Annotated in this window: 45 protein-coding genes and 1 pseudogene (1 of these 46 running past the window's edge); 22 read left to right on the forward strand and 24 right to left on the reverse strand. The window is 65.6% G+C overall.

All coding sequences use genetic code 11. The annotated features are described in order from the left end of the window. The first annotated feature begins 636 nt into the window (after window positions 1-636). The 5 genes from AC5RUM_RS20620 (at window position 637) to AC5RUM_RS20640 (ending at window position 6,753) form a co-directional block, all read left to right on the forward strand. Window positions 637-1,791: an FAD-dependent oxidoreductase gene (locus AC5RUM_RS20620; RefSeq protein WP_494036691.1), complete on the forward strand. Its 1,155-nt coding sequence runs from the start codon at window positions 637-639 to the stop codon at window positions 1,789-1,791. A gap of 5 nt (window positions 1,792-1,796) precedes the next feature. Further along, window positions 1,797-2,753, forward strand: coding sequence for an amino acid ABC transporter permease (locus AC5RUM_RS20625; RefSeq protein WP_494036692.1), 957 nt, complete (start codon window positions 1,797-1,799; stop codon window positions 2,751-2,753). Further along, window positions 2,753-3,520, forward strand: coding sequence for an amino acid ABC transporter ATP-binding protein (locus AC5RUM_RS20630; RefSeq protein WP_494036693.1), 768 nt, complete (start codon window positions 2,753-2,755; stop codon window positions 3,518-3,520). The genes AC5RUM_RS20625 and AC5RUM_RS20630 overlap by 1 nt, the downstream gene beginning before the upstream one ends. 93 nt (window positions 3,521-3,613) lie before the next feature. Then, window positions 3,614-4,630: a transporter substrate-binding domain-containing protein gene (locus tag AC5RUM_RS20635; RefSeq protein ID WP_494036694.1), complete on the forward strand. Its 1,017-nt coding sequence runs from the start codon at window positions 3,614-3,616 to the stop codon at window positions 4,628-4,630. A 539-nt stretch (window positions 4,631-5,169) separates the two neighbouring features. After that, a complete protein-coding gene (locus AC5RUM_RS20640) occupies window positions 5,170-6,753 on the forward strand; it encodes an NAD-dependent succinate-semialdehyde dehydrogenase (RefSeq protein ID WP_494036695.1) in 1,584 nt (527 codons plus the stop codon). Window positions 6,754-7,908: 1,155 nt separating this feature from the next. Here AC5RUM_RS20640 and AC5RUM_RS20645 read toward each other — a convergent pair. From AC5RUM_RS20645 to AC5RUM_RS20670, 6 genes and pseudogenes are all read right to left on the reverse strand, one after another. Continuing rightward, a pseudogene (locus tag AC5RUM_RS20645) lies at window positions 7,909-8,150 on the reverse strand (ABC transporter ATP-binding protein); the annotation flags it as partial. 144 nt (window positions 8,151-8,294) lie between these two features. Then, the gene (locus AC5RUM_RS20650; RefSeq protein ID WP_494036696.1) at window positions 8,295-11,477 is read right to left on the reverse strand and encodes an Ig-like domain-containing protein; all 3,183 of its coding nucleotides are present in this window, start codon (window positions 11,475-11,477) and stop codon (window positions 8,295-8,297) included. A gap of 49 nt (window positions 11,478-11,526) precedes the next feature. Further along, window positions 11,527-13,566, reverse strand: a complete 2,040-nt coding sequence (locus AC5RUM_RS20655) for a beta-galactosidase (protein WP_494036697.1) — start codon at window positions 13,564-13,566, stop codon at window positions 11,527-11,529. A gap of 92 nt (window positions 13,567-13,658) precedes the next feature. Further along, window positions 13,659-15,005, reverse strand: a complete 1,347-nt coding sequence (locus AC5RUM_RS20660; protein WP_494036698.1) for an ABC transporter substrate-binding protein — start codon at window positions 15,003-15,005, stop codon at window positions 13,659-13,661. 42 nt (window positions 15,006-15,047) lie between these two features. Beyond that, entirely contained in the window at window positions 15,048-15,998 is a 951-nt protein-coding gene (locus AC5RUM_RS20665; protein WP_494036699.1) for a carbohydrate ABC transporter permease, read from the reverse strand. A 2-nt stretch (window positions 15,999-16,000) separates the two neighbouring features. Beyond that, window positions 16,001-16,933 (reverse strand): carbohydrate ABC transporter permease, encoded by a 933-nt coding sequence (locus tag AC5RUM_RS20670; protein ID WP_494036748.1) that lies wholly within the window; start codon window positions 16,931-16,933, stop codon window positions 16,001-16,003. 122 nt (window positions 16,934-17,055) lie between these two features. Between AC5RUM_RS20670 and AC5RUM_RS20675 the strand changes: the two genes are divergently transcribed. Beyond that, entirely contained in the window at window positions 17,056-18,135 is a 1,080-nt protein-coding gene (locus AC5RUM_RS20675) for a LacI family DNA-binding transcriptional regulator (protein WP_494036700.1), read from the forward strand. A gap of 25 nt (window positions 18,136-18,160) precedes the next feature. On the opposite strand, the gene AC5RUM_RS20680 is transcribed toward AC5RUM_RS20675, so the two are convergent. Both AC5RUM_RS20680 and AC5RUM_RS20685 read right to left on the reverse strand, forming a co-directional pair. Next, window positions 18,161-20,200, reverse strand: a complete 2,040-nt coding sequence (locus tag AC5RUM_RS20680; protein ID WP_494036701.1) for an ABC transporter ATP-binding protein — start codon at window positions 20,198-20,200, stop codon at window positions 18,161-18,163. Next, entirely contained in the window at window positions 20,197-21,936 is a 1,740-nt protein-coding gene (locus AC5RUM_RS20685; protein WP_494036702.1) for an ABC transporter ATP-binding protein, read from the reverse strand. Before AC5RUM_RS20685 ends, AC5RUM_RS20680 begins: the two co-directional genes overlap by 4 nt. Before the next feature lie 192 nt (window positions 21,937-22,128). On the opposite strand from AC5RUM_RS20685, the gene AC5RUM_RS20690 reads away from it, so the two are divergent. Beyond that, complete coding sequence (locus AC5RUM_RS20690) at window positions 22,129-23,133, forward strand: YbaK/EbsC family protein (protein WP_494036703.1); 1,005 nt, start codon at window positions 22,129-22,131, stop codon at window positions 23,131-23,133. A gap of 101 nt (window positions 23,134-23,234) precedes the next feature. Continuing rightward, complete coding sequence (locus AC5RUM_RS20695) at window positions 23,235-24,074, forward strand: PhzF family phenazine biosynthesis protein (protein WP_494036704.1); 840 nt, start codon at window positions 23,235-23,237, stop codon at window positions 24,072-24,074. Window positions 24,075-24,084: 10 nt separating this feature from the next. On the opposite strand, the gene AC5RUM_RS20700 is transcribed toward AC5RUM_RS20695, so the two are convergent. Then, the gene (locus AC5RUM_RS20700; protein WP_494036705.1) at window positions 24,085-25,005 is read right to left on the reverse strand and encodes a 2-hydroxyacid dehydrogenase; all 921 of its coding nucleotides are present in this window, start codon (window positions 25,003-25,005) and stop codon (window positions 24,085-24,087) included. 218 nt (window positions 25,006-25,223) lie between these two features. On the opposite strand from AC5RUM_RS20700, the gene AC5RUM_RS20705 reads away from it, so the two are divergent. Next, complete coding sequence (locus AC5RUM_RS20705) at window positions 25,224-25,664, forward strand: VOC family protein (protein WP_494036706.1); 441 nt, start codon at window positions 25,224-25,226, stop codon at window positions 25,662-25,664. A gap of 17 nt (window positions 25,665-25,681) precedes the next feature. Here the strand turns inward: AC5RUM_RS20705 and AC5RUM_RS20710 are convergent, their stop codons facing one another. Further along, window positions 25,682-27,133 carry a cation:dicarboxylate symporter family transporter gene (locus AC5RUM_RS20710; protein ID WP_494036707.1) on the reverse strand — a complete coding sequence of 484 codons (1,452 nt, stop codon included), beginning with the start codon at window positions 27,131-27,133 and terminating at the stop codon, window positions 25,682-25,684. Between the two features lie 427 nt (window positions 27,134-27,560). On the opposite strand from AC5RUM_RS20710, the gene AC5RUM_RS20715 reads away from it, so the two are divergent. The 4 genes from AC5RUM_RS20715 to AC5RUM_RS20730 all read left to right on the forward strand — a co-directional run bounded on the left by AC5RUM_RS20715 (window position 27,561) and on the right by AC5RUM_RS20730 (window position 31,271). Then, entirely contained in the window at window positions 27,561-27,815 is a 255-nt protein-coding gene (locus AC5RUM_RS20715) for a hypothetical protein (RefSeq protein WP_494036708.1), read from the forward strand. A 171-nt stretch (window positions 27,816-27,986) separates the two neighbouring features. Continuing rightward, complete coding sequence (locus tag AC5RUM_RS20720; RefSeq protein WP_494036709.1) at window positions 27,987-28,589, forward strand: AAA family ATPase; 603 nt, start codon at window positions 27,987-27,989, stop codon at window positions 28,587-28,589. A 301-nt stretch (window positions 28,590-28,890) separates the two neighbouring features. Further along, a complete protein-coding gene (locus AC5RUM_RS20725; protein WP_494036710.1) occupies window positions 28,891-29,856 on the forward strand; it encodes an SRPBCC family protein in 966 nt (321 codons plus the stop codon). A gap of 137 nt (window positions 29,857-29,993) precedes the next feature. After that, on the forward strand, window positions 29,994-31,271 hold the full coding sequence (locus AC5RUM_RS20730) for a phosphotransferase family protein (RefSeq protein ID WP_494036711.1): 1,278 nt from the start codon (window positions 29,994-29,996) through the stop codon (window positions 31,269-31,271). 73 nt (window positions 31,272-31,344) lie between these two features. Here AC5RUM_RS20730 and AC5RUM_RS20735 read toward each other — a convergent pair whose 3' ends face one another. Next, a complete protein-coding gene (locus tag AC5RUM_RS20735) occupies window positions 31,345-31,551 on the reverse strand; it encodes a hypothetical protein (RefSeq protein ID WP_494036712.1) in 207 nt (68 codons plus the stop codon). Between the two features lie 405 nt (window positions 31,552-31,956). Here AC5RUM_RS20735 and AC5RUM_RS20740 point away from each other — a divergent pair, with 405 nt between their 5' ends. The 7 genes from AC5RUM_RS20740 (at window position 31,957) to bcp (ending at window position 39,450) form a co-directional block, all read left to right on the forward strand. Further along, entirely contained in the window at window positions 31,957-32,757 is an 801-nt protein-coding gene (locus AC5RUM_RS20740) for a hydroxypyruvate isomerase family protein (protein ID WP_494036713.1), read from the forward strand. 53 nt (window positions 32,758-32,810) lie between these two features. Next, window positions 32,811-33,689: a 2-hydroxy-3-oxopropionate reductase gene (locus AC5RUM_RS20745; RefSeq protein WP_494036714.1), complete on the forward strand. Its 879-nt coding sequence runs from the start codon at window positions 32,811-32,813 to the stop codon at window positions 33,687-33,689. 109 nt (window positions 33,690-33,798) lie between these two features. After that, window positions 33,799-35,577 carry a glyoxylate carboligase gene (gene gcl, locus AC5RUM_RS20750; RefSeq protein ID WP_494036715.1) on the forward strand — a complete coding sequence of 593 codons (1,779 nt, stop codon included), beginning with the start codon at window positions 33,799-33,801 and terminating at the stop codon, window positions 35,575-35,577. Window positions 35,578-35,607: 30 nt separating this feature from the next. Further along, window positions 35,608-36,804 (forward strand): glycerate kinase, encoded by a 1,197-nt coding sequence (locus tag AC5RUM_RS20755; RefSeq protein WP_494036716.1) that lies wholly within the window; start codon window positions 35,608-35,610, stop codon window positions 36,802-36,804. Beyond that, complete coding sequence (gene allB / locus AC5RUM_RS20760; RefSeq protein WP_494036717.1) at window positions 36,797-38,140, forward strand: allantoinase AllB; 1,344 nt, start codon at window positions 36,797-36,799, stop codon at window positions 38,138-38,140. The genes AC5RUM_RS20755 and allB overlap by 8 nt, the downstream gene beginning before the upstream one ends. A gap of 11 nt (window positions 38,141-38,151) precedes the next feature. Then, a complete protein-coding gene (locus AC5RUM_RS20765) occupies window positions 38,152-38,838 on the forward strand; it encodes a winged helix-turn-helix domain-containing protein (RefSeq protein WP_494036718.1) in 687 nt (228 codons plus the stop codon). Window positions 38,839-38,970: 132 nt separating this feature from the next. Next, complete coding sequence (gene bcp / locus AC5RUM_RS20770) at window positions 38,971-39,450, forward strand: thioredoxin-dependent thiol peroxidase (RefSeq protein ID WP_494036719.1); 480 nt, start codon at window positions 38,971-38,973, stop codon at window positions 39,448-39,450. Between the two features lie 99 nt (window positions 39,451-39,549). On the opposite strand, the gene AC5RUM_RS20775 is transcribed toward bcp, so the two are convergent. Both AC5RUM_RS20775 and AC5RUM_RS20780 read right to left on the reverse strand, forming a co-directional pair. After that, window positions 39,550-40,509, reverse strand: coding sequence for a polysaccharide deacetylase family protein (locus tag AC5RUM_RS20775; RefSeq protein ID WP_494036720.1), 960 nt, complete (start codon window positions 40,507-40,509; stop codon window positions 39,550-39,552). A gap of 12 nt (window positions 40,510-40,521) precedes the next feature. After that, window positions 40,522-42,039 (reverse strand): purine-cytosine permease family protein, encoded by a 1,518-nt coding sequence (locus AC5RUM_RS20780; RefSeq protein ID WP_494036721.1) that lies wholly within the window; start codon window positions 42,037-42,039, stop codon window positions 40,522-40,524. Window positions 42,040-42,145: 106 nt separating this feature from the next. Here AC5RUM_RS20780 and AC5RUM_RS20785 point away from each other — a divergent pair, with 106 nt between their 5' ends. Next, complete coding sequence (locus AC5RUM_RS20785; RefSeq protein ID WP_494036722.1) at window positions 42,146-43,720, forward strand: PucR family transcriptional regulator; 1,575 nt, start codon at window positions 42,146-42,148, stop codon at window positions 43,718-43,720. Window positions 43,721-43,849: 129 nt separating this feature from the next. Here AC5RUM_RS20785 and purU read toward each other — a convergent pair whose 3' ends face one another. From purU to glyA, 7 genes are read right to left on the reverse strand one after another with little or no spacing between them, the layout of a single operon-like run. Further along, window positions 43,850-44,746: a formyltetrahydrofolate deformylase gene (gene purU, locus AC5RUM_RS20790; protein ID WP_494036723.1), complete on the reverse strand. Its 897-nt coding sequence runs from the start codon at window positions 44,744-44,746 to the stop codon at window positions 43,850-43,852. Between the two features lie 3 nt (window positions 44,747-44,749). Beyond that, entirely contained in the window at window positions 44,750-46,123 is a 1,374-nt protein-coding gene (locus AC5RUM_RS20795) for an L-serine ammonia-lyase (protein ID WP_494036724.1), read from the reverse strand. Next, complete coding sequence (locus AC5RUM_RS20800; protein WP_494036725.1) at window positions 46,123-46,758, reverse strand: sarcosine oxidase subunit gamma; 636 nt, start codon at window positions 46,756-46,758, stop codon at window positions 46,123-46,125. Before AC5RUM_RS20800 ends, AC5RUM_RS20795 begins: the two co-directional genes overlap by 1 nt. Beyond that, window positions 46,751-49,708, reverse strand: coding sequence for a sarcosine oxidase subunit alpha family protein (locus AC5RUM_RS20805; protein ID WP_494036726.1), 2,958 nt, complete (start codon window positions 49,706-49,708; stop codon window positions 46,751-46,753). The genes AC5RUM_RS20800 and AC5RUM_RS20805 overlap by 8 nt, the downstream gene beginning before the upstream one ends. Next, window positions 49,705-50,127: a sarcosine oxidase subunit delta gene (locus AC5RUM_RS20810; protein WP_400580493.1), complete on the reverse strand. Its 423-nt coding sequence runs from the start codon at window positions 50,125-50,127 to the stop codon at window positions 49,705-49,707. Before AC5RUM_RS20810 ends, AC5RUM_RS20805 begins: the two co-directional genes overlap by 4 nt. 27 nt (window positions 50,128-50,154) lie before the next feature. Next, complete coding sequence (locus AC5RUM_RS20815) at window positions 50,155-51,375, reverse strand: sarcosine oxidase subunit beta family protein (RefSeq protein WP_494036727.1); 1,221 nt, start codon at window positions 51,373-51,375, stop codon at window positions 50,155-50,157. Next, on the reverse strand, window positions 51,372-52,712 hold the full coding sequence (gene glyA / locus AC5RUM_RS20820; RefSeq protein WP_494036728.1) for a serine hydroxymethyltransferase: 1,341 nt from the start codon (window positions 52,710-52,712) through the stop codon (window positions 51,372-51,374). The genes AC5RUM_RS20815 and glyA overlap by 4 nt, the downstream gene beginning before the upstream one ends. A 141-nt stretch (window positions 52,713-52,853) precedes the next feature. Here glyA and AC5RUM_RS20825 point away from each other — a divergent pair, with 141 nt between their 5' ends. After that, the gene (locus AC5RUM_RS20825) at window positions 52,854-53,525 is read left to right on the forward strand and encodes a GntR family transcriptional regulator (protein ID WP_494036729.1); all 672 of its coding nucleotides are present in this window, start codon (window positions 52,854-52,856) and stop codon (window positions 53,523-53,525) included. 103 nt (window positions 53,526-53,628) lie between these two features. Here AC5RUM_RS20825 and AC5RUM_RS20830 read toward each other — a convergent pair whose 3' ends face one another. The 4 genes from AC5RUM_RS20830 to AC5RUM_RS20845 all read right to left on the reverse strand — a co-directional run. After that, window positions 53,629-54,177 carry a hypothetical protein gene (locus AC5RUM_RS20830; RefSeq protein WP_494036730.1) on the reverse strand — a complete coding sequence of 183 codons (549 nt, stop codon included), beginning with the start codon at window positions 54,175-54,177 and terminating at the stop codon, window positions 53,629-53,631. Between the two features lie 489 nt (window positions 54,178-54,666). Further along, entirely contained in the window at window positions 54,667-56,205 is a 1,539-nt protein-coding gene (gene arfA / locus AC5RUM_RS20835; RefSeq protein WP_494036731.1) for an arabinosylfuranosidase ArfA, read from the reverse strand. A 53-nt stretch (window positions 56,206-56,258) separates the two neighbouring features. Then, window positions 56,259-57,155 carry a carbohydrate ABC transporter permease gene (locus tag AC5RUM_RS20840; protein ID WP_494036732.1) on the reverse strand — a complete coding sequence of 299 codons (897 nt, stop codon included), beginning with the start codon at window positions 57,153-57,155 and terminating at the stop codon, window positions 56,259-56,261. A gap of 2 nt (window positions 57,156-57,157) precedes the next feature. Then, window positions 57,158-57,671, reverse strand: partial view of a carbohydrate ABC transporter permease gene (locus AC5RUM_RS20845; protein ID WP_494036733.1) — the 3' portion only. The gene runs 455 nt beyond the window's last position; only the last 514 of its 969 coding nucleotides appear in the window; the start codon falls outside the window, past its right edge; the stop codon is at window positions 57,158-57,160.

The following is a 57,671-nucleotide window of genomic DNA, read 5'->3' on the forward strand; positions in this document are numbered from 1 at the left end:
GGCCCTGCGGACGGAAGACGGCAGCGATGTCCAGCCCGTCAAGGTGTCCAACGACGTTGTCACGGTCGCCGCCGAGCTGGGACTGGAAGACAAGTAAACGCGGTTCCATCCCAACGACCACACCGACTGCGGAACCATCGCGACGGGATAGCAGCTGACCGTCCGGGTTCCGAAGCGGGTGCCAACCTTCCCCCGGCTGTGACAGCCTCTGCCTTCCCTGTCCCTGTATGACACCCTGACAGGCGAAACCCTTCGCTCCGGGAACTTGCAGGGTCTCCTTGCCCGGGCGGTGCCTGCCTACGCGAGTTTGTTGCGGAATCAAGAAGCCTCGCCGGAAACCGAATTGGGCGGGCGCAGGGCGTTCCGGGTAAGTGAAAACCGATCACGTGAAGTCGCTCAAAAAAGTATGTCCTACAATCTTGTCGAACCACATGGTCTGTGAGTAGCATTACTTAACGACGCTCCGCCGCCCTACAACCTCGGCGCTGAGCAGTGCAAGCGATCAAAGCAGGTGTGCGGAAAGCCCGGGTTTGCCTCTTCGATCGTTGATAGGCGCACCGATATGGACAGCGGCACCCTCGTCTGGCGCTGCGCCCCCTTTAGCCCTATGAGCTGGAACAGCAAGAAGGAAATGGTATGCAAACGGAATTCGACGTTGCCGTGATTGGCTTGGGGACCATGGGGAGCATGGCTCTCTGGCAACTCGCTGAAGACGGCTTGAATGTCGTCGGGTTTGAACAGTTCGGCGTAGGCCATGATCGTGGAGCCGTGGGGGGCGAGACGCGCTTGTTCCGGCGGATGCAGACCCAAGGGCCGGAATACACTCCCGTGATCGAAATGGCTCGCGTTCGATGGGAGAGCCTGCAGGAGTTCTCGGACATCCAGATCCTGACCGAAACCGGGGGCCTCATGATTGGTCGTCCTGATGATTCACGGATGGTTGCCGCCAGAGTAGCGGCGGAGACGGCCGGTCTGAAGGTGGAGTACCTGAGCCAGCTGGAGATGGAGGCACGCTTTCCGGAGCACCAGCTCGACCAGGGCGAGATCGGGATGTTTGACGGTACCCAGGGTTACATTCGTTGCGAACAGGCAGTGCTGACGGCGGTAACGCGGGCAAAGGTGCTGGGAGCCCAGGTCCGGGACTACACGAAGGTCAGGATTCAGCATGCCTCCGCCGACGGTGTGGTGCTCTCCGACGGTCAGAACGAGTGGACGGCCAGGAAGGTAATCGTGACCACCGGTTCGTGGTCCGGGGAGAATCTCACCCCTGAGCTTCGGGACAAGAGCCGTGCCGGCCGCATCAAACTGACCTGGTTCAGCCCGTTGCCCGGGCATGATTTCAGTGCGGAAACCTTTCCAGTCTTTCAGCGCTTGGTCCCTGATGGAACGCTCTATGGAGCGCCAAGCTTGGATGGCGGAGGATCCGTGAAGATCGCTCCCGGGGGCGCGCCCACTGAGATGGCGGGGCCTGATGACTACTTCCGAGGCCAGTCAGTGGAGGAGATCCGCTACATGGAAAGGCACGTCGCTCGATATTTTCCAGGACTCAATAAGAGCCCGATAAGAGCATGCGCCTGGACAGATTTCTATGTGAATGACCGGATTCCTTTCCTTGGCTTCCTGCCCCGCAGCGAAAACGTTCTTCTGGCCAATGGGTTCGCGGGTTTCGGGTTCAAAATGTCCCCGGGAATCGGACGCATCGCAGCTGACATGGTCCAAGGGAAAAATGACAGAAAATTTCAATTCATGGAGCCTACGCGCTCGATCGGCACCCACGCAGGTAAGGCATGATGACTATGCATAGTATTCAAAGCAAAGAAGACAATCGCGGCCAGGAATCGGCGCTGCGAACGGAGAGTCCTGAAGACTCCTTCCCCATTGTCCGCCAGCGCCACGTCGCGAAAAAAGTAGCCTCGGTCATTGTGGCAGGGCTGGCGGTCGCAATGCTTATTTCCGTCCTGTTGAATGAGAACCTTCGCTGGGAAGTTGTCGCTGAGTACTTCACCGCCAAGACCATCCTTGAGGGCATATTGCTCACTCTTTGGCTGACGGTGGTTTGCATGGCGCTGGGGACCGTGCTCGGTGGCGTAATCGGTGTAATGAGAATGTCAAAGAATAAGCTGCTAACGTCGATAGCTGGCTTTTACGTCTGGTTCTTCCGCGCTACTCCGGTTCTTGTTCAGCTTATTTTCTGGTTCAATTTGTCTGCACTCTATCCAACGCTGGGCCTTGAGCTCCCGTTCGGAGTGACTTTCCTGCAGGTGGACACAAATGTGGTCATGACGCCCATTGTCGCTGCCATCCTGTGCTTGACGCTCAACGAGGCTGCCTACATGGCTGAGATCACCAGGGGCGGCTTCCTGGGCGTGGACCCTGGCCAAACCGAGGCGGCGAAAGCACTCGGTATGGGCAGGTTCAATACGCTCAGAATTCTTATACCCCAGGCCATGAGAATGATCATTCCCCCCACCGGTAACCAGGTCATTTCGCTGCTGAAGGCGACCTCGCTCGTGAGTGTTGTTGGTATCGCTGACCTCTTACATAGTGCACAGCTGATTTATGCCTCTAACTACCTCACGATCCCCCTGTTGGCTGTCGCAGGCTTGTGGTACCTGATCATCACGTCGGTCCTGAGCTATTTCCAGAGCCGCATTGAACGACGACTCGCACGAGGATTCACGCCTCGAAACGCTGTGTTGAAACGGAAAACTGGCCAGCCGATAGTGGCCCTTCAAGAAAGCAACAACATCTGATGACTGACGATAAAGTCCTCGAAGTCAGGAACCTGCGCAAGCACTTTGGTGACAATACGGTTCTGTCGGGAATTGATTTTTCGATGAACCGTGGTGACGTTGTCTGCCTGTTGGGGCCCAGCGGTTCAGGTAAATCGACCATGCTGCGCTGTATGAACCTGTTGGAAAAGCCTGATGACGGAAGCATTTTCGTTAATGGTGAGCGTATGGGTTACGAGTTCAGGAATAATAAATATTATGAGTTGAATGAGAACGGTATCGCCAAGCAGCGTGCCCGCATTGGGATGGTATTTCAAAAGTTCAACCTCTTCCCGCACATGACTGCACTCGAAAATGTATGCGTCGCACCTAGCTGGGTGAAAAGCGAAAACAAAAGCGACATCGTGAAACGCGCCCACGCCCTGCTGAAGAGGGTAGGACTGGAAAACAAATCGGACCACTATCCGAGCCAGCTCTCCGGTGGGCAGCAGCAACGGGTCGCCATTGCCCGGGCCTTGGCCATGAACCCCGAAATGATGCTTTTCGACGAACCAACCTCCGCACTCGACCCCGAACTCGTCGGTGAAGTCCTGGAAGTCATGAAGGAACTCGCCACCGGAGGAACCAGCATGGTTGTCGTCACCCACGAAATCGGCTTCGCCCGGGAAGTGGGCGATGAAATCGTATTCCTCGATGGCGGAGTCATCGTGGAGAGAGGTAATCCGGCCGAGGTACTGCTGAATCCAAAAAACAGCCGTACCAAAGACTTCCTCAGCCAGGTGCTCTAAACCTGTCCCATTCGCCGGGAAGCCACCAAAGACCCTCCCGGCCGGCGCCCTGCCAGCATTTCGCATCCCCAACTAGTTAGGTGCTATTCCACTATGAAATTCAAAAATTCCAACGATCGTCGGCTCGTCTTGAGTGCCGGGTTCGCCGCCGTCGTGCTGGCGCTGACAGCATGCGGCGGAACCGCTGCCTCGACCGGGCCCGACGGATCCACGAAGCGGATCGAAGTCCAGGGCGCGATGCCCGAACCTGCTGACCCTTCGACGGTGAAGGAATATACCAGCGTAGCCGGACTCAAGACCTACGAGCCCGCTGCCTCCCTCGTGCCCAAGAACTTCCGCGACAAAGGCGTTATCGTTTTCGGTGTCAGCCCCTCGGCTGCCCCCACCACCTTCAAAGGCTCGGACGGGCACACTTATGTGGGGATGAACGCGGACATATCGCGCGCACTGGGAAAGATCCTCAACATCCAGATTGCTCATAAGAGCACAACCTTCGATGCACTCATCCCCGGGATCCAGGCCCGCCGCTTCGACGCCGCCATCGCCGACATGGGTGTGACCCTGCCTCGTTTGAAAGTGATCGACCTTGTCGGCTACGCCCGCGGCGGGTTTGGAATCGCCACCAAGCCAGGAAATCCCCTCAAAATCGGTGAAAAGACCATGTGTGGTCGCAAGATTGCCGTGACCCTGGGAAGCATCCAGCAAGTAACGAAGGGCCCGGCCTACAGCGCCGATTGTGTAGCACGAGGGGAAGCCCCCATCAACCTTATCTCCGTCCCCAACCAGCAAGAGATGTATCTTCAGCTGCGAAGCGGCCAGATTGACGCAGGCTACACAGACGCGCCGGGAGCGGCCTGGGCGGCCAAACAGAACCCCAAGGAAATCGAACTGGGGGCCACCATCCCCGGCACCATTCTCTCCATGGCACTGCAGAAGGATTCTGAACTGACCCCGGCAATCGTAGCGGCCATCAAGCACCTTGCCAGCCTGCCCGAATACAAGGAGATCCTGAAGAAATGGGGCATGGAATACGCCATCCTCGACCCTCAGTACCTCGACTCCTACAAAGCCATTCCGACACCTCCCCCGGCACCGCTTCCAACCAAGTAGCCAAATAGGACGGGCAATACCCCTGGTGAATATGGGCATCCGGAGTGTCATTGGCACGCCGGATGCCCATTTCTCCCAGCTAACGGAATATCGCCCACATCGATTGGCATCCCCGCAAGGGGCGGCCTGTCGAATGGCCCCCGCGCAAAATTTCGCGCCAAAGTCTCGCGCCAAAGTCGTCGCTCCAGACCTGACGGCCCCGGTCCTCGAAGCATGTTTCAGCGCAGGACCAACCCCGAGGCCTACCGCCGCCATCGCGAGGGCCAGATCACGCTCCTACGCCTAGCCACGCCGAAGAAATCGCCGAAGCCCTCCTCTTCCTCGCATCGTCGGAATCGTCCTACATCGCCGGAGCAAACCTCCACGTTGCGAGGGCGGATACACCGCGCTCTGAACAGCACGCCGTTCAGCGGAGACCGCGGGTAGGCCTGATCAAGGCTCTGGGTGATAATCCGTTTGCGGGTCTGGCATCGAAGCGTTGCAATCTGCAAGACCACACCGCTCCGGCAATTCCCTTCCACAAGCGCTGAAAGCGTGACATGAACACTCTATTTGACCCCACCTCTCTTCACACCGATCTGTTTATCGATGGCACTTGGCAGAAGGCCGCCAGCGGCGCCACTTTCCCCGTTGAAAACCCTGCCACCCATGAGATCATCGCCCACGTCGCCGACGGCGGTCCCGAAGACGCCGCCCTGGCCATCGAGACCGCCGGCCGTGCCCAGGCGCAGTGGGGAAAGTCCACGCCGCGGGAGCGGGCCGACATCCTGCGCCGGGCCTTTGAGCTGGTCATCGCCAACACGGACCGGCTCGCCGCGATCATGACCGCGGAGATGGGCAAGCCGCTGGCCGAGGCCAAGGGCGAGGTGGCCTACGGCGCCGAAATGCTCCGCTGGTTCTCCGAAGAAGCCGTCCGCATCGGCGGGGACCACACCACCTCCGTGGACGGCAAGACCCAGATCATGATCACCAGGGAACCCGTCGGTCCCTGCGTGCTGGTCACGCCGTGGAACTTCCCGCTGGCGATGGGTGCCCGCAAGATCGCCCCGGCCGTGGCCGCTGGCTGCACCATGGTCTTCAAGCCCGCGGAACTGACACCGCTGACCTCCCTGGCCCTGGTGGACATTTTCCGGCAGGCCGGCCTTCCGGACGGTGTCCTGAACGTCGTCACCACCCTGAACGCAGCCAGCGTCGTGGGGACCTGGACCGGCAGCGGCATCGCGCGCAAGATCAGCTTCACCGGCTCCACCGGGGTCGGCAAGATCCTGCTGCGCCAGGCGGCCGAGAACGTCATGCGGTCCTCGATGGAGCTGGGTGGAAACGCCCCGTTCATCGTCCTGGCCGACGCGGACATCGAAAAGGCCGTCGACGGGGCCATGAAGGCCAAGATGCGGAACATGGGCGAGGCCTGCACGGCCGCGAACCGTTTCTTCGTGCACCGCTCCGTCCTGGCGGAGTTCAGCGAGAAGTTCGCCAAGAAGATCTCCGAACTGCGGGTCGGCGACGGCGCGCTCGAGGGAACCGAGGTCGGGCCCCTGATCGAGCAAAAGGGCCTGGAGAAGGTCGAAAGCCTGGTCGCCGATGCCGTGTCCAAGGGCGCACGCGTCCTGACCGGCGGAAGCCGCCCCGAGGGCCCCGGCTACTTCTACACCCCCACCGTCCTGACCGACGTGCCCCTGACCGCGGACCTGATGAACACCGAGATCTTCGGACCTGTCGCAGCGATCACGGCCTTCGACAGCGAGGACGAGGTGATCCGCCTGGCCAATGACACCGAATGGGGCCTCGTGGGGTATGTGTTTACTGAGAACATGGAAAAGGCCCTGCGCTTCTCTGCAGAACTGGAAGTGGGAATGGTCGGCGTCAACACCGGCATCGTTTCCAACCCGGCAGCACCCTTTGGCGGGGTCAAGCAGTCGGGGCTGGGACGCGAAGGCGGCAAGGTCGGCATCGAAGAATTTCTTGAGACCAAATACACCGCGCTGGCTGTAAAGGCCAACACCTTCTTCGCTGACTCGGGCCTCATCACCCAGGCCTCCCGAGGCCACGGCGAAACCACGGTCGGCATCAACGTCGACGCGATCCCCCAGTCGCACAGCCTCACCGAACGCGGCTGCTTATGACCGCCATGACACCCATCGAGCCTAGGCTCCTTAGTTCCGTTTCCTATGACAAAGGCGACGAGCTTCCGTGCAGTCAGTGGAGCCAACTGGAAGATGGGCACTGCGTCATAGTCCAGCGAAATGATGAGCCGCTCCTGGCAGGCGAAGTTGATGTCCGAACCGAAGATGCTTCCGTCTTCTGGGTATGGCTCGACGGCGGTCGGGGAAGGATAGCGGTCTATGCGGATGAAGGCACGAGCGTCTGGCTGCCCAAAGGCCACCAGCTGTGATCTTCCAACGCCCTGCAGCCCACACCAAACGGCCCAAAGCAGCACGCTCGCTTGAACCGCGCGAGATGGCGGCCTAAAACCAGCTTTAGTTTCAAAGAGGAACGAAATGAGACCACATACCCAAAGACAAGCGCCGCAGCACTCCGGCGAAAGCCGCCACTCCCCCAGGTCGGAACATGGCGTAGTCGTCCTCGGCGTGATTTACCCAAATGTCTTCCCACGGCACCCCCTAAAGGTCACCATGAACGATGTGCCGCGTCTCCCTCCTGACGGAACCGACGTTCCGCAGAGCTCAGCCGTCGTCTTTTACGATCCGATCTCTTCCAGAGGAAACAACGAACTGCCTCCACAGCACTCTTTTGTGAGAGAACAGGACAGCCCAACAGGAACTCAGGCAGCGAGACATGCCCAAAGGCAGGAAGGGTCACGCGCAGAAGCCATAGAAGCTGTAGTCCGCGAACTGGCGCAACTTTCCTGGAGGAATCATAATCACGCGAAAGCCGGAGGACCCGAGTGACAGAGGAAGCCGATGGAGTGCATTGAGGGGATACTCCGTCCATCTCCGTCCTGGTTACTTCGAAACTCACACGGCCTCCTGGAACCGTCTACATCTCCTAATGCAGGCTCTTGCGCAACACCGGTCTTCACGTACCCACTAGATTGAAGTACACCCCAGCCTGATGTCAGGTAAGAAGCCGAAGGGGCGTCAGCATAGGGTCTGTCTCCCCCTATTTCTGACAAAGCTCAAGAGGCTCTCAGATCTCAACCTGACAATACTGATACTGACCAGCACCGGTGGGCGTTTGTCTCCGCCTGCTTATCTCCCCTGAACGCCGGTGTCAGTGCATAAGTCAGCCTGGACCGGCGTCGCCTTGCGCCAGCCGCCCTAAACCTCCGCCACCGGAGCAGCGAAACTGCGCCGCATACAGCGCCGGGTAAGCGCCACCGCCTCCAACAAAGAAGCATGCGTCCCTGCTCCACGATCTGTCCGGCCTCCATTACCAGAATGAGGTCAGCATCGCGGATCGTGGATAGCCTGTGCGCGATCACGAAGCTCGTCCGGTCGGACCGCAGCGCACTCATCGCCTTCTGCACCAGCACCTCGGTCTGGGTATCCACCGAGCTCGTCAACCTCGTGGATGGGGCGAAGTTGTCTCCATCCCGGCTAAGACGCGGCTATGAGATGGCCAAAAGGGCACCGGGTGCGTCCTCGGGGGACGCACGCGGTGCCCTTTTGCCGTGCTTCCGCCAGTGCCGCTGCGCGGCTAACGACTAGCGGCCGAACACGACCTCGTAGGTCCGGGTCTGGCGTCCGTCCTCGCTCCGGATTGTCACCACGGCCGTACCCGTCGGCTTGTCCGCCTGCTGCACCGTGACCGTTGCGTAGGGATCGGCCGGGGTGGCAGTCACGTCGCGCTGCGATCCCCGTGCTTCGGCCCCGTACGAGGTTACGTTCGGGTCGAAGCCTGCCACCGGCTGGCCGTTGATGGAGATCCCGGCGGCCGTGGCGTCAGAGGATTTGCCCGGAGCCAGCGCCAGCACCTGCACCTCGCTGACCGTCATGTGGGTGTTCGGCCGGGCGGTGAGCACCACGCGGACGTCACTGGTGTCCACATTGGCAACCGGGACCGTGACCACCGGGGCGGGGCTGCCGCCGGGGACCTGGACCGGAGCGCCAGCGTTCCGCCAAATGCCGTCGGCTGCCCTGGTCTGCGCCTGGAGGGTTTGGGCGTAGCTGTCGGTGGATCCGTCGCGGTAGAAGTGGACCTTCACTCCGGTCACTGTTTTCTGGCTCGCAAGCGCCACGGACAGGGTGTCGGTGGTGTTCTTGGTGCCCGACTTCCAGTTGGACCAGGCCTTGTCCGTCAGGTTGCCGTTGCCCAGCCCGGCCGTGCCGTAGCCCGGTTCGGTGAAGGAGGCACTGAACGCGGCGCCGGGGTCATCGGCCACGTTGTCCGCTGTTCCCGCTGTGACCTGGACCCGCACGGTGGCGGGCAGCGTCCGGCCGTCGGCGGCGTCGGCGGTGCCAGCAACTGTGGCCATGCCAATCTCGGTAAACGGTCCAGCGGCATCCCAGACAACCGGCCGCTCCACTTTGCTGCCGCCGGCAGTCACCGCTGTCACGGTGGCGGGCAGTGCGGGCGTTCCGCCGGCATAGGCTTTGGCCCGGGCTGGAAGCGTCGAGACGAGCTTGTCCACCGTGACTTTGGCCGTCACCGGATGCGCAGCACCCAGGACGTCGGTCGCCGTTCCGCGCACGTCAACGGTTCCGGGTGTGCTCCACCGGTTCTCCGGCGGCATCGTCCAGGTCACCGGAAGTTCACCGCGGGCACCGTCACGGTAGACGGGGACGACCGTGGCCGGCAGCTGCGGGGCGCTCCCGGGCACGGTGAAAGCCGTGACGTTCTGGAATCCCTGGACAGTTTCGTCGATGACCCGCCAGCGCTGGTTCTCGCCGGAGTTGGCGGTCCACAGGGTCACCGGGGATCCGTCCGCCGCGGTGGCGTGGCCGCCCACCTCGAGGAGCCGGCCGGTGGCCGCATTGACGAACGTGTAGGTGCCGTCGCCGGTGGTGGACATGGTCCACTGGGAGGCGTCAGCCGGCGTTGGCTCCGCCGGGGCCAGCTGGGGTGTTCCGTCGACGACGGCGAGCTGCCGCCCGCCGTCGGGCGTTTCAATCGCGTAGCGGGCACGGTTGCTGTTCTCGCCGCTGAGGCGGCGGATGGTCCACTGCTGGTCGGCGCCGGCACCGGAACGGATGACGGCGGTGCTGCCGGTTCCCTGGGTAAGGGACTTGCCGCTTTCGACGCCCTGCAGCCGGTAGACGTGCTCCGCCTGAATCAGTGCGGCGTCCTTGGCCACGCCGTGCACACCATTGACGAGGAAGGTTGTGACGGATTCGGCGGCTACCGTGAGGACCGCGCTGCGGTCCTTTCCGACGGCGACCGGCTCGCCCTGCACCAGCGCTCCGGAGGCGTCGCTGGTCACCGGCGTCACGGTGGCGTTCCCCTGGATCGCACCGAACCCGGAGAGGTCCAGTGCAACCTGGCGCTGCTGCTTGCTGTCGTTCACGTGCACCACAGTGGCTCCGGAGTCGGAGACGGCAGCCGCGCTGTTCGTGTCGTCCACCTTGACCAGGCGGTCCCCGGGCTTGATGTAGTGCGTGAAGTTCCGCGCGGTGTTGTATTTGGTGTTCGTGTAAATCGGGCAGCTTTCGAGGTTGTCCCCGGCATCGCAGTCGAAGGGCAGCTGGATCTCGCCCCAGTTGGAGCCGATGGCGCTTTCGCCGCCGGGCTTCATGTTGTTGTAGTCCTCAACGGGCTGCCAGAACACCCAGGCTTCGGGCTCGAGCTCGCGGAGGTCGTTGACCATGTGCTGGGCCAGGCCGAGGCCGGGCTGCATGCTGGTGAAGTTCTGCCCGTCCATCCACGAACCGCCAGTTTCACTCATCCAGAGGGGCTTGCCCTCGCCCTTGGCGATGTCCCGGACGGCGGTCCGCTGCCCGGTGCCGTACGTATGGACGTTAAGCTGCGCAACGCTTGCCTTGGTGTCCGGAGAGTAGCTGTTCCAGTTATTGGCGAAGGTCGAGGGGTTGGTCTCGTCCATGGCGCTGATGACGGCGCCGGTGTCCGCGCTGCCCAGCGCCTTGGCCAGGGACTGGACCACCTTCTGCTGCAGTTCGGGACCCATGTGGGCGCCTTCCTGCCGGCCGCCAACCGGTTCGCCGGCTTCTAGGCGGGTTCCCCAGTAAGGAGTATTCGGCTCATTCATAGGATCGAGCGTGTCCACCTTGATGCCGTGGGCCTTCTCGAGCTCCTCGACGACGCCCACCAGGTAGGAGGAGAAGTCGTCAACGCTCTCGGTCCGCAGCTGGTCTTGGGAGGAGTTGAAGCCGCCCGACACGTACCCGCTGACCGTCTGGAACCACGGCGGGGAGTTGCTGAAGGCTTCCCAGTGCGTGATGTCGTTCTTGATCCGGTCCACCCACCAGCGCTGGGTCTGGTCGGCCTCGAGGTTCCAGTGATCCGGATTTTCCGGATCCCACCAGTCCTTATCCTCCCGGGTGGTGCCCTCGGGTGCCTTCCACCAGCCCTCCACGGCACCGCCTGCCCGGAGGTAGTCCTTCACGTCGGGGGCGTTCCCGCCGCCAATGTTGTACCGGGCGATATTGAGGTTCAGCCCTTCGTCACCGAAAACCATCTCAGCCAGCTTCTCGCGGACCTCATCCGGATAATCGCCGGTGGCGTTGGCGAACCACACCAGGCTGGTGCCCCACCCTTCGAAGGCATCGCCCTGGTAGGAGGGGTCCGGCCGCACGGTCACGGCGCCGGCCGGCACAGGTTCGTCGGCTGCCGGGGCGGCGGGCGCGGGTCCGGCCACGAGCCCTGCGGAGAAGACCGCCGCGGTGATGCCGGCGGCGGTCACGGCCCAGGGCCGTCTGGATCTGTTCGTCATTGAATTCCCTTCGGTGCGGTGATGCTGCTTATCTCTGGGGACTGCTGCTTTATTTGGGGCTTTTGAGAACGGCCACGCCACGGGCGGCGAGCTTGGCAGTACTGTCGCCCGGCCCGGTGCCCGCGAGCACGGCCCCGGGGACCGCCGAGATGTCGACGGCCTGGTCCGTTCGGTTGATCAGGAAAAGGAAGCGTCCGTCCTCCCCTGTGCGGACGGCGAGTTCGACGGCGCCACACAGTTCCGCGGGCAATTCAGACCCGATGCCCGCCAGGCCGGTGAATTCCCGCAGGACAGGGACCAGGCCGGCGGGTCCGAGCCGCGTCGCCACGTAGCCGGCGGATCCGCTGCCTACGCTGCGCCGGGTCACCGCCGGTTCGCCGGCATTGTCACCGGAGGTGAACCGGCGCAGGGCCTTGGTTTCGCCGGAGGTGGTGGCAATGGCGTCCGCCCACAGCGTGCCGGTTGACCCGTCGTCGAGCGTGGCTTCCTCCCCGGGGGCCAGCGGCCCGAACTCTTCCACCCGGATCCCCAGCAGATCGCTGAGGGCGCCGGGATATCCTCCGAGCCATACGTGGTCGTTCTGGTCCACGATGCCCGAGAAGTAGGTGGTCACGAGATGCCCGCCGGACTCGACGAACGAGGTCAGCCGCGAGCGCAGCTCCGCCGGCACCACGTGCAGGACCGGTGCGATGACCAGCTGGTAGCCATCAAGGGAGGCTGCCGCCGGAAGGACATCGGCGCGAATGCCGGTGGTCAGGAACGCCGAGTACCAGTCGAGTGCCTCCTGCCGGTAGCGGAGCCGGTCGGTGGGATGGGAGTCCAGCTCGCTGGCCCACCAGGAATCCCAGTCGAAGAGGATCGCGGCCCGTGCCGGCTCGCGCCGGCTGCCGGCGATCGGCGAGAGTTCGCCCAGCGTGCGTCCGAGCGCGGTGACGTCGCGGAAGAGTCTGCTGTTGCTGCCGGCGTGCGAAACCATCGCGGAGTGGTATTTCTCTGCCCCCGCGCGCGACTGCCGCCACTGGAAGAAGCACACGGCGTCTGCGCCGTGGGCCACGTGGGTGAGCGAGTCCCGGGCGAGCGCCCCGGGCTTCTTGGGCGTGTTCACCGGCTGCCAGTTGACGGCGCTGGTGGAGTGCTCCATCAGGAACCAGGGGTTGCCGCCGGCGATGTTGCCGGTCAGATTCGCGGAGAAGGACAGTTCGTCATGGTCCTGCGGTCCCGGGACCACGTAGTGGTCGTTGGAGACGAAGTCGACGTCGGCGGCCCAGGCGGCGTAGTCCATCCCCTTCGTCTCCCCCATCACCATGAAATTGGTGGTGACGGGGATATCCGGGGTGATGCTGTTGAGGATGTCGCGTTCGGCACGGAGGTAATCCCGCAGCGAGTCCGAGGAAAAGCGCTTAAAGTCCAGCTGCTGTGTGGGGTTCGGGTAGGACGCTGCCTTGCGCGGCGGGAGGACGTGGTTCCAGTCCGCGTAGCGCTGGGACCAGAAGTCGGTCCCCCAGGCGATGTTCAGTTCCTCCAGGGTGCCGTAGCGGTCCTGGAGCCAGCGGCGGAAGGCCGCTGCGGCGTCGTCGGAAAAGTCATAGATGTTGTGGCAGCCGAGCTCGTTGGAAACGTGCCAGGCGCAGACGGCGGGGTGGTCCGTGTAGCGCTCGGCCATGGCGCGCACCAGCGTCAGTGCGTGCTCGCGGAACACCGGCGACGTGGGCCGCCAGTGCTGCCGGCCGCCTGGCCAGAGGGTTTCGCCGTTCTGGGTGACCGGCAGGATTTCCGGGTGTTCGGCCGCGAGCCACGGCGGCGGGGAGGCGGTGGCGGTGGCGAGGTCCACGGCGATGCCGTTGGCGTGGAGCAGGCCGATGATGTCGTCGAGCCAGGAAAAGTCCCAGGTATCCCGCGAGGGCTGGATGCGTGCCCACGAGAAGATGGCAAGGGAGACGATGTTGACCCCGGCCTCCCTCATGAGCCGCACATCCTCTGCCCAGACCTCGCGGGGCCACTGCTCGGGGTTGTAGTCGGCACCGAAGGCCAGCCTCTTGGTGTCCTCGGACGGCCAGCGCAGCCAGCGGTGTTGGGTGGTGTGGGTCATGGAGTTCCTCTTTTTGGGCGCGTTTGGGTGGCCGCGGACGCGCCGGGCTGGCGGGCGCGTCCGCGGAGATGGGTGGGTTGCCTGCGGGGCTGTTACTCCTTGACCGTGAACCCCTGCTCGGTGCCGTACTTGACCGAGGCTTTCTGCCATGCGGTCAGGCCGTCCTTGAGCTTGGTGCCGGAGACGTAGGCCTGGCCGGCGGTGTCGTTGAAGATGCTGTTGGCGTAGACCTGGAACGGCAGGTAGGACCAGCCGGCGGGAACATTCTTCGCTGATTCGGCGAAGATCTGGTTGGCCTTTTGGCCGCCGAAGTACTTGAACTCGGTGTTCTGGAATTTCTCGGACGCGAGGTCCTTTGAGGTGGCGGGGAACGCGCCGCCGTCGATCCTGGCCTGGACGCCTTCCTCATCAACGTTGGAGTACTTCAGGAAGCCGTAGGCCAGCGCTGCCTGGCTGCTGGCCGCCGGAATGGCCAGCGAGCTGCCGCCGTTTTCGGCGCTGCTGTTGGCGCCCTTCTCCCACTGCGGCAGGGGTGCGACCCGCCATTTGCCGGCCCCGTTGGCAACGCCGGAGACCAGGTTCCCGGGCATCCAGGCGCCGGTGGAAAGGGTGGCGATGGTGCCGTTGCCGAGGCCCTTGTACCACTCGTCGCTCCAGGAGCTGATGGGGGCCAGGAGGTCCTCGTCAATGAGCTTTTGCCAGGTCTCGGCGAACTTGGTGGACCCTTCGTCGGAGAAGTTCACGCCGACGTTGGTGCCGTCCACCTGGTAGGGCTTGCCGCCGGCCTGCCAGATCAGGCTGGTGGTGAACCCGGCGTCGCCGGTGTCGTTGGCGATGTATGCCTTGGGGTCAGCCTTCTTCAGCGCACGTCCGGCCTCGAGGAACTCATCCCAGGTGGTTGGCACTGCGATGCCGTGCTTGTCGAAGAGTTGCTTGTTGTAGAACAGAGCCATGGGACCGGAGTCCATGGGAAGGCCGTAGACGCCGCCCTGCGCCTGCACCGAGGACCACGGACCGGCCGTGAAGGTACTGTCGAGGTCTGCAGCTCCGAACTGGCCGAGGTCCGCCAGTGACTTGCTGAGCGCAAACTGCGGAAGTGCGTAGTACTCGATCTGCGCCACATCGGGCACGCCGGAGCCGGCGGATATTGCGTTCTGCAGGGCGGTGTACTGGTCGTTGCCGGTGCCTGCGTTGACCAGGTTGACGTCCACGTTGGGGTATTTGGCCTCGAAGCCCTCGGCGACCTTCTTCAGCGACTGGTCCCAGGCCCACACCGTCAGCTTGCCGCCTTTTTGGAGGGCGGCTTCGACGGCGTCGCTGTTGACCGTTTGCTGCGGCGCCGCGTTGCCGCCGCCTCCGCAAGCGGTGAGCCCCAGGGCGAGTGCGGCGGCGACGGCGGAAGTCTGCAGCAGGCCGCGGCGGGTCAGGGTCTTGATCATGTCTTCCTTCTAACTGCGTTGTTGGTGAGGGTGGGACGGGCGTTATTCTTTGACGCTTCCGGCGGAAAGGCCGGACTGCCAGTAGCGCTGGAGCAGCAGGAACGCTGCGATCAGCGGAAGGATGGTGAGCAGGGAACCTGTGATGACCAGGTTGAAGATGGCTTCCCCGCCTGCGGTGCCGGCCTGCGCGTTCCAGGCGTTCAGGCCCAGAGTGAGGGGGTACCAGTCCGGGTTCTTCAGCATGATCAGCGGCAGGAAGTAGTTGTTCCAGGTGGCCACCATGGTGAAGAGCAGCACGGTGACAATGCCCGGGGTCAGCAGTGGAAGGCAGACCTGGAAGAAGGTGCGTGCCTCGCTGGCGCCGTCGATCCGGGCGGACTCCATGATCTCGGTGGGGATGGCCTCGGTGGCGAAGGTCCACATGAGGTACAGGCCGAAGGGCGAGATGAGCGAGGGGATGATCACGGCCCAGGGGGTGTTGGTGAGGCCCATCTGGCTGAACATAAGGAACGTGGGGACCGCGAGTGCCGTGCCCGGAATGGCCACCGCTCCGATGACGACGGCGAACACGGCCCTCCGGCCGGGGAAATCGAACTTGGCCAGCGCGTAGCCACCGAGGACGGCGAGGAAAGTGGCACCGCCGGCGCCGAGCACGACGTAGAGGACTGTGTTGGCGAACCAGCGAAGGAAGATCCCGCCGTCGTAAGTTGCTGTCCGGGCGATGTTGTCCCAGAGGGCAAAATCGCCGTCGAACCACAGGCCGAAGGAGTTGAGCAGGCCGTCCTGCGTTTTGGTGGCGTTGACCAGCAGCCAGAACAGCGGGGCCAGGCTGTAGAGCAGGACAAGGCCCATCAGGAGAGTCAGTGCCAGGCTGCGGCGGGAGCGCCGGGTCCCGGTTGTGCGTGGGGACCGCAGGCGCGGGGTGCGTGATTTCAGCGGGGACGACGTTCCCTCGCCGGCGCTGCCGGGGCGGGCGGCTGTCTGAACGCTCATGGTCAGCGCTCCTTTCGCATGCCGCGGACCTGGACGGCATAGGCAATGGCCATGGTGATCAGCCCCATGATGATCGCCACCGTGGCGGAGTAGTTGTACTGCTGCCCGGAGAAGGACAGGGAGAAGGCGTACAGGTTGGGCGTGAAATATGTCGAGATGGTGTTGGGTGAGAGGCTCTTGAGGATGCTGGGCTCATTGAAGAGCTGGAAGCTGCCGATCACGGAGAAGATAGAGGCGACCACGATGGCGCCGCGGATGGCCGGTAGCTTGATGGCGGCGATGACCCTCAGCTGGCCGGCGCCGTCGATCTCGGCGGCCTCATAAAGGGACTTGGGGATGACGGTCAGCGCGGAGTAGAAGATCAGCATGTTGTAGCCGATGAACTCCCACGTGACGATGTTTCCGATCGAGGCGAGCACCAGTTCGGAGGAGAGCGGGCTGGGCAGGTTCAGGCCGAAGGCCTGGTTGATGTTTCCCACCAGTCCGAATCGGGTGCCGTACATGAAGCCCCACATGAGTGTGGCGACGACGGCGGGCACGGCATAGGGCAGAAAGATCGAGATCCTGAAGAACGACTTCCCATAGAGCCTGCCGCTGTCCAAGGCGAGGGCCACAACGAGTGCGATCATCAGCATGACCGGCACCTGGACTGCAAGGAACAGCGAAACACGGCCCAGCGCGGACCAGAACTGCTGGTCCCCCAATGCGCGGGCGTAGTTGTCCAGGCCCACGAACGCGGTGCCGCCAATGAGCTGGTTGCGGAAGACGCTCAGGTACATGGAATACGCGATCGGGGCCAGGAAAACCAGGGCGAAAACGGCCATGAACGGGCCGATGAACCACCAGCCGGCCCACGAGCGGCGGCTGGCTCGGCGGCTCGTGTGGCCCGCCGGGGCAGCCGCTCCTGCTCGCACTGCGACTTGCGGGGACGTCATTGTCATGAAAGGTCCTCTTTGGGATGCGTCACCTGGTAGGTGACCGAACGTGTTCTGTTTACGTAAACATCTTTGTGAGCTTTTGTGTATGTTTGCGCAAACATGATTGGTACGATGGTGACATGGAGCACGAACCCCGTCAACCCCCGGCCCGCAATTTGTCCCCTGTGAAGGAGGCGGCCGGCGCCGCGCCGCGGCCCAAGCAGCAGGTGTCCATGGCCGACGTCGCCAAGCTCGCCGGAGTCTCATCGCAGACCGTTTCCCGCGTGTCCAACGGGAGCCCTGACGTCATCGAAAGCACGCGGCGCCAGGTCATTGCGGCCATGAACGAGCTGGGGTACCGGCCGAACAGTGCGGCCCGGGCACTGAAGCGGGGCAGTTTCCGGACCATCGGGGTGATCACGTTCTCGCTCTCCTCCCTGGGTAACATGCGCACGCTGGAGGCCATCGCACTGCACGCGGCCCGGCAGGACTTCGCCATCACGCTCATCCCGGTCACCGCACCAACGCAGGCCGGGATCCAGGGTGCGTTTTCCCGGATGGGTGAACTCGCCGTTGACGCGGTGATCGCCATCATGGAGGTCCACCTCCTGGATGCAGCGACCGTGACACTGCCTCCTGGAGTGAAGGTGGTCGTCGTCGATTCCGACGCCGGCGAGCAGTACAGCGTGGTGGACACAGACCAGGCCGACGGCGCACGCAAGGCCGTCAGACACCTCCTGGACCTCGGCCACGAGACCGTCTGGCACGTCGCTGGCCCCGAAGAATCCTTCGCCAGCGAACGGCGTGCCGCCGCCTGGCGCACCACCCTCACACACGCCGGAAGGGCCGTGCCTCCGGTGCTCCGCGGCGACTGGTCGGCGGACTCCGGTTACAGCGCCGGCCTCAAGCTCGCCGACGAGCCCGGCTGCACCGCCGTCTTCGCTGCCAACGACCACATGGCACTCGGCCTGCTCCGCGCCTTCCGCGAAAAAGGGGTGTCAGTCCCCGAAGACATCAGCCTCGTCGGCTTCGACGACGTCCCCGAAGCCTCCTCCTACACACCCCCGCTGACCACGGTCCACCAGAACTTCGCCGACGTCGGCAACCAGTGCGTCGACAACGTCCTCCAACAGATCCGCACCAACACCACGGAACCCGGCATCACTCTCGTCCCCACCCAACTGGTCGTACGCCACAGCACCGCCCCGCCAAAGCACTGAACATCTCGCAACGCCGGACAGGCACCTAAACCTCCGCCGCCGGAGCCGCGAACTGTGCCTCATAAAGCCGCGCATAAGCGCCAGCCGCAGCCAACAGAGAAGCATGCGTCCCCTGCTCCACGATCTGCCCGGCCTCCATCACCAGGATGAGGTCGGCGTCGCGGATCGTGGACAGGCGGTGGGCAATAACGAAGGAAGTCCGGTCGGAACGCAAAGCACTCATCGCCTTCTGCACCAGCACCTCCGTGCGCGTGTCCACTGAAGAAGTCGCCTCGTCCAAAATCAAAACCGACGGCCTGGACAGGAATGCCCGCGCGATCGTGAGCAGCTGCTTCTCCCCCGCCGAAACATTGGAACCCTCGTCCTCGAGCACGGTGTCGTAACCCTCAGGAAGAGACCGCACGAACCGGTCCACATACGTCGCCTGCGCCGCCTCCAGGATCTCAGCCTCCGAAGCGCCAGGCCGGCCGTAAGCAATGTTGTCCCGGATCGACCCGCCGAACAGCCATGTATCCTGCAGCACCATGCCCAGCCGCGAGCGCAGCTCGCGCCGCGGCACCGAGGTGATGTCCACGCCGTCGAGCGTTATCCGCCCCGCATCAATCTCGTAGAACCGCATCATCAGGTTCACCAGCGTGGTCTTGCCCGCCCCGGTCGGCCCCACAATCGCCACGGTCTGCCCCGGCTCCGCAACCAAAGAAAGCGAAGAAATCAGCGGCTTGTCCGGCGAGTAGGAGAAGGACACATCCTCGAACACCAGCCGCCCCCGCCCGGCACCATCAGCCGAAACCCCGGGTGCAGGATCCGGAAGCTCCTCGTCCTCATCCAACAACGAGAACACCCGCTCGGCGGACGCAACCCCGGATTGCAGCAGGTTGGCCATGGACCCCAGCTGCGCCAGCGGCATGGTGAACTGCCGCGAGTACTGGATGAACGCCTGCACGTCGCCCAGCTGCATGGCCCCGGACGCCACCTGCAGGCCGCCCACCACCGCGATCCCCACGTACACCAGGTTCCCGATGAACGTCATGGCCGGCATGATCAGCCCGGAAACGAACTGCGCGCCGAAGCTCGCCTCATACAGCTCCACATTCTTCTGCCGGAACCGCTCCTCCACCTCACGCTGCCGGCCGAACACCTTCACCAGCGCATGCCCGGTGTACGTCTCCTCGATCTGCCCGTTCAGCTCCCCCGTGTTCTTCCACTGGGCCACAAACAGCTTCTGCGAGCGCTTGGCGATCAGCGCCGTGATCCCCAGCGTCAGCGGCACGGTCACCAGCGCGATCAGCGCAAGCGTGGGCGAGAGGATGAACATCATCACCAGCACGCCCACCACGGTCAGCACCGACGTCACCGCCTGGCTGATGGACTGCTGCAGGCTCTGGGAGATGTTGTCCACGTCGTTGGTCACCCGGCTCAGCAGCTCACCGCGCTGGATCGAATCGAAATACCGCAGCGGCAGCCGGTGGATCTTCGCCTCCACCTCCCCGCGCAGCCCGAACACCGTCCGCTGCACCACCCCGTTCAGCACATACGCCTGCACCCACATAAACGCCGACGCCAGCACGTACAGCACCAGCGCCCACAGCAGCACGTTGGACAGCGCCGCGAAGTCGATCCCCTGGCCAGGCGTCAGCGCCATGGGCGTGAGCATGTCCGCCTGCTGGTTCTGCCCGGACGCCCGCAGCTGCGCAATCACGTCCGCCTTGCTCGCTCCGGCCGGCAGGTCCCGGGACACCACCCCGGCGAAGATCAGGTTGGTGCCCTCCCCCAGCAGCCGCGGCCCGATCACCGAGAGCGCCACACTCGCAATGCCCATCACCAGCACCAGCAGCAGCCACGCCCGCTCCGGCCGCAGCGTGGCCAGCAGCCGCTTGGCCGATGGCAGGAAGTTCATCGCCTTCTCCGCGGGGACGTTCATCCCCGCAAATGGCCCTCCGCGCCCCGGCCCGCCCGCCGGACGGGGGATGCGGACGACGTCGGCAGTCCCGGTTTTCGAGGCAGGTGCGGTTCCGCCGGTGGCAGCGGAAGCAGCGCCCGACGGCGTGCGGTGCGGCGCGCTCATACCGCCTCCTCCGCCGCCAGCTGCGAGGAGACGATCTCGCGGTACATCTCGGACGTCTCCAGCAGCTCGCCGTGCGTTCCGCGCCCGACAATCCTGCCGTCGTCGAGCACCAGGATCTGGTCCGCGTCTGCGATGCTGGACACGCGCTGGGCAATGATCACCAGCGTGGCGCCGACGGTGCTGCGCTTGAGGGCACGGCGCAGCCGGGCGTCGGTGCCGGTGTCCAGCGAGGAGAACGAATCGTCAAAGATGTACAGCTCGGGCCGCTTCACCAGAGCCCGGGCGATGGCCAGCCGCTGCCGCTGACCGCCGGAGACGTTGGTGCCGCCCTGCGAGATGGGCGCATCCAGCCCGCCCTCCATCTCCTCCACAAAGTCCCGGGCCTGGGCAATCTCCAGCGCGGCCCAGAGCTCCTCTTCGGTGGCGTCCGGCTTGCCGTACTGCAGGTTGCTGCGGACGGTGCCGGTGAACAGGTAGGGCCGCTGCGGCACCAGCCCGATGTGCCCCCAGAGCAGGTCCGGGTGCAGCTCGCGGACGTCCACCCCGTCGATCCGCACCGAGCCGGTGGTGGCGTCGAACAGCCGCGGCATGAGGTTCACCAGCGTGGTCTTGCCGGACCCGGTGCTGCCGATGATCGCTGTCGTCTGCCCCGACCGGGCGGTGAAGCTGATGCCGGACAGGACGGGCTGCTCGGCACCCGGGTAGGCGAACCCGACGTCGTGCATCTCCAGCTCGCCGCTGCCCGCGCCGGCGCCGGCGGCGACCGGATGCTTCGGCGGCCGGACGCTCGACTCCGTACCCAGCACCTCGCCGATCCGGTCCGCGGAGACGGCGGCACGCGGGATCATCACCGCCATGAAGGTGGCCATCATGACGGACATCAGGATCTGCATCAGGTAGCTGAGGAATGCGATGAGGGTGCCCACCTGCATGGAACCGTCCTCGATCCGGAACGAGCCGAACCAGATCACCGCCACGCTGGAGACGTTCAGCACCAGCATCACCACGGGGAATGCGAGCGCCATCAGCCGGCCGGCACGCAGCGCAGTGTCCGTGACGTCCTCGTTGGCCTGGGCGAAGCGGGCGGTCTCGATGTCCTCGCGGACGAACGCGCGCACCACGCGGATGCCGGTGAGCTGCTCACGGAGCACCCGGTTCACCGTGTCGATCCGCTTCTGCATCGTCCGGAACAGCGGCACCATCCGGATGATGATCAGGCCCACCCCGATCAGCAGCACCGGCACGGCAACCGCGATCAGCCACGACAGCTCCACATCCTGCCGGACGGCCATGATCACCCCGCCGATCGCGAGCATGGGCGCGGCCACCATCATGGTGGCGCCCATCAGCACCAGCTGCTGGACCTGCTGGACGTCGTTGGTGGACCGGGTGATCAGGCTGGGTGCACCGAACTTGGTGACTTCCTGTTCGGAGAATTCCCCCACGCGGGAGAAGATCGCATCGCGCAGGTCACGGCCCAGGCCCATGGCTGCCTTCGCCCCGAAGTACACGGCCACCACCGCGCAGGCGATCTGCAGCAGCGTGATTCCCAGCATCAGGGCGCCCAGGCTGAGGATAACGCCCGTGTCCCCTTTGGCCACGCCCTCGTCGATGATGTCCGCGTTGAGCGTGGGCAGGTACAGGGACGCGATGGACTGCGCCAGCTGGAAGATCACGACGGCGATCAGCAGCCGCCGCTGCGGCCGCAGGTATTCAACCAGCAGCTTCCAGAGCATCCGGGCTCCACTTCGCACCGCCGGGGTTCCGGGGAATTGGAATTCCGGCGGAGCCCGCGCAAACAGATTCGAAGGCCAGTGTACGTCCGGCGCCTTGGGCCCGGCCGTGACCAGGGGCGTTCCCGCAACACGTAGGCTGAGGACCACCGGCGGATATCCGCGGTGACGGCTTGTTGAAGATTGGGGACTTCATTGGGGGAACAGAGCTTGGACTCCGGCGTGCCCGGGGACATACCGGTGACAGTGAGGACATCGACGGTGTTCTGGCTCGCCAGCGCCGTGGGAGCAGGCCTCCTGCCGGTCGTCCTGGAGGTTGCCGGGATCGACTTCGGCCAGTCAACGCCCGCTTGGGCGGTGCCCTACCTCGTGGTGTCGGCCGTGCCGCTGGCAGCCCTGCAGGTGTGGGCCGCTCTCGAACTGCTGCGCGGCGCACGGTGGGCCCGGCTCGTGCTGACCGTCGTAGCCGCCCTGTCTGTCCTGGGCACGCCGCTGCACCTGTCCGGCCTCATCCTGGCAGGGCTGTCACTGACTCTGGCCGGCGCGATACTGATGTGGCTTCCCGTGACCACACCGTTCTTCCGGCAGGGCGGCCAGGCGGAGCCGGCTCCCGACGGCGCAGACCGCAGCGCCCCCCGGCGGGGCTATAGCGGTATTTTGGAACGGACGAGAGGAACCCCCGTGACCGACACGATACTGATGGCCGAGGTGGCGGACGCCCTGGAGCGCCACGGCGTCCGCCACGAAGTACTCGAGTGCTCCCCGGAGCTCGCGGACACGGCGGCGTTCTGCGAGCACTACGGCTTCACCCTCGAGGAGGCGGCCAACACCATCGTCGTTACGTCAAAGAAGGTGGATCCGCCGTCGTACGCGGTGTGCGTGGTGCTCGGCACCACCCGCCTCGACGTGAATCGCGCCGTGCGCGGGCTGCTGGGCGTCAAGCGGGCCTCCTTCGCGGACGCCGGGACCACCACCGCCGTGACCGGGATGCTCATCGGCGGAGTGACGGTTCCCGGCATCGAGGGGCTGCCCGTCTACGTGGACCGTGCCGTACTGGACGCGGAGCGGGTTGTCATGGGCGGCGGCAACAGGTCCAGCAAGATCGTCCTTGCACCGGCCGAACTCCTCAAGCTGCCCGGCGTCGAGGTAGTGGACGGCCTGGCCACACCGCGTGGTCCCGCGGACCTGCTGCAGGACTGACGCCGGGTCCACTTTCCGAAATTGGCTCTGGCGCGGCTGTGTGTCCGTTCCCTAGCGTGGGTCGGAACGCCAACGTATTTGAAACGAAAGAGCAGGCCGCCATGTTGAACACCTACAACTTTTCGCAGGTAGACGTCTTTGCCCCGGGGCCGAAGCCGGGCAACCCGGTGGCCGTTGTGCATGACGCCGACGCCCTGACCGCCGAGCAGATGCAGACTTTTGCGAACTGGACCAACCTCTCCGAAACCACGTTCCTGCTGCAGCCGTCCCACCCGGACGCCGATTACAGGGTGCGGATTTTCACCCCGCGGGCCGAGCTGCCCTTCGCCGGACATCCCACGCTCGGCTCGGCCCATGCCTGGCTGGAGCGTGGAGGCGAGCCACGCACCGAAGGGGAACTGATCCAGGAGTGCGGCGTCGGGCCGGTGAAGATCAGGCGTGAAGGGCACGAGCTCGCCTTTGCGGCGCCGCCCCTGCGCAAATCCGGCCCCGTGGACCCGGCCGTGCTGAAGCAGGCACTCTCCAGCCTCCGGATCGGCGAGGACGACGTGCTGGCCAGCAACTGGGTAGACAACGGCCCGGGCTGGCTCGGCCTCCGGCTGGCTTCCGCCGAAGGCGTCCTGCACCTCAAGCCTGACTTCGCCGCCATGGGTGAACTACTGGTCGGCGTCATCGGCGCGTTCGGCCCGGGAGGCCCGGCGGACTTCGAGGTGCGCGGATTCGCCCCTGGCCTCGACGTCCCCGAAGACCCGGTAACCGGCAGCCTCAACGCCGGCCTGGCGCTGTGGCTCCTGGCCGACGGAGTGGTCGACGGAAGTTACACCGCCAGGCAAGGCACTGTCCTGGGACGCGGCGGCTTGATCACCGTCACCAGCGACGGCTCCGACGTCTGGGTTGGCGGTGCCAGCCGCACCGTGATCAGCGGCAGCGTTTCACTCTGAGCCGGCGCTATTAGCCGCCCAGCACCACGTTGGCCGGCGGCTGCCCTGCCAGCATGAGGTCGATCTGCCGCTGCAGCAGCCGCCCCATCCGGGGAGGCATCGCGGCGCTGGCGCCGCCCACGTGCGGGGTGATGATGACGCCGGGCGTCGACCACAGCGGGTGGTCCCGGGGCAGCGGCTCCGGGTCGGTGACGTCCAGGGCGGCGCGTATCCGCCCGGCGGAGGTGTGGCGGACAATGGCGTCGGTATCGGCCACCGGCCCGCGGGCCACGTTGACGAGCAGCGCACCGTCGGGCATGGCTTCAAGGAAGGCGTCGTCGATAAGGTGCCGCGTGGCGTCGCTCAGCGGGACCCCCACCACCACAATGTCGTGCTCCGGCAGCAGCGCCGGCAGTTCGTCGATGCCGTGCACCTCTCCCCGTTCATCCGTCCGCGCCTGGCTGGCCACCCTGGTGACGCTGGTTTCGAACGGAATGAGCCGCTGCTCGATCGCCTTGCCCACGCCCCCGTAGCCCACAATCAGGACCCTGCTGTCGGCCAGGCTGGCGGTTGGCTTGGTCTCCCAGATGCCCTCCTGCTGGTTCCGAAGGAGCCGCGGGAACTCACGCTGGCTCGCCAGCAGCATGGCCAGGACCAACTCCGCAGTGGAGGTCTCGTGGACGCCGGCCGCATTGGCGAAGACCCGCCCGGCGGGGAGCGAATCCGCCACGCCGTCATACCCGATCGACTGGCTCTGCACCAGGACCGTTTCCACGTCTTCAAGCCTGCGAAGCACCTGTGCCCCACCCTGGTAGGGCGGGACCACGATGTCGATGCGCTGCTGCGGCGGCTCGCTCGCGAAGTCCCACTCCAGCACCGTGACGTCCGCATGCGGCTTCAGGTACTCACGCAGTGCCGCGTCCGGCACGCTCACAGTAATCTTCCGGGTCATGGGTTTCCAACAGCTCCGTCGGGTCAGGGGCGAACCGCGTCCATGGGGGTGTCATGGAACGGTGGCTGCCGGGTGGATATTCTCCTTGCCAGCCTAGTGGAGCGGCCAGGCCAGGCGGGTAGGCTGAGGACCGCTAAGCCATTCGGAATGGGCGGCTGCCACGGCCGCCCACTACGCCGACGTCGACGCAGGCGTCGCCAGAACTGGAGACTGCACCCATGTCACATGTGCGACGCTTCGACCACGTCGGCATCACCGTTGCTGACCTCGACAGGGCAATGGCGTTCTTCGTCAGTCTGGGTCTCGAGGTCGAGGGCCGGATGTTCATGGAGGGCGAGTTCGTGGACACCGTCATCGGCATCCCCGACTCCCGCAGCGAGATCGTCATGCTGCGGGCGCCCGACGGAGGCGCCGGCGTGGAGCTGTCAAGCTTCATCCACCCCGACCACCAGCCCGGGTCTCCCTCCGCGATGTCCACCGAACTGGGGCTGCGCAATGTGGCGTTCGAGGTGGACGACCTTCAAGCAGCCGTCGACGGGCTGGCCGCCGACGGCTACGGCCTGATTGGCGGCGTCGGTCAATACGAGGACGTCTGGCGCATGGCCTACGTTCGCGGACCGGAAGGAATCATCGTGGCCCTGGCCGAGCGGATCGGTTAGCGCCCACTCCAGAAGAGCTACCGGAGGCCTGCCGGCTGCACGCCGTCGGGCGCATCAGCAGCGGCCGGGCCGCCGTCGTCAGCAGCACTGGGAAGTCCGACGGCGGCGGGAGACTCCGGCGGGCCGCCCGCCGTCGTGCTTTCCCCGCTGAGAGCCGCCAGCATGGCCTCCCGGTCGAACTGGCCCTCCCACTTCGCAACCACGAAGGTGGCAACGCAGTTGCCCAGCAGGTTCACCACGACGCGCATGGAATCCATGACGCGGTCGGCGCCCAGCAGGAGGGCCACGCCGGCCACCGGGAAGATGCCCAGCGCCCCAGCCGTCGCCGAGAGCGCCAGGAATGCGGAGCCCGGCACCCCGGCCATGCCCTTGGATGTCAGCATCAGGATGCCCAGGGCAGCCAGCTGCTGCCCGAGGTCAAGGCTGTGGCCGAAGGCCTGGGCAAGGAAGAGCAGGGAGATCGAGAGGTAGAGCGCAGCGCCGTCCAGGTTGAACGAATACCCGGTGGGCACCACCAGCCCGGTTGTGGCACGGGAACAGCCGGCGTTCGTCAGTTTGGTCATGATGCGCGGCAGCACTGACTCGGTGGAGGCAGTTCCGAGTGCCAGCAGAAATTCCTCCCGTGAGTACCGGACGAACTGCCACAGCGGAACGCGCGGATAGACCCAGGCGACGAAGAACAGGAGCGCGATGAAAACGAGCGCCGCGCCGTAGCAGGCCGCGATCAGCACCGCGTAAGTGCCCAGCGAATCCAAGCCGTACTGCCCGATAATGAAGGCCATGGCACCGAACGCCCCGATGGGGGCCACGCGCATCACCCAGCCCATGATCTTGAAGAAGAGCTCCAGCACAGTCTCCAGCAGGGTCACCACCGGCAGGCACCGCTCGCGGCCCACCACCACGATGGCGGCCCCGAAGAACACCGAAAAGCACAGCACCTGAAGCAGGCTGTTGGACGCGAAGGCACCCACCACGCTGGTGGGGATGACGCCCAGCAGGAACTGCCCTGCATCCTTGGGCGGGGCCGTGCCCGTCTTGGCATCCAGCGCATCCTGCGAGAGGGTCGCCGGATCGATGTCCAGGCCCGCCCCCGGCTGGATCACGTTGCCCACGACAAGCCCGAAGACCAGGGCAAACAGGGTGGCGCCCGTAAAGTACAGCAGGGCTTTTACGCCCACGCGGCCCACTGCCTTGACGTCGCCCACGGCCGAGATGCCCGTGACGATGACGAGGAAGATCAGCGGGGCGATGATCATCTTGATCAGCTGGATGAAACCGTCCCCCAAGGGCCGCAGGCTGGACCCGAGGTCCGGCCAGAAGTGCCCGATCAGGATGCCCAGGAGCACCGCCACGAGGATCTGGAAGAACAGCTGCTTGTAGAAGGGCTTTCTGGCAGGATTCCCGGCCCCAGTGTTCGGGGCGGTGGGCGTCTTGTCCGGCGGAGAAGCGGCTACGGAGGAGGGGTTCATCGTGGATGCCTGTCAGTCAGGGGCGGCACGTGTCGCCGTTGTTGGTCACCGGCAACGCTAGAGAGCCGATGTTTCCGGAAGGCTAAATCCGCAACGCGGAATTGTTTAACCGCGTATTGGAACAGATCCAAGTCCCTACCGTGAGTTCGCCCACCTTATTTCGATTCAGTCAAAATAAGCAGGTAGCGTTAAAGCAGGCCGCCGAAGCCCTTTGAGTGCCGCACGGGATCCACAGCACAGGAATGCACTGCACGGGACACAGCGCACGGAAAATCCACAGGGCGGGCAGGCTGTCGCCCCGCGACGTCACATTGCCCCACAACCAGGCACCGCCTGGATGCGCTGCTTGAGCGCACCCCTCCCGTCGAACGACGCGGCACTGAACCGGAACGGCCCCCCCCATCCCGCGACCCATCAGGAGAACGCCATGACTTCACAGACCGAGCGATTCGCGCATAAGAAGGCCGGGACCACCACGCGTTCGGCACACCACACTGCGCCCCGGGGCGGCAGCTATGTGACCCTGCCCGCCGCCCGGAACGAAATTCCCCGCACCGAGGGAACGTACGTAACGACGCCCGCCGGCCAACCCGGAAACGGCGAGAAGGTCCAGGGCCGCTACGTCACGCTTCACACCCAACACCTGGACGAAACCGAAGGCAGCTATACCCGCCGCGGCTAGCCAATGGACCCGGAGGCAGGACCATGGAGGACGACGGCGGCACCGGAAGCGCCGCCCTCGGCCTCTTCTTTTTGGACAGCACGGCATAGGCTCGAGTGATGTCCCCTCACGCCGGGACGATCAAAGGGCGCCCGTCGTTGGGACTGGTAACGAAAACGGAAGGAGGACTACTTGCTGATTGTGCTGACGGGAATCGACGGCTCGGGAAAGACGACGGCCGCCCGCGCCCTGGCATCCGCCGCGCTGGCTGAAGGCAGGGAAGCCCTGCTTCTTAGCAACTACGCCGGACGGCGCAGGATGTCGCTGCTCTCCGCACGGCTGGGGGTCCGGCTTCCGCCACGGCTGGCCGACGCCGTTGAATCGACCATCCGCTCGGCCAACGTGCTGGTCTCCCACCTCCGGGCCAGCCGGTTCCAAGGACTGGTGGTGATGGACCGGCACCTTCACTGCCAGCTGGCACTCCGTGAGGCCAAGGGGCTGCCGCGGGGACGCGCCCTCCCATGGCTCCTTCGAAAACTTCCGGCCCCCGACCTTGTCATCCACCTCGACATCGACCCGCAGCAGGCCCATGACAGAATCGTGGCGCGCGGCACGGACGAGGAATCCCTTGCCGATCTGACGGCACTGCGCGACGCCTACCGCGCACTTCCGGAATTCAGCGGCTTCACAGTTGTCGATGCCGGCGCGCCGGAGCACCAGCTCCTTGCGGACCTGAGGCGCGCCCTCGCCCAAGCGGAAAAAGCCCGCATCAGCGCGGCAAGACTCAAGGTTTAATCAAGAACTCACCAAGACCGCCGAATCGGCAATTTCCGGCGGTACATTGATTTCAAGCTCTCCGATTTCCCCCCAGAACGGAGAGCCTAGGGAGCCCCCGCGCTCGAGCCAACAGACTCGCGCTGGGGCCCCCGCTCAACTTCACCACCCACCCCCTGCACTCCGGCAGCCTCCGTTCCGGGCGCCCGCCGGAACCGCCCCGACGCTGGCCATCCCGCGGCTCAACCCGATATGGTAAGCATGCTGACGAATTAGGGTTTGTTCGTCATGGCCTGTTCCAAAAGTCGACGAAGGAGACACTGTGAGCACGAGGGTAGAAAAACGAATTCTGGTCAACGTACCGGTAAGCACGGCCTACAACCAGTGGACGCAGTTCGAGGAGTTTCCGCACTTCATGGGCGGGGTGAAGAGCGTGACGCAGCTCAGTGACGACCGCCTTGAGTGGGTCGCCGAGATCGCCGGCGTCAAACGGAAATGGGAAGCCAAAATCCTGGAGCAGATCCCTGACCGCAAAGTTGCCTGGGCCGCCACAGAGGGCGCCACGAACGCCGGATCGGTCGAATTCGAAGACGTCGGCGGCGGGCAGACCTCCGTGCGGCTCTTCATCGACTACGAGCCCGAGGGGCTGGTGGAGAAGGTCGGTGACAAGCTGAACGTGGTGGAACGCCAGGCCGAGTCCGACCTCCAGAAGTTCAAGGAATTCATCGAGGACGAACGGTATGCCAGCGGCGCCTGGCGCGGCTCCGTCAACGAGGGCGCTTCCGTGGGGACACCCGGCGTCGAACAGGCGGCGGAGTCACGCGGAGACAGCGGCAAGGCCGGCGTATCAGGCAAGCTCGCTGCCGGAGTCGGGGTAGCCGCAGCAGCAGCGGCCGGAGCCGTCGCCGCAACGCGCAGCGGTGAGTCCGATACGGGCACCACGGTGCCGGTGGCCGGAGACACCGCCACGCCAGCGGTGGCGCCGACATACACGAACACGGCTGACACCACCGGGGCTGGCACCACCGAGGCCGGCACCACCGGGACAGCGGCCATTCCGGGAGCAACCGCGGGAACCGGGGCGGCCGGCGCGACTGCCGGCGGGTCGGCCCTGTCGGACGACGCCATCGCTCATCCCTTTGACCAGACCAATGGACTCATTGACGACGAGGGCGATTCGGACGAAACCGCGACCAGTGACACGCTGAGCGCGGCCGACCGCGACGAGGCCGCCGATCGCGGCCCCGGCACAGTTCCGCCCGCAGGCGGGACGCTGGGACAGCACTAGCAGCCCAACCGAACTGAAGGGACGACGGCGGGACTCCCGCCGTCGTCCCTTGCTTTTCCGTCGCCCGGGCTCCTTAATGGTTGTCACTCAGCGGTCTCCGCTGAAAGCATTGGAACGTCCCGGAAGGCCCAGCCCCCATGACAGCAGCGGAGTCCAGACACTGGCACCCTGACCGGTCCCTTGCCCTCCGCGACACCGCGCTCCCCTGTCTGCCCTACCTGCTGGACAACCACCGCCTGTCCGAACTGCTCGGCGAATCCGTGCACGTCACGAGGGTCCGCTACAGCCCGCGGACGTCGCTGCTGGTGGCCTTCCGCCGCACCCGGAACGGAAGCTTCAACTATGGCTGGGCACTGACACGGGCTGCCAAAGGGAACGGCAAGCTCCGCAGGCGTGAAGAGGCATCCAGAACACTCGGCGGGGATGTCCGCATCCTTCATCCCGACCCGAAGCTGCCGGACGCCATGGTGGCCGTGGGCAGCGTCGAGGACGACTGGGGGCTGCAGGAGAATCTTGCCTGGCTGCGCGAGCATGGACCGGAGCGGCTCGGCCTCCGCCTTCCCTCGGGGACCAGCCTCCTCGCAGGCTCCAGTTCCGTGCTTCGCTACAAGCCCGGGCGCTGCCTGGTGCTGCTGCTTCCCAACGCGGGGGCGCCCCTCGTAGTCAAGGCTTCCGCGAAGCCGCTCGATACCGGGCACCGGCAATTCCACGAAACCCTGCATCTGAACGGGGTCCCGGTCCTGCCGGAGCTGGGCACCTCTGAATGCGCCAAGCACGGAATCAGCGCCTGCGCAGCCTGGGGCGGGGGAGATCTGGCGGGACTCGACGAGGGCGACGGAGCCCGGCGCGCGGGTGAAGCCCTGGCACGGGTCCACGCCATGCCCCCGCCGGCGGATCCCGGCAGCGGCGGGCCTTCCCGGCCATCCGCTCTTTCCGACCGGCTTGCCGAAATCCGCTCCATGGTGGCCTCGCTGGTCCCCGCGCTGGAGGACCCCGCACGGCGCCTGGAGGCCGCGCTCCGGATGCTGCCCGCGTCGCCGGGATCCCGGGAGCCCGTCCTGGTGCACGGCGATTTCTCCCCCGAACAGGTACTCGTCCACGGGCCCGACGTCCGCATCCTCGACTTCGGCCGGGCGCACACCGGCGCACCCGAAGCCGACCTGGGATCGTTTGCAGCAGCAGAAGAAGCCGGCCAGCCGCTCGCCGGAGGGCCGTCCGCAGGCGGCCCAACCACCGCCGGACTGGCTGAGGGTTACGCCGGGGCCGGTGGCCGGTTCAGCCAGAGGGACGTGAACGCGTGGGCGGCAGTTCGGTTGTTTACGCGCTGTTTGGAGCCCTTCAACGAGCGGGCATCGGACTGGGCGGCGGACATGGCCTGGCACCTTCGCAGGGCACAGGAGCTGGTTGGTTCGTGAACCGAACAGCGGCCACCCAGGCGCCTCACTGTGCCTGAATGACCGCTGTTTCGGTGGCTTATTCGGTGTTGCCTCAAGCCACCGGGTCGGGTGATCCGGTGTGCTTCTTGTGGGTTTGCATCAGGTGCAGCTGCAGTTTCGCCTCTGCTTCCCGCCGCCGCCGGGCCTGCTCGCGCAACTTCCGCGTGGCCTCGGAGCCTTCGGGATGGAATATTCCGGCCCTTCGATTTCGGGGAACGCCACCGCCGGAGGGTGCCGCCGCCATCATCTCGTCGCTCATGCCGGTATCCTCACACGCCCGTGACGCAGCCGGAAGGGCCGTGACTGTAATGTGACCGGATCGAATCTGGCGCCCGCCATAATAGCCCGCCATGAATAAGGGCCGGCGGCGCTTTTGGGAAGGCACCCCGGCTCACGGGGTTCTGCCGTCGGCCCCACCTTTATTTTACGAGCCAGGCGCAGTCACAGACAGGGAGGTTCCCGCATTTCTTGGGCTTCCGGCAGATCTGCACCACTTTGGCCCGGGGAGATTGCCTTGCCCACCGCTCCCACATCCCCGCCCCTTGACTCGCGCGCCCTCCTATCCCTACACTTTTCATAAAGCAGAATCTAAATTCCACAAAGCGGAAACCGTAAAGTGAAGCAAGGGAAGATAGATCAAAGCCCCTCCTCGGAAGGACCTACGATGACGTACACAGTGAACTGCTCCATCCTCCTGACGGAGCTGCCCTTGCTCGAGCGCCCCGCCGCCGCGAAGGCAGCCGGTTTTGACGCCGTCGAGTTCTGGTGGCCCTTCGACACCTCCGTCCCCACCGACGCCCAGGTCACCGAGTTCGAGAACGCCATCAAGGACGCCGGCGTTCAGCTCACGGGCCTGAACTTCAACGCCGGCAACATGCCGGGCGGCGACCGCGGCCTGGTCTCCTGGCCCGCACGCTCCACCGAGTTCCAGGACAACATCGACGTCGTCGCCGGCATCGGCGAGCGCCTCGGCTGCAAGGCCTTCAACGCCCTCTACGGCAACCGCGTCGACGGCGAATCCGCCGAGAAGCAGGACGCCATCGGCGCCGAGAACCTGGCCGCCGCAGCCAAGGGCGTCGCGCACATCGGCGGCACCGTCCTCCTCGAGCCGGTCAGCGGCGCACCCCGTTACCCGCTCCTCACGGCCGAAGACGCGCTCAAGGTGATCGCCCGCGTCAAGGCGGAATCCGGCGTGGACAACATCAAGCTCCTCGCCGACTTCTACCACCTGGCGGTCAACGGGGACGACGTCGAATCCGTCATCGAGAACCACGCCAAGAGCTTCGGCCACATCCAGATCGCCGACAACCCCGGCCGCGGGGCTCCCGGAACCGGCGAGCTTCCCCTCGGCGAGTGGATCGCCCGCAGCCGCGCACTCGGCTACCAGGGCTACATCGGACTCGAATACAAGGAACCGCAGGAGACGGCTTTCGCCTGGGCAATCCGCGAGCACGCCTCCCGGTAACCCCCGCCCGCACACCTGCGCGAATAAACAAAGACTTCAGTAAAGGAAACACAATGAGCAACGTTGCAGTCATCGGACTCGGAATCATGGGCCTGCCCATGGCCATCAACCTCGTCAAGGCCGGCCACACGGTCACCGGCTTCAACCGCAGCCAGGACAAGATCGACAAGCTCGTCTCCGAGGGCGGCAAGGGCGCCACGAGCATCGCGGACGCCGTCAAGGATGCCGACGTCGTCATCACCATGGTGCCGGACTCCCCCGATGTCGAGGGCGTCGTCAGCGGCCCCGAGGGCGTCTTCGCGAACGCCAAGAAGGGTGCGCTGTGGATCGACGCCTCCAGCATCCGCCCCGACGTGGCCAAGCGCCTGGCCGAAGAAGCAGTCGAGGCGGGCATCCGCCCGCTCGACGCCCCGGTCTCCGGCGGCGAGCAGGGCGCCATCGACGCCGTCCTGTCCATCATGGTCGGCGGCGACGCGGCCGACTTCGAGGCTGCGCAGGACGTCCTGAACGCCGTCGGCAAGACCATCGTCCACGTCGGCCCCTCCGGCTCCGGCCAGACCGTCAAGGCTGCAAACCAGCTGATCGTCGCGGTCAACATCGAGGTCCTCGGCGAAGCCATCGCCTTCCTCGAGGCCTACGGCGTGGACACCGACGCAGCCCTCAAGGTCCTCGGCGGCGGGCTTGCCGGCTCCAAGGTCCTCGACCAGAAGGGCCAGAAGATGCTCGACCGCAACTTCGACCCCGGCTTCCGCCTGGCCCTGCACCACAAGGACCTGGGCATCGTCACCTCCGCCGCCCGCGAAGCCAACGTCTCCATCCCGCTCGGCGCCGTCGTCGCCCAGCTCGTCGCCGCCACCGTCAACCAGGGCGACGGCGGCCTGGACCACTCGGGACTCTTCAAGCAGGTCCTGCAGCTCAGCGGCCGCGAGTAAAGCACCTCCGGCAATAGCCGGCTAACAAGCAAAACCGGAGTACCGCCGTCGTAATTTACGACGGCGGCTCCCTCAGCACACCCAAAAACAGACTTTCAAGGAGCACACCATGACGAAGATGCGCACAGTTGACGCAGCCGTCGCCATCCTGGAAAAGGAGGGCGCCACGGAGGCGTTCGGCCTGCCAGGCGCGGCAATCAACCCCTTCTACTCCGCCATGCGGGCCCACGGCGGCATCCGCCACACTCTGGCCCGCCACGTTGAAGGCGCCAGCCACATGGCGGACGGCTACAGCCGCGCCGCGGACGGCAACATCGGCATCTGCGTCGGCACCTCCGGCCCGGCCGGCACCGACATGATCACCGGCCTGTACGCCGCGTGGGCCGATTCCATCCCGATGCTCTGCATCACCGGCCAGGCCCCCGTGGCCAAGCTGCACAAGGAAGACTTCCAGGCCGTGGACATCGAGTCCATCGCCAAGCCCGTCACCAAGATGGCCATGACCATCCTGGAGCCGGGCCAGGTTCCGGGCGCCTTCCAGAAGGCGTTCCAGCTGATGCGCTCCGGCCGCCCCGGCCCCGTGCTGCTGGACCTGCCCATCGACGTGCAGATGGCCGAGATCGAATTCGACATCGACACCTACGAACCGCTGCCCGTCGAGAAGCCCAAGGCCAGCCGCAAGCAGCTGGAAAAGGCCCTGGACATGCTGACCTCGGCCAAGCACCCGCTGATCGTGGCCGGCGGCGGCATCATCAATGCCGGCGCTTCCGCGCAGCTGGTGGAGCTGGCCGAGCTGCTGAACGTTCCCGTCATCCCCACCCTGATGGGCTGGGGCGCCATCGCGGACGACCACCCGCTGATGGCCGGCATGGTGGGCCTGCAGACCTCGCACCGCTACGGCAACGAGAACTACCTGCAGAGCGACTTCGTGATCGGCATCGGCAACCGCTGGGCCAACCGCCACACCGGCGGCCTGGACACCTACACCGCGGGCCGGAGGTTCGTGCACATCGACATCGAGCCCACCCAGATCGGCCGCGTGTTCTCCCCGGACTTCGGCATCGCTTCCGACGCCGGCGCGGCGCTGGACGGCCTGCTGGAACTGGCCCGTGAACGCCGCACCGCGAACACCCTGCCGGACTACTCCGCCTGGGTTGCCGAGTGCTCCGGACGCAAGGCGACCCTGCACCGCAAGACCCACTTCGACAACATCCCCATCAAGCCCCAGCGGGTGTACGAGGAGATGAACAAGTCCTTCGGCAGGGACACCACCTACGTGTCCACCATCGGACTGTCCCAGATCGCCGGCGCCCAGATGCTGCACGTCTTCGGCCCGCGCAAGTGGATCAACGCCGGCCAGGCCGGTCCCCTGGGCTGGACCGCTCCGGCAGCGCTGGGCGTGGTGCGCGGCAAGCCGGAGGAGACCGTGGTTGCCCTGTCCGGCGACTACGACTTCCAGTTCATGATCGAGGAGCTGGCCGTGGGCGCGCAGTTCAACCTGCCGTACATCCACGTGGTGGTGAACAACTCCTACCTGGGCCTGATCCGCCAGTCGCAGCGCGGGTTCAAGATGGAACAGAACGTGTCCCTGGCTTTCGAGAACATCAACAGCCCGGAAACAAATGGCTACGGCGTGGACCACATCAAGGTGGCCGAAGGCCTGGGCTGCAAGGCCATCCGCGTCGAGGACCCCAACGACATGGGCGCTGCTTTCGACAAGGCCAAGGCCCTGGCCGCCGAGTTCCAGGTTCCCGTGGTGGTTGAAGTGATCCTGGAGAAGATCACGAACATCTCCATGGGCACCGAAATCAACGCCGTGAACGAATTCGAGGAACTGGCCGAGACCAGCGAAGACGCCCCCACCGCAATCCTCGCCCTGCAGCCCTAAGCCGCAGCGCCAGAAAGAACAGGCACCGCCATGCGCATTGTGATCGCGCCGGACAAATTCAAGGGCTCGCTCTCCGCCCCGGATGTCGCCCGGCACCTGGAGAAGGGCCTGCAGTCGGCCGTCGGCCACAACCTGGAGGTCCTCCGGATCCCCGTGGCCGACGGCGGCGAAGGCACCTTGGATGCCGCCGCCGGCTCCGGCTTCACGCGCCGGAGCGCCGTGGTCAGCGGCCCTACCGGGCAGCCGCTCACGGCAGAGTTCGCGGTCCGCGGGCGGGAGGCAGTCATCGAGATGGCGGCTGCCTCCGGCCTGGCCGTCCTGCCCGGCACCTCCGGGAACGGCGGTCAGCCGGATTCCACGACTGCCCGGACCTCCAGCAGCCTGGGCACTGGAGAACTCATCCGGGCAGCCCTGGACGCAGGGTGCCGGCGGATCGTTCTGGGCGTCGGCGGAAGCGCCAACACCGACGGCGGCGCCGGGCTCCTGCAGGGACTCGGCGCCAGGCTCCTCGACGCCGACGGCAACGAACTGCCTCCGGGCGGCGCTGCCCTCGCCCGGCTCGCGAGCATCGACTTCTCCGGCTTCGACACCCGGCTGGACGATGCCCGCTTCATCCTCGCCAGCGACGTGGACAACCCGCTGCTGGGACAGGACGGGGCACCGGCCATCTTCGGCCCGCAAAAAGGCGCGACGGCGGCGGACGTGACAGACCTCGACGCCGCCCTCGCCCACTTTGTGGACGTCCTCGCCGCCGAGATCGGCCCCCGCGCGATGAAAGCCGCGGGCGCGCCGGGCGCCGGGGCGGCCGGTGGGGTTGGCTACGCGGCCATCGCGGTCCTGGCCGCGACCCGCAGGCCGGGCATCGACGTCGTCCTCGAATTCACCCAACTGGCCGACCGCCTCGAAGGCGCCGATCTCGTTATCACGGGTGAGGGCAGCCTGGACGAGCAGAGCCTGCTGGGCAAGACGCCCGTGGGGGTGGCCCGCGCAGCCGCCGCGGCCGGCGTTCCGGTGGTGGCCGTCTGTGGCCGCACCACCCTCACGCCGCGGCAGCAGCGGGAATCCGGCTTCCGGCAGGTCTACCCCCTGACCTCGCTGGAGGCCAAGGTAGAAGTATGCATAGCCGAGGCAGGACCTCTGCTTGAAGAATTGGGAAAGCACATCGGGCGGGAGCTGGGAGCCCTGACGCCCGCCCGCGCCAATATAAAGGAGCCCCTGAATGTCTGAAGAACGATTTGACCTGGTCATCCGGGGCCAGCGCATCCTCACCACTGCCGGCATCGCCGCGCGTGAAGTGGGTGTGCGCGGCGGCAAGATCGTCGCGATCGAGCCGCTCGGCAACGGCCTGTCCGGCGCTGAAGTGATCGAACTCGGCGACGACGAGACACTCATCCCCGGCCTGGTGGACACCCACGTCCACGTCAACGAGCCCGGCCGCACCGAGTGGGAGGGCTTCGCGTCCGCCACCCGCGCCGCTGCCGCCGGCGGCGTCACCACCATCATCGACATGCCGCTGAACTCCATCCCGCCCACCACCAACGTGGACGGCCTCAAGCTCAAGCGCGAAGTCGCCGAGGACCAGGCGTTTGTTGACGTCGGGTTCTGGGGCGGCGCCATCCCCGGCAACAAGGCCGACCTGCGCCCTCTGCACGACGAGGGCGTGTTCGGCTTCAAGTGCTTCCTGCTGCACTCCGGCGTGGACGAGTTCCCGCACCTGGACGCGGACGAGATGGAGGAGGACATGCGCGAGCTGAAGTCCTTCGACTCGCTCATGATCGTCCACGCTGAGGACTCGCACGCCATCGACCATGCCCCGCACCCGGGCGGCGACCAGTACTCCACGTTCCTCGCCTCCCGCCCCCGCGGCGCCGAAAACAAGGCCATCGCCGAGGTCATCGAGCGTGCCCGCTGGACCGGCGCCCGCGCCCACATCCTGCACCTGTCCTCCTCGGACGCGCTGCCGATGATCGCCTCCGCCAAGCGCGACGGCGTCCACCTCACCGTGGAGACGTGCCCGCACTACCTCACGCTGATGGCCGAGGAAATCCCCAACGGCGCCACCGCTTACAAGTGCTGCCCGCCCATCCGCGAGGCCTCCAACCGCGAGCTGCTCTGGAAGGGCCTGCAGGAAGGCACCATCGACTGCATTGTCTCGGACCACTCCCCGTCGACGCTTGACCTGAAGGACCTGGAGAACGGCGACTTTGCCGTGGCCTGGGGCGGCGTCTCCTCGCTGCAGCTGGGCCTGTCGCTGATCTGGACCGAGGCCCGGCACCGCGGCATCCCGCTGGAACAGGTCGTATCCTGGATGGCCGAGAAGCCCGCCGCCCTGGCCCGCCTCTCCAACAAGGGCCAGCTGGCCCTCGGGTACGACGCCGACTTCTCCATCTTCGCGCCCGACGAGGCCTTCGTGGTGGACGTCTCCAAGCTGAAGCACAAGAACCCCATCACCCCGTACGACGGCAAGGCACTCTCCGGCGTCGTGCGCCGCACCTACCTGCGCGGTGCTGTGGTGGACGGACAGACCCCCAGCGGCAAACTGATCCGCCGCGGCGGCGTCTGAGGCGTCCTGCCATGGCTGTTCATGCCCACACGCCGGCTCCGAGGGGACGGTGCGCGCCCACTCTTAAGGCGCGGGGACTGGCCGTCTGGGTGACCGTCGGGGCAGGGCAGGAAATCGATGATGCCGTCTTGGCACGCGCCGCCGAACTGGTGCTGGCGCGCGCCCTGAAGATTGCCCCGGAGGCGGAAGTCCACTGGCCCGCCGCCGGAGCTGCAACGTCCGCCGTCGGGATCACACCCGCCGCGATGCCCCCTGGGGAGGGGGCACCGGCGGGGCCCGACGGCGGCACTCCCACGCCGTCGTCGTCCTCCCCGGAGGACTCCCCGCACGAGGACGACGACGGCGCCTCCTTCCTTCCGCCGTCACCCGGCCCTGTCAGCCGGGTCGCCGTCGACCTCGCCAAAGGCGAGGTGCTGCTGGACGGTAAAGCTGTGTCACTTACCGGCGTCGAATTCACGCTCCTGCGCTACCTCGTGGAGAATTGTTCACGAACGATCAGCCGGGAGGAACTGCAGCAGTTCCTGGAGCGGTTCGACAATCCCGGTGCTGCGCCCCGCTCGATCGACGTGTATGTCGGGCGGGTGCGGCGGAAGCTGCGCGGCGGCCGCCATGCGATCGCCACCGTCCGCGGCGGAGGCTACCGGTTTGTTCCCGGTCCTGCCGCAACCGTACGCGGACCGGCGGAATACAGCATCTAGCTGGGCTGTTATCCACTTGAGCATTGTTGTCCGACCAGCTTTGTACCGCAGATTCATCTACAGCACAGTTATGTACTGCACGGTTATGTACAGCACAGCTGTGCATTGCACGATCCATCCGAAGGAAAAGCCATGAGCACCCAACTGACCACGAAGCTCCAGCCCGGAACCCAGGCGCCTGACTTCACCCTGCCGGACGCCGAAGGCAAGCACACCAAGCTGGCCGACTACCGCGGCAAGAACGTCATTGTCTACTTCTACCCCGAGGCGGCCACCCCCGGCTGCACCACCGAAGCCTGCGACTTCCGCGACAACCTGGCCTCCCTGCAGGGCTCCGGCTACGAGGTCCTCGGGGTCTCCCCCGACGCTCCGGAAAAGCTGGCCAACTTCACCGGCGACTTCGAGCTGACCTTCCCCCTCCTCGCCGACGAGGACCACGCAGTGGCCCTCGCCTACGGCGCCTGGGGTGAAAAGCTCGTCGACGGAGAGGTCCGCGAGGGCATCGTCCGCTCCACGGTTGTGCTGGACCCCGAAGGCAAGGTCAAGCTGGCCCAGTACCAGGTCAAGGCCCAGGGCCACGTCCAGGCGCTGAAGGAAGCCCTCGGCGTCTAAGCCACCCTCCCTCACCTGTTGCAGCCAAACGCCAGACGCTCCCTCACTTCATTCACGTGAGGGAGCGTCTGGCGTTAATCGACAGGAAGTGCGGGAGCGTCAGAGCTGGTCGGCGGCCAGCTGCGGCTGGCGGACCTGGGCCGGGGTGAAGTGCGCGCCGGCGTCGGGGAATGCCGGAACCTCGATCCGGGCGTGGCTGTGCACCTCCGCGACGGTGTCCCGCGTATGCTCGGCGATCTTGGCCAGGGTGGTGACCCACATCCCGTCCATGGCCTTGACGCGGCTGATCAGCTGTTCCAGTGCCACCGCTTTGGACGGCCGTCCGGAGATAAACGGGTGGTTCGTCAGCACGAAGCAGCTTCCGGCCGCGTGGTGGGCTTCAGCCTCCAGGGTCCACATTTCCAGGACCTTGGCCGGGCTTTCGATCACTCCGCTGCCGGTCACTCCCGGATAGAAGGCGTACTGCTCCCAGTCGTCGAGTGCCCAGTCGACGGGGATTTCGACCAGATCCCGGGGATCGCCGTCTGCGACGCTGAAGCGGTAGGGTGCATCGCCGTCGAGCAGGCTGGAGTCATACAGGAAGCCGCGGTCAGCCAGCAACGCGGGCGAGTGCCAGTTCAGCTCCCACCAGGGAGCGCGATAGCCGACCGGACGCACCCCCGCGACTTTGGCCAGCGCCTCCAGTCCCCTGTCGATGTACCGGGCCTCGGTGGCGGCGTCGATGCCCTGCATCGGTTCGTGCAGGTAGCCGTGGTGGGCGATCTCGTGGCCAGCGTCGACGATCCGGCGTACAACGTCGGGGTAGCTTTCCGCGGTGAATCCGGGGATGAAGAACGTGGCCTGGATGTCCTGGCGCTGGAGGATCTGCAGCAGCCGCGGCACCGCAACCCTGGGTCCATAGGACTGGTGGGTCATGAGGGACATGCGGCGCGTGCTGGTTGGATCGTGGGCGATGGTGCATGACTCGGCGTCCACATCGAAGGTGAAGGACGCGGCCGCCCGGTAGCCGGCGGGCCAGGTAATGGGGTGGGCGGAGTCCGGGAAGGCGGGGAATTCCATGTTGGTTCCTCTCTAGAGCGTGGCTGCGGTGGTGGACGGGCTGTTCGCCGCTACAGGGATCGCTGCCGGGAGCGACTCGCCACCGGCCAGAAACTTCCGGTGCATCCGGGGGCCAAGAATTGCGTAGCTCGCGGCACTGCTGAGTCCGCCGGCCAGCCAGGACAGGTCCCAGCCTCCCAGGGCAACTGCGACGGGGCCCTGCATGGCGGGCACGAGCCCGTACATGAACAGCCAGGTGGAGAAAATGCCGACCAGGAGGGATACGACGCCGGCCCAGTTGATCCCGGGGAGCCGCTTGGTGCCTACGGCGTCGAACAGCCGTTCAGGCTCGCCGGGCCAGCGCTTTTCGATCCAGAAGTAGTGCACCAGCATCACACCGCCCCAGGCAGCCACCCAGGCAACGAGCCCGATGAGCCAGGCGTCGAGCACCGCCGCGAAGTCCTCCTGGAAGATGAAGAAGACGACGGCGGCGAGGGAGAACACGCCGACGAACAGGTTCAGCTTGTGCCGGCTGACGGAGATGTCGAGGGCCTGGGTGGCGACTGAGAAGGTGTAGATGTTCAGGATGTTCGTGGCGATGGGACCGTGCAGGACCATGAGCAGAACCGGCAGAGCCAGGACGCCGAAGTTCTGGACGATGAGTTTTCCGGGATCGATCTCGCCGCTGTTGGTGGCCAGGCTGGCGCCCAGGATTCCCAGCCAGACGACGGGGATGAACTGGCCCAGAACCGAGGCCAGGTAGACCTTGCGCTTGGGGACCTCGGTGCTGACAAAGCGGGAGTAGTCTGCGGCATAGGTGAACCAGGTGATACCCCAGCCGATGCCGATCGCCGTCATGACAGCGCTCATGGCGGCGATCCGTTCAGAGCCTTCGAGGATATTGCCCGCTGGTCCGGCGTAGGTCCAGTTGATCTTCATGCCGAACCAGGCGACTGCGGACATGACTGCCAGAATGATGATGGTGGGCGGCACTGTCCACTTTTCAAATGCAGCAATGGCCTTGTAGCCGAACCAGGCGATGGCCACCTGTGCGGCCATGATGGCGGTGGCGACGCCGATCTTCCAGGCGTAGTTGTGGGCCGTGGGATCCACCCATCCAAGTGTTCCGAAGAGCGCCATCACCAGATCCAGGATGATCCAGGTGTTGACGGCGCACCAGCCGATGACGAGCAGCGCCTGGATGGCGGCCGGCAGGTAGTTTCCGCGCCGTCCAAAGGCCGCGCGGGCCAGGACCATGCCGGTGGCTCCGGTCTTCTGGCCGAGCAGGACGAAGCATCCGAACAGCAGCATTCCGATGAGGTTCCCCAAGACCAGCACAGTGACAGTGTCAGCAAAGCCGAGTCCGAGGTGGATGCCCAGGGCTCCCAGAACCCAGTTGATGGGCGCCAGGTTGGCTCCGGCCCAGATCCAGAACTGGCCTGAGACCTTTCGCGTGCGCTGTGATTCAGGGATGGGCTGCAGCCAAGCTTCGACGTCTTTGTCGGCTACGGGCCCCGGGCCAGCCGGGACTGCAGTGGAATTGTTGTGCATGTGGGCCTCCGAGGGGAAATGGAACACTTTCAGGTTATGTGCGCCAGACCACACCCAACAAGATACGATGTGTACATCAAAAAGGCCACATGCAATACGGAGCGTCATGCCGATCCTGCTCAGCGAAGTTCTGAAACACCCCACCTTCACCGCCGCCGATCCCGTGATCCGCGCCGGGGCCGCCGCGGTCGCGGGAACGCAGCTGCGGTGGGTCCATTCCAGTGAGGTCTTGGACATTGCTCCCCTGCTCAGCGGCGGCGAACTGCTCCTCACCGGAGGCGATGCCCTGGTTTCGGCTTCAGATGCGCGCCGCGTGGACTACGTCCGGCAACTTGCCGGCCGTGGCGTTGGCGCCCTCGCCGTGGAGAGCGGGCAGACCCTGCCCTCACTGCCGTCGTCGATGATCCGGGCCGCGGAAGAGGCAGGGCTGCCCCTCATCGAATTCCGAAAAGTTGTGCCGTTCGTCGGCATCATGCAGGCCATCAATTCGATGCTGGTCAGCGAATCAGTGGCGCACCTGCGCCGCGCCGACGAAGCCAGCCATGCGATGGCGGTGGAGCTGGCCCATGGCAGCAGCCTCGATCAGATCCTTGCCGTCCTTGCCGGCAACATTGAAGCGGCCCTCGAGCTCTCGACTGTTTCGGGCGTGACGCTGGGCAGCGCTGTGCCCGCCGACGGGGCCTTAAGTCCTACAGAGGGCTCAGGGCCCGACGAACCACAGGGAAACATGCCGGGGCGCGGCCCAGGAACGGACGGGACGCTCATCAACATCGACGTGCCCGTCCGCGGGGTGCCCTCGGCGAGGCTGGCCATCACCGTTCCGCCGCACGGTGACGTCAACCTGGCACGCGTTGCAGGAGGCAGGTGTGTTGACATCCTGTCCCTGGCATTGCTGCAGCGGATGCCGCCCGGGTTGAAGGAGGTGGCCGGCACCGCCCTGCTGCGCGCGGTCAGTTCCGGCAGCCAGCCTTGGCGGCTTCAGCAGCTCGCGCCCGCCGCCGGGATCCCGACGGCGGCGACGGCGGTGGCGGTGATCGTCCGTACGTCCACGTCGCAGCAGTTGCGGTCCGCGATGGACAAGATCCTGAAGAAGTCGGCCCAGCAGAGCGCCAGCTATGTGGACAATTCCGAGCTCCTCGCTCTTGCGGTACTTCCGGGCGGCCGGGAAGCCGCAGCCCGCGCAGATCTCGTGGACGCCCTGCGGGGACTTCCCGTCGACGCCGGAACCACAACTGCAGTGGGCCCTCTCGCAGCCGGGATTGAGAACGCAACGTGGTCGCTCACGGAGGCCAGGTGTGCGCTGGACATCGCGGGGAGCCAGGGGCTCCGTGCGGACCTGCCGACGTCGGACTCGGCCGGACTGGTGGTCGACGTCGAAGAACTCGCCGTGGAGCGGCTGGCGGCGCAGCACCTGGACCAGGCGGCGCGGCAGGATTATGTCCGCCAGCAGCTAGGTCCCGTGCTCGAGCACGACGAGCGGCGGAACTCCCAGCTGCTGAGAACCCTGGCGATCTGGCTCGACTCCGGCTGCAACACTGCGCAGGCAGCCAGGGAACTGCACGTCGAGAGGCAGTCCATGCACCACCGGCTACAGCGGATTTTTGAGCTGTGCGGCGGCGATCCGCGGGGAACAGGAAGGCTCGCGGCACAGCATCTGGCAACCCGGCTCGCCGCGCTGTAGCCCGGTGGGCAACTGGGAGGACGCTCCCTCACCTTTCGCAAGAAAAAAACGAGACGCTCCCTCACGGGTGAGGGAGCGTCTCGAATCAAGCGGCGGGAAGTGAGGGAGCGTCCGGGGCCTGGCCAGCAGTTACCGGAGCACAACCGTCCTGTTGCCGTGGAGGATCACCCGGCCCTCGCAGTGCCAGCGGACGGCGTTGCTGAGGGCCTTGCATTCGGTGTCGCGGCCGGCGGCCACCAGGTCCTCCGGCCCGTACGTGTGGTCCACGTCCACCACCTGCTGCGAGATGATGGGTCCCTCGTCGAGCTCCGCGTTGACGTAGTGCGCGGTGGCGCCGACGGTCTTCACGCCCCGGGCGTAGGCCTGGTGGTACGGCTTGGCGCCCTTGAAGCTCGGCAGGAACGAGTGGTGGATGTTAATGGCACGCCCCTCCAGTTTGCGGGTGAGGTTGTCACTGAGGACCTGCATGTAGCGAGCCAGCACCACGAGCTCGACGTCGAACTCGTCCACGAGTTCCAGCAGCCGCGCCTCTGCTGCAGGCTTGGTATCCGCCGTGACGGGCACGTGGAAGAACGGGATGCCGTGCCATTCCACGAGCGTCTGGTGGTCGGTGTGGTTGGAGACCACGGCCACCACGTCCACGGGGAGTTCACCGATGCGGGCACGGAAGAGCAGATCGTTGAGGCAGTGCCCGAACTTGGAGACCATGATCAGCACGCGTCGCTTGGATCCGTGCGGCTCCAGCCGCCAGCGCATCCCGAAGCGTTCGGCCACGGGGCCAAAAGCGGCACGCAGGGTGTCCGCGGTGGAGGCATCGCCGTCGGACGCAAAGTGCACCCGCATGAAGAAGTGCCCTTCGGAGCGTTCGCCGAACTGCTGGTTGTCGATGATGTCGCAGCCGTGCTCCAGCAGGAAGCCGGAGACGGCGTGGACGATGCCCGGCGACTCCCGGCAGTCGAGCGTCAGGACGTGCTCGACGGTGGTTGCGGGCTCGGCAGGGATAGATTCAGGTTTAGTGGCAGTCATGGCTCAGCACTCGATCACATTCACGGCGAGGCCCCCTCGGGACGTCTCCTTGTACTTGGTTTTCATGTCAGCTCCTGTTTCACGCATGGTTTTAATGGCTTTGTCCAGGGACACTTTGTGGCTGCCGTCGCCGTGCAGCGCCAGCCGCGCGGCGTTGATGGCCTTCACGCTGGCGATCGCGTTCCGCTCGATGCACGGGATCTGCACCAGGCCGCCCACGGGGTCGCAGGTCAGCCCGAGGTTGTGTTCGATTCCGACTTCGGCGGCGTTTTCCACCTGTTCGGGCGTTCCCCCGAGCACCTCGCACAGCCCGGCTGCCGCCATGGAGCAGGCCGAGCCCACTTCGCCCTGGCAGCCCACTTCAGCGCCGGAAATGGAGGCGTTGACTTTGAACAGAATTCCGACGGCGGCTGCCGCCAGCAGGAAGCGCACGACTCCGTCGTCGTCCGCCCCCGGAATAAACTTCGCGTAGTAGTGCAGGACGGCCGGGACGATTCCGGCCGCGCCGTTGGTGGGGGCGGTGACGATGCGGCCCCCGGCCGCGTTCTCCTCGTTGACGGCGAGCGCGAAGAGGTTCACCCACTCCATCGCCCGGAGCGGATCGGTGACGCCGGTGTCCGCCGTCAGGGTCTGGAAGAGCTGCGGCGCACGCCGCCTCACCTTCAGCCCGCCGGGAAGGATCCCCTCCGCGGAGCATCCGTTGTCCACGCATTCGCGCATGACCGCCCACAGCTTCAGCAGCTCCTCGCGGAGCTCCGCTTCGCTGCGCCACACCAGCTCGTTGGCGAGCATCACGTCGGAAATCGACATGCCTTCACGTCGGCAGATCGCCAGGAGTTCGTCGGCGGTGGTGAAGGGGTACGGCAGCGGGGTGTCATCAGCCACCACGTTGTCGCCGGGGGCGGCGTCGCCGTCAACGACGAAACCGCCTCCGATGGAATAGAAGCTTCGCTCGCTGAGGACAGCACCGGTGTGGTCCAGGGCCCGGAAGGTCATGCCGTTCGGGTGTGCGGGCAGCGACTTCCGGCGGTGCAGCACCACGTCCTCGTCCCAGTTGAAGTCCACCCGGTGGTCTCCCCCGATGCGCAGTTCGGCGTCCAGTGCGGCGGCAGCCACCTGGTCGTCCGCAGTGGACGTGTCCACGGTTTCCGGCTCCAGGCCCTGCAGTCCGAGGACCACAGCCTTGTCCGAGCCGTGGCCGCGGCCGGTCGCGCCGAGCGATCCGAACAGCTCTGCCTGGACCCGCGTGGTTGAGCTCAGGAGCCCGGTGCCTTTCAGTCCGTCAGCGAACTGCTTTGCTGCCCGCATCGGGCCGACCGTGTGTGACGACGACGGCCCGATGCCAACAGAAAACAGATCCAGGGCGCTGAGCGCCATCAGGGTACCTCGGGGGAAGCGAACTCCCTCATGGCGTCCAGGAGCCACCGGCCAAGGTAGTCCGCAAAGGAGGCGCGGGGGAACAGCCGGAAGCTTTCGTCGCCGGTCTTGAACAGGACCACCGGGATGTTGCCCACTTCGGTGTTCAGGGCGGTCCCCGGCGTGAAGCTGCGCGGGTGCAGGTCCAGGGAGCAGCCCTTCTCCAGCACGGCCCGGGCCCGCGCTCCGGAGAGCTCGAACGTCGTGCGGTTGGCGGACAGGTCCACCACCTGGCCCGGGGCGTCGCCCAGGGCGGCCACGAGGGAGCCGATCAGGTCGCCGCCCAGGGAGTCGTGGGCCTCTTCCGGAGCCACGACCAGGAATTCCTGCGGGCCCAGCCACAGAACCGTGACGCGCTCAGTGCCGGCCACTTCGCCGCAGCGTGCCGGCAGCCCGCCGGTGACCGACGCGATCCGTGCCCCTGCCTCGGAGCCGGGATCCACCCGGACGCCCGCCATGGTCTGGAACTGTCCCTCTTTCAGGACGACCGTTCCTTCGATGGAGCCAGCCTCCATGGCACCAGCCAGGTGCGATGCAGGGCTGCGGCGGATTTCCCGGAGTCCATTGATGCCTGTGAAAGCTGCGGTATTAGCCATCTTTGCGGGTCCCTTCGGGGTCAAAAAGTACGGTTTCTGCGACAACAACGTCGACCAGCTGGTCGCCGGCGGCGGCCACGAGGGTCTCCCCGATGCGGTTGCGGCCGTTCTTGATCAGCGCCAGCGCGAACGACCTGCCGAGTGCGGCGCTGTGGTAGCTCGAGGTCACGAAGCCCTGCATGGGCACGGGCCCGTACGCAGTTTTCACAGGGATCCCCTTCTCCACGAGCTGCGTGCCTTCCGGCAACCGCAGGCTGCCGTCCACGGGCAGGACGCTGACCAGGTGCTTGCGGTCTTCGCGCTGCGCGTCCACGCGGGAGTACGAGCGCTTGCCGATGAAGTCCTTGGCCTTGGAGACGATCCACTCCATGCCGGCGTCCTGCGGGGTGACCGTGCCGTCGGTGTCCTGCCCGACGATCGGGTAGCCCTTCTCAGCGCGGAGCACGTGCATGGTTTCGGTGCCGTACGGGGTGATGTTGAATTCGGCGCCTGCAGCGGCCACGGATTCCCAGGTGTTCAGCCCGTACCAGGACGGCACGTTGATCTCGTAGGCCAGCTCACCGGAGAACGAGATGCGGCAGATCCGCGCCCGCACGCCGGAGGCGAGGGTGGTTTCGCGGAAAGTCATGAACGGGAACGCCTCGGCGTCCAGGCCGCCGTTGGCGGCAAGTTCGGGTGCCACCTTTGCGATCACCGCGCGGGACTTGGGCCCGACGACGGCAATGGTGCTCCACTGCTCGGTCACCGAGGTGCAGTGCACGTCCAGTTCCGGCCACTCGGTCTGCAGCCATTCCTCGAGCCAGTCCAGCACCTTCGCCGCGCCGCCGGTGGTGGTGGTCATGAAGTAGCGGTCCTCGTCGAGGCGCAGGGTCACGCCGTCGTCGAAGATCATGCCGTCGGGCAGGCACATGACGCCGTAGCGGGCAGACCCCGGTGCGAGCTTCTTGAACGCGTTGGTGTAGACCCGGTTGAGGAACTCACCGGCGTCCTTGCCCCGGATTTCGATCTTGCCGAGGGTGGTGGCGTCCATGAATCCCACTGATTCCCGGACGGCGGCGCACTCGCGGAGCACGGCTTCTTCCATGTCCTCCCCGCCCTGCGGGTAGTACCAGGGCCGCTTCCACTGCCCCACGTCCTCGAACAGTGCACCCTGAGCGACGTGCCACGGGTGGATCGAGGTGACGCGGGCGGGGTCGAACAGCTCGCCGCGCTGGCGTCCGGCCAGTGCCGCGAAGGCCACGGGGGTGAACGGCGCCCGGTAGGTGGTGGTGCCGATGTCGCCGATGCCCCGGGACGCTTCGCCGGCCTGCCGGAGGGCCGCGGCGATGACGCCGATCGCGTTGACGCCCGAGGTCTTGCCCTGGTCGTTCGCGGTGCTGATGGAGGTGTAGCGCTTGATGTGCTCCACGGACCGCATGCCTGCGCCGGTGGAACGCAGGACGTCGGCCACGGACTGGTCGCGCTGGAAATCGACGAAGTGGTGGTGCCAGTCGTCCGGCGTGCCGGTCTGCCCGGGGACCAGCCACAGCTGGCGGGTGGTACCGGAGGCTTTCGGCTCGCTGAGGACGGAAGGCTGGACTGCGGACTCGAAGCCGGCGGCGATGGCCGCCGATGCTCCGGCGGAGATGCCTTCGGCGAGGCAGTCAGCGAGATCGAAGCTGCCTCGGCCTGAACCGATTGTCTGCTGGTTCGGGACCACGGTGGACGGCACGAAGGCCGCCAGGTCCTCGTCCCAGCGCAGCTTGCCCTGCCGCTGTGAGTGCAGGTGCACCAGCGGGCTCCAGCCGCCGGAGACTGCCAGCAGGTCGCAGCCGATCTCCTCGACGCCGGAGGTGAGTTCGCCGTCGTCGTTGATGCTGCGGACGGTGACGCTGTTGATCCGGCCGTCAGTGTCGGTTCCGGCGGCGACGGAAGCCGTGTCGGCCACGGCGCTGCCGATCAGCACGCGGGTGCCGGCTTCGGCGGCGGCTGCAGCCGCCGGCGTGAGGGCGGGACGGGCGTCGACGATGGCCGCAACCTTGACGCCGGCGGCGCGCAGGTCCGCGGCGAGGGCGTAAGCCGAATCGTTGGTGGTCCCGATGACCACCCGCGTCCCAGCGGCGACGGCGTAGCGGTTGAGGTAGCTGCGGACGGCCGAGGCGAGCATGATGCCGGGGCGGTCGTTGTTCTCGAACACCAGGGGGCGCTCGTGGGCGCCGGGGGCCAGGACCACCTGATTGGCACGGATGTGCCAAATACGCTGGCGGGACACACCGGGGGCGGCCGGGCTGGACAGGTGGTCGGTGCGGTTCTGCACTGCGATGACGTAGTTGGCGTCGTAGGCGCCGAAGGCCGTGGTGCGGTTCAACACGGTGCATTCGGCGGCGGACACGAGTTCGGCCTCGACGTCGGCAACCCATTCCAGGGCGGGCTTGCCCTCGATGGTGTCCGCCAGTCCGGGAGCCGTGGATCCGGACAGCAGCGATCCGCCCAGTTCGGGCTGGTCGTCCATGAGGATGACGCGGGCGCCGGTCCGGACTGCTTCGCGGGCGGCGGCGAGGCCTGCGGGGCCGCCGCCGATCACGAGGACGTCGGTGTGGACGTACTTCTTGTCGTACTCCGCCTTGTCATCGGCCGGGTCCAGACGGCCCAGGCCGTTCAGCAGGTCAGCCTTCAGGCCGTCCACCAGGCTGACGGTGGTGGCGGGAAGCATGGACTCGGCCACGTCACCGGGGAACCGGGCTTCGATCCGCACCAGGGCGTTGGGCTCTTCCACCCCGGCGGCCATGATGCCGCGGGGCCGGTCCTCGTACAGGGAGCTGCCGACGGCGACGCGGCCGTTGGCGAGCAGCGCAGAGGCCAGCGTGTCGCCCGGGTGTCCCGTGAATTCCTCGCCGTCCACCGTGAAGCGCCAGGAGATGCTGCGGTCGATGCGTCCGCCGGTGCTGAGGCGCGCGTTCTGGGAAGTCATTTCGTTGCTCCCTTCGGGGCGGTGGTGCCGGCTGGTGAAGCAGCCGGGGCGATGCTGGTAGCAGAGATGCTGGGTGCGGCATTCCCGGTGGTGGTGCTGTCAGCGGCGGTGCTGGCAGTTCCGGCTTCGGCCGCGGCGGGGATCCTCACGTCGGGCCGCGGCGTGCCCATCGGGTAGATGGCCTGGATGTCGTAGGTGACCGTGTCGCGGAGCATATTGAACCACTGCCGGCATCCGGTGCTGTGCACCCACCGCTCAGCGAAGCTGCCCTTGGTGTTATCGCGGTAGAACAGGTACTCAGCCCATTCCCGGTCGTTGAGATCGTTGGGGTTTTCGGGGTAGGCCACATGGGCCTGGCCGCCGTAGTGGAACTCGGTTTCGTCCCGCGGGCCGCAGTTGGGGCAGGAGATAAGCAGCATGTGCGTCTTCTTTCTTATGGACCGTGGCTAGTGGGCGACGGCGGCAGCGCCGTGCTCGTCGATCAGGGCACCGGTTTCGAAGCGCTCCAGGGCAAACGGCCTGTTCAGCTTGTGCGGTGTTCCCGTGGCGATGGTGTGCGCGAAGGTCAGGCCGGCAGCTGGTGTGCCCTTGAAGCCGCCGGTTCCCCAGCCGCAGTTGACGAACATGTTCTCCACGGGGGTGAGTCCCACGATGGGTGAGGCGTCGAGCGTGGTGTCCACGATGCCGCCCCAGGTCCGGAGCACGTGTGCCCTGGCAAAGATGGGGAACAGTTCGACGGCGGCTGCCATCTGGTGCTCGATCACGTGGAAGGAACCGCGCTGGCCGTAGCCGTTGTAGGAGTCGACGCCGGCGCCCATGACCAGCTCGCCCTTGTGCGCCTGGGAGACGTACACGTGCACGTGGTTGGACATCACCACGGTCGGGTGGACCGGTTCGTGGAGTTCGGACACGAGTGCCTGCAGCGGGTGGGACTGGATGGGAAGCCGGAATCCGGCCATCTCGGCCAGGACCGAGCTGTGGCCCGCGGCGCACAGGCCCACCTTTTCGGTGTTGATGGTGCCGCGGTTGGTCTTGACGCCCACCACGCGCTCGCCGTCCTTAAGGAAGCCGGTGACTTCGCAGTTCTGGATGATGTCCACGCCCATCTCGTCGCACTTGCGGGCGAAGGCCCAAGCGACGTGGTCGTGCTTGGCGATGCCGGCGCGCGGCTGGTAGGTGGCGCCCATGACCGGGTAGCGGATGTTGTCGCTGGTGTTCAGGATGGGGCAGAGTTCCTTGACCTGATCCGGTTCCAGCCATTCGGCGTCAACGCCGTTGAGCTTGTTCGCGCCCACGCGGCGGATGCTCTCGCGCACGTCGCCGAGGGTGTGGGCCAGGTTCATGACGCCGCGCTGGCTGAACAGGAAGTCGTACTCCAGCTCCTCCGGCAGGATCTCCCATAGCTTCAGGGCGTGCTCGTAGATGGCCGCGCTCTCGTCCCAGAGGTAGTTGGAACGGATGATGGTGGTGTTGCGGGCCATGTTGCCGCCGGCCAGCCAGCCCTTTTCGAGGACGGCGATGTTGGTCATGCCGTGGTTCTTCGCCAGGAAGTAGGCGGTAGCCAGGCCGTGCCCGCCGCCGCCCACGATCACGGCGTCATAAGAGGACTTGGGCTCCGGGTTGCGCCACAGGAAGTCCGGGTGTTCCGGGAGCTGATGGGTGCTCACTGGGCTGCTCCAATCATGTCTGTCTCAAAGGCGGCAATCTCGGAGTCGCCGTTCAGGTGCGGGTAGAGGGGGAACTGTCCGGCGAGCGCCGTCACGCGTGCACGGAGTTCGACGGCGGTCGCGTCGTCGAGGGTGCCGCTGCCGGCGGAGGCGATGAGCGCCGTCGCGATAACGTCTGCAACCTCGGTGAATTCGGCGGCGCCGAAGCCGCGGGTGGCGAGGGCCGGGGTGCCGATCCGGAGGCCCGAGGAGACCATCGGCGGGCGGGGGTCGAACGGTACGGCGTTGCGGTTGACCGTGATGCCGATCTTGTGCAGGGCGTCTTCGGCCTGCTGGCCGTCCAGTTCGGAGTTCCGCAGGTCCACGAGGACCAGGTGGACGTCCGTGCCGCCGTTGACCACGGTGATGCCGGCAGCTTCGACGTCGGGCTGCAGGAAGCGCTCGGCGAGCAGCTTGGCGCCCTGCAGGACGCGCTCCTGGCGTTCCTTGAATTCGGGACCGCCGGCGAGCTTGAAGGCCACGGCCTTGGCGGCGATGACGTGCTCCAGCGGGCCGCCCTGCTGGCCTGGGAATACGGCGCTGTTGATCTTCTTGGCGTACTGCTCCTTGGCGAGGATGACTCCGCCGCGCGGTCCGCCCAGGGTCTTGTGGGTGGTGGTGGTGACGACGTCGGCGTAGGGAACCGGGTTGGGGTGCAGCCCAGCCGCGACCAGGCCGGCGAAGTGGGCCATGTCCACCATGAGGTAGGCGCCCACGAGGTCCGCGATCCGGCGGAATTCTGCGAAATCGAGCTGGCGGGAGTAGGCGGACCAGCCGGCGACGATGAGCTTCGGCTTGTGCTCCAGTGCCAGGGCCTCGACTTCGGCCATGTCTACCCGGAAGTCGGATTCACGGACGCGGTAGGGAACCACGTTGTAAAGCTTGCCGGAGAAGTTGATGCGCATGCCGTGGGTGAGGTGGCCACCGTGGGCCAGGTCCAGGCCCATGATGGTGTCGCCCGGGTTCAGCAGTGCGAACATTGCGGCCGCGTTGGCCTGGGCGCCCGAGTGCGGCTGGACGTTGGCGAACTCGGCGCCGAAGAGGGCCTTCACGCGGTCAATGGCGAGCTGCTCGACCACATCGACGTGTTCGCAGCCGCCGTAGTAGCGCTTGCCGGGGTAGCCCTCGGCGTACTTGTTCGTGAGGACCGAACCCTGCGCTTCCATGACGGCGGACGGAGCGAAGTTCTCCGAAGCGATCATCTCCAGGGTCGACTGCTGGCGCACCAGCTCGCGGTCAATCGCCTGCTGGATTTCGGGATCGACTGCGGAAAGTCGCTCGTTCAACTGCTCAACCACGGGTGCTCCTTTGAAATACCTTTTTGACTTGGACTGATATATCAGTGTTGGTCTCAATGGTATGATTGCAATCACAAATGAGTCAATAGCCGGAAGCAAAGTGGGTCCCGCTTCCGATCGATCCAGGATTGGAGCCGCGCCGTGAATGCACTGACCGCCCTGCTTCCCGCCGAGGAAGAAGCGCCGTCCCAGGCGGAGGCCGCTTACCGGCAGTTGCGCGACAAGCTGATCATGCTGGACATCCGCCCGGGTGAACCCATCAATGACGGACAGCTGGCCATCGAGCTCGGCTTCAGCCGGACGCCGGTACGCGAGGCGATCAAGCGGCTGGAGGTGGACCACCTCGTGGTTTCGTATCCCCGCCGGGGAACCTTTGCCACCACCGTTGACTTCACGGAACTGGCCGACGTCTCGGAAATCCGGGAGCTGCTGGAACCGCTGGCGGCACGCCGTGCCGCCACCCGCGCCAGCGCTGCCATGCGCCGCGAGCTACTCGAGGTCGCCGAGACCATCGCGGAGCTCGCGCCCAATCCCGCGGAGTCCCGGGAACTGATGCGCTACGACCTGATGGTGCACCGCCTGATCTACCGCGCGGCTGCCAACCCGCACCTGGAAGACACCCTGATCCGCTACGACAACCTGGCCACCCGCATCTGGTGCGTGGTTCTGGACAAGGTCCCGTCGGTCAGCGGCCACATTACCGAGCACGTGGACCTGCTGAAGGCCGTGGCGGACGGGGACGCAGACAAGGCAGGCGAGCTCGCCCTGCATCACGTGACGAGCTTCGAGGAAACCATCCGCAAGGTGCTGTAGGCCCGCCACCCCAGCCAACGCTCCCTCACTCACACGAAGGATCCCCCCGGGAGTTCCCGGGGGATCCTTCGCTGTCCAACTGCGCCAGGCCGCTTACAGGGACTTAGCGTCCGCCTCCGCCGATCACGCCCTTCTCGACGGCCTTGGTCACGGCGTCGGCCTCGGCCTGGGTCAGCGTGCCGTCGCTGACAGCGGTGTCGAGCTTGGTCTTCAGGGCGGCGGCACGCTCCGCCTGGGCTGCGGTGCGGATTTCCTCGAGAGCCGCCGTGACCTTCGATTCCTCGACGCCAAGCTTCTCAGCCAGGGATCTGGCCATCGCCGCGTCCATGGCGGAACGGTCAGGCCTGGTGCGCTCGGCAGGCGGTGCCGTAGGTTTGTTGGCTTCCCGGAACGCCTGGAGCGCCTCGGTCACCTTGGCTTCCTCGACCCCAAGCTTGGAGGCAAGATCCGCCGCGAGCTGGCCGCGATCCCCCTTATGGCCGCCGCGCTTGCCGAAGCCATCGGTGGGTGCTGTGCTGTCTGCCGATGCACTGGCACTTAGGGTGGGCGCCGGTGTTTCGGCAGCCGATGCCATCCCCGTGACTCCCATTCCGGCGCCGAGGGCCAATGCCCCGGCCGCGATGCCCAGCGTGATTCTCTTACTACGTGACATGCCGATTCTCCTCAATCCGCCGCATGACGCGGCTTTTGCTGAAAAGGCGGCTGTTTTCCGCCCTTCCTCAAAGATGAGGCAGCGGCTTAAGGCACGGCTGTTCCGAACCTGTCAGCCTGCTGTGAATGCGGGCCAGGCGATCAAGTCACTCGCCGAGGGCGGGCACGGCTTCAGCGGTGCCTCTTCCGGCGCGTCGGCCACTTCACGTTCAACAGGAGCAATCCCAGCAACAAGGAGTCAACCGTCATGATTGCCGCAATGAGGTAGGCCCAACCGATCATCATGCGTTGCTCACCGCTACGCGACGGCCCGGGGTGCGGGGGTGCATGAGAATGCACATACTGATCTCCTGACTTGGATCCCCCAGCCACTCGATAGTTCATCAAGTGTGCCACGACGTCGCCCGCGAAGGAATGGCTTTTAACGGCCAATGGTCGGACGACGGCGGGAGGTTCCCGCCGTCGTCCTCTCACCTTTGCCGGCGAATGGTCAGTTCTTGACCACGTCCAGTTCGATCACGGCCCAGGACAGCGCCGGCAGGGTGGCCCGGAGTTCGGAGCCGCTCGCCTTTGCGCCTTCCAGCGGCCTGAGCCCGACGCGGTCCGGGCTGCCCTGGGTGTTCATTGTGAAGCGGTCCCCTCCTTCGGGGATTTCCAGGACCTCCGCCCGGAGCACCTGGCGGGCATCAAAACCGCGCAGGGCGACGTCGATGTCTGCGGCTTCCTCGAGGCCGCGGTTTGCCAAGAACAGTGCCACGCGGCCCGTCTCCTCATTCCAGGTGGCGCTGACGTCCACGAGGTCGGTGTCCCCGAAGCGGGCATTTTCGTACTTGTCAGAGTCGACGGCGAGACGCAGGATCTGGCCTTTCGCGAGTTCGGCCATGCGTGCGAAGGGGTGGAAGATGGTCTGCCGCCAGGCCGGGCCGTTTTCCTCGCTGAAGATCGGGGCGATGACGTTGACCAGCTGCGCCTGGTTAGCGATCTTGACCCGGTCGCCGTGGCGCAGCAGCGAGTTGAGCAGGGTACCCACCACGACGGCGTCCGTCACGTTGTACTTGTCCTCGATGACCCGGGGGTGCTCGCGCCAGCCGGCCTTAGAGACGTTGTGCGGCTGGTCCTCCGTGTCGAGGCCGCGCTGGTACCAGACATTCCACTCGTCGAAGGACAGGTTGATGTGCTTCGTGTGCTTTCCCTTGGCGCGGACGGCGTCAGCGGTGGCGATGACCGATTCGATGAAGTAGTCGGTGTCCACGGCGCTGGCAAGGAAGCTGCCGGCGTCGCCCTCGTGCTCCTGGTAGTAGGCATGCAGCGAGACGTAATCCACTTCCTCGTAGGCGTGGGTCAGCACCGTCTGTTCCCAGGCCCCGAAGGTCGGCATGCCGGAGCTGGAGCTTCCGCAGGCTACGAGTTCGATGTCCGGGTCCACGAAGCGCATCGCCTTGGCGGCTTCCTGGGCCAGCCGGCCGTACTCGTCCGCGGTCTTGTGGCCGATCTGCCAGGGCCCGTCCAATTCGTTGCCGAGGCACCACAGCTTGATGTTGAAGGGATCCTTGTGCCCGTTCTTGGCGCGCAGGTCCGACAGATGGGTTCCGCCCGGGTGGTTGGCGTACTCCACGATCTCGCGTGCCGCATCCACTCCCCTGGTGCCCAGATTGATGGCTTCCATGATTTCGGTCCCCGCCTGCCGGGACCAGTCCACAAACTCGTGCAGTCCGAAGGCGTTTGTTTCCAGGGTGTGCCAGGCGCCGTCGAGCCGCCGGGGGCGGTTATCCCTGGGACCCACCCCGTCTTCCCAGTTGTAGCCGGAGACGAAGTTCCCGCCGGGGTAGCGGATGACGGTGGCCCCGAGTTCCTTGACGAGCTTGAGCACGTCCTGCCGGAAACCGTTCTCGTCGGCCTCCGGATGGCCCGGTTCGTAGATTCCGGTGTAGACGCAGCGGCCCATGTGCTCAACGAAGGAGCCAAAAAGGCGGCGGGGCACCTCCCCGATGGTGAAGTCGCGGTCGAGGGTGATTCTTGCGCGGGACATGTGGAGTATCTCCTTTTGGTTGAACAGGTTCGTTGGAAGTAATCAAGGCCGGTTCAGGTGCCGGCGAGTCCCGTCGTCGCAACGCCTTTGATGATCTGGCGCTGGAAGAAGAGGAAAACCAGGATGAGCGGCAGCGCCGCGAGCAGCGCGGACGCCATGTTCTGTGCATATTGGATGCCGTAGGCGCTCTTGATGGTCTGCAGTCCCACCGGAAGGGTCAGGACGGACCCGTCATTGGTGGAGATGAAGGGCCAGAGGAAGTTGTTCCACGCGCTGATGAAAACGAAGATGGCGACGGCGGCGAGGATCGGGCGTGAGAGCGGCAGGATGATCTGGAGGAAAATCCGCATCCGGCTGGCACCGTCCATCACCGCGGCTTCCTCGAGTTCGCGCGGGATCTGATCAAAGAACTTTTTGAGCACAAACACCATGGCGGGATGGATGACCTGGGGCAGGATGACCGCCCAGGACGTGTCGATCATGTGCAGCGCCACCATCTGGTAAAACAGCGGAATCATCAGCACCGGCGGCGGGATGATGATGGAGGCGATGATCACCGTCATCAGGACTTTCTTGCCCCGGAAGTCGATGCGGGACAGGGCATAGGCGACCAGTGCGGAAATGGCGAGCGTGATCACCGTGATGGCGGCTGAGGTGTAGAAGGAATTCCACGTCCACAGCGGGATGTTGCCGTCCTGGAACACTTTGACGAAGGCATCCGCGGTAAAGCCCGACGGCGGGAACCAGCTGACTTCCGGCGCTGCGGCGTCGGTCTCGCTCTTGAAGGCCGTGACCGTGGCCCACGCGAAAGGAACGAGCCACAGGATTGCCAGGAGCGCGGCCACCGCCGTCACGGCCGCCTTGCCGGCGGTGATCTTCCTGCGGGGTTTGCGAACGGCGGATGCGGCGGCGGTGTGCGGAGCGGGGCGGGTGAGTGTCTGGGTAGCCATGGTTATGCACTCCTGCGGCGCGTGATGACGAACTGCATGACCGAGACGATCACGATCAGCCCGAAGAAGATGTAGGAAACGGCTGCGGAGTAGCCCAGCCGGTAGCCGGTAAAACCGGTTTCGAAGATGTACTGCACCACCGGCCGCGTGGAACCGCTGGGCCCGCCGGCCGTCATCTGGTACACCTGATCGAAGATTTTCAGTGATGCCAGGATCTGGAGGAGGACGATCATCACTGTGGTCGGCGCCAGCTGCGGCAGGGTAATGGAGAAGAACTGCCGCCAGGCCCCGGCCCCGTCCAGGGATGCCGCCTCGTAGTGCTGATGGGGGATGTTCTGCATGGCCGCCAGGTACAACAGAAAATTGAACCCGACGGTCCACCATAGCGTGGCGATGACGATGGCCCACATCGCCACATTCGGATCGTTCAGCCATGCCACCTTGGGAAGCCCGATTTTGGACAGGGAATCGTTGATCAGCCCCAATTGCGGGTTGTACATCCAGGTAAAGAAGAGC

Source organism: Arthrobacter sp. B2060 (assembly GCF_059090445.1).

Bases quoted from the DNA above. Each gene is read 5' to 3' on its own strand.
- AC5RUM_RS20775 (WP_494036720.1), bottom strand. From the start codon at position 40,509: ATGGAATTCCCCGCCTTCCCGGACTCCGCCCACCCCATTACCTGGCCC.
- AC5RUM_RS20635 (WP_494036694.1), top strand. From the start codon at position 3,614: ATGAAATTCAAAAATTCCAACGATCGTCGGCTCGTCTTGAGTGCCGGG.
- AC5RUM_RS20755 (WP_494036716.1), top strand. From the start codon at position 35,608: ATGCGCATTGTGATCGCGCCGGACAAATTCAAGGGCTCGCTCTCCGCC.
- AC5RUM_RS20740 (WP_494036713.1), top strand. From the start codon at position 31,957: ATGACGTACACAGTGAACTGCTCCATCCTCCTGACGGAGCTGCCCTTG.
- AC5RUM_RS20680 (WP_494036701.1), bottom strand. From the start codon at position 20,200: ATGAGCGCGCCGCACCGCACGCCGTCGGGCGCTGCTTCCGCTGCCACC.
- gcl (WP_494036715.1), top strand. From the start codon at position 33,799: ATGACGAAGATGCGCACAGTTGACGCAGCCGTCGCCATCCTGGAAAAG.
- AC5RUM_RS20780 (WP_494036721.1), bottom strand. From the start codon at position 42,039: ATGCACAACAATTCCACTGCAGTCCCGGCTGGCCCGGGGCCCGTAGCC.
- AC5RUM_RS20705 (WP_494036706.1), top strand. From the start codon at position 25,224: ATGTCACATGTGCGACGCTTCGACCACGTCGGCATCACCGTTGCTGAC.
- AC5RUM_RS20660 (WP_494036698.1), bottom strand. From the start codon at position 15,005: ATGATCAAGACCCTGACCCGCCGCGGCCTGCTGCAGACTTCCGCCGTC.
- AC5RUM_RS20665 (WP_494036699.1), bottom strand. From the start codon at position 15,998: ATGAGCGTTCAGACAGCCGCCCGCCCCGGCAGCGCCGGCGAGGGAACG.
- AC5RUM_RS20795 (WP_494036724.1), bottom strand. From the start codon at position 46,123: ATGGCGCTCAGCGCCCTGGATCTGTTTTCTGTTGGCATCGGGCCGTCG.
- arfA (WP_494036731.1), bottom strand. From the start codon at position 56,205: ATGTCCCGCGCAAGAATCACCCTCGACCGCGACTTCACCATCGGGGAG.
- AC5RUM_RS20670 (WP_494036748.1), bottom strand. From the start codon at position 16,933: ATGACGTCCCCGCAAGTCGCAGTGCGAGCAGGAGCGGCTGCCCCGGCG.
- AC5RUM_RS20810 (WP_400580493.1), bottom strand. From the start codon at position 50,127: ATGCTGCTTATCTCCTGCCCCAACTGCGGCCCGCGGGACGAAACCGAG.
- purU (WP_494036723.1), bottom strand. From the start codon at position 44,746: ATGACTGCCACTAAACCTGAATCTATCCCTGCCGAGCCCGCAACCACC.
- AC5RUM_RS20745 (WP_494036714.1), top strand. From the start codon at position 32,811: ATGAGCAACGTTGCAGTCATCGGACTCGGAATCATGGGCCTGCCCATG.
- AC5RUM_RS20640 (WP_494036695.1), top strand. From the start codon at position 5,170: ATGAACACTCTATTTGACCCCACCTCTCTTCACACCGATCTGTTTATC.
- AC5RUM_RS20695 (WP_494036704.1), top strand. From the start codon at position 23,235: ATGTTGAACACCTACAACTTTTCGCAGGTAGACGTCTTTGCCCCGGGG.
- AC5RUM_RS20650 (WP_494036696.1), bottom strand. From the start codon at position 11,477: ATGACGAACAGATCCAGACGGCCCTGGGCCGTGACCGCCGCCGGCATC.
- bcp (WP_494036719.1), top strand. From the start codon at position 38,971: ATGAGCACCCAACTGACCACGAAGCTCCAGCCCGGAACCCAGGCGCCT.
- allB (WP_494036717.1), top strand. From the start codon at position 36,797: ATGTCTGAAGAACGATTTGACCTGGTCATCCGGGGCCAGCGCATCCTC.
- AC5RUM_RS20700 (WP_494036705.1), bottom strand. From the start codon at position 25,005: ATGACCCGGAAGATTACTGTGAGCGTGCCGGACGCGGCACTGCGTGAG.
- AC5RUM_RS20765 (WP_494036718.1), top strand. From the start codon at position 38,152: ATGGCTGTTCATGCCCACACGCCGGCTCCGAGGGGACGGTGCGCGCCC.
- AC5RUM_RS20840 (WP_494036732.1), bottom strand. From the start codon at position 57,155: ATGGCTACCCAGACACTCACCCGCCCCGCTCCGCACACCGCCGCCGCA.
- AC5RUM_RS20830 (WP_494036730.1), bottom strand. From the start codon at position 54,177: ATGTCACGTAGTAAGAGAATCACGCTGGGCATCGCGGCCGGGGCATTG.
- AC5RUM_RS20625 (WP_494036692.1), top strand. From the start codon at position 1,797: ATGCATAGTATTCAAAGCAAAGAAGACAATCGCGGCCAGGAATCGGCG.
- AC5RUM_RS20630 (WP_494036693.1), top strand. From the start codon at position 2,753: ATGACTGACGATAAAGTCCTCGAAGTCAGGAACCTGCGCAAGCACTTT.
- AC5RUM_RS20785 (WP_494036722.1), top strand. From the start codon at position 42,146: ATGCCGATCCTGCTCAGCGAAGTTCTGAAACACCCCACCTTCACCGCC.
- AC5RUM_RS20715 (WP_494036708.1), top strand. From the start codon at position 27,561: ATGACTTCACAGACCGAGCGATTCGCGCATAAGAAGGCCGGGACCACC.
- AC5RUM_RS20800 (WP_494036725.1), bottom strand. From the start codon at position 46,758: ATGGCTAATACCGCAGCTTTCACAGGCATCAATGGACTCCGGGAAATC.
- AC5RUM_RS20685 (WP_494036702.1), bottom strand. From the start codon at position 21,936: ATGCTCTGGAAGCTGCTGGTTGAATACCTGCGGCCGCAGCGGCGGCTG.
- AC5RUM_RS20675 (WP_494036700.1), top strand. From the start codon at position 17,056: ATGGAGCACGAACCCCGTCAACCCCCGGCCCGCAATTTGTCCCCTGTG.
- AC5RUM_RS20710 (WP_494036707.1), bottom strand. From the start codon at position 27,133: ATGAACCCCTCCTCCGTAGCCGCTTCTCCGCCGGACAAGACGCCCACC.
- AC5RUM_RS20655 (WP_494036697.1), bottom strand. From the start codon at position 13,566: ATGACCCACACCACCCAACACCGCTGGCTGCGCTGGCCGTCCGAGGAC.
- AC5RUM_RS20735 (WP_494036712.1), bottom strand. From the start codon at position 31,551: ATGAGCGACGAGATGATGGCGGCGGCACCCTCCGGCGGTGGCGTTCCC.
- AC5RUM_RS20620 (WP_494036691.1), top strand. From the start codon at position 637: ATGCAAACGGAATTCGACGTTGCCGTGATTGGCTTGGGGACCATGGGG.
- AC5RUM_RS20730 (WP_494036711.1), top strand. From the start codon at position 29,994: ATGACAGCAGCGGAGTCCAGACACTGGCACCCTGACCGGTCCCTTGCC.
- AC5RUM_RS20805 (WP_494036726.1), bottom strand. From the start codon at position 49,708: ATGACTTCCCAGAACGCGCGCCTCAGCACCGGCGGACGCATCGACCGC.